Annotated in this window: 59 protein-coding genes (2 of these 59 only partly in view); 27 read left to right on the plus strand and 32 right to left on the minus strand. The window is 71.9% G+C overall.

Features of this window, described 5'->3' with window-relative positions:
* Positions 1-265: 265 nt before the first annotated feature.
* From ACFVAJ_RS08380 to ACFVAJ_RS08390, 3 genes are all read right to left on the minus strand, one after another.
* Positions 266-1342, minus strand: coding sequence for a threonine aldolase family protein (locus ACFVAJ_RS08380; protein WP_376943020.1), 1077 nt, complete (start codon positions 1340-1342; stop codon positions 266-268).
* Positions 1343-1500: 158 nt separating this feature from the next.
* A complete protein-coding gene (locus ACFVAJ_RS08385; protein ID WP_376943022.1) occupies positions 1501-2625 on the minus strand; it encodes an ABC transporter permease in 1125 nt (374 codons plus the stop codon).
* Positions 2622-3506, minus strand: coding sequence for an ABC transporter ATP-binding protein (locus ACFVAJ_RS08390; RefSeq protein ID WP_376943024.1), 885 nt, complete (start codon positions 3504-3506; stop codon positions 2622-2624). Before ACFVAJ_RS08390 ends, ACFVAJ_RS08385 begins: the two co-directional genes overlap by 4 nt.
* A 225-nt stretch (positions 3507-3731) precedes the next feature.
* On the opposite strand from ACFVAJ_RS08390, the gene ACFVAJ_RS08395 reads away from it, so the two are divergent.
* Both ACFVAJ_RS08395 and ACFVAJ_RS08400 read left to right on the plus strand, forming a co-directional pair.
* Positions 3732-5147, plus strand: a complete 1416-nt coding sequence (locus ACFVAJ_RS08395; protein ID WP_376944613.1) for an MFS transporter — start codon at positions 3732-3734, stop codon at positions 5145-5147.
* 95 nt (positions 5148-5242) lie between these two features.
* On the plus strand, positions 5243-5905 hold the full coding sequence (locus ACFVAJ_RS08400; RefSeq protein WP_376943027.1) for a dihydrofolate reductase family protein: 663 nt from the start codon (positions 5243-5245) through the stop codon (positions 5903-5905).
* A 46-nt stretch (positions 5906-5951) separates the two neighbouring features.
* On the opposite strand, the gene ACFVAJ_RS08405 is transcribed toward ACFVAJ_RS08400, so the two are convergent.
* The 9 genes from ACFVAJ_RS08405 to ACFVAJ_RS08445 form a co-directional block, all read right to left on the minus strand.
* On the minus strand, positions 5952-6530 hold the full coding sequence (locus tag ACFVAJ_RS08405) for a dihydrofolate reductase family protein (protein WP_376943029.1): 579 nt from the start codon (positions 6528-6530) through the stop codon (positions 5952-5954).
* Entirely contained in the window at positions 6530-7051 is a 522-nt protein-coding gene (locus ACFVAJ_RS08410; protein ID WP_376943031.1) for an SRPBCC domain-containing protein, read from the minus strand. The genes ACFVAJ_RS08405 and ACFVAJ_RS08410 overlap by 1 nt, the downstream gene beginning before the upstream one ends.
* Positions 7048-7386, minus strand: coding sequence for an ArsR/SmtB family transcription factor (locus ACFVAJ_RS08415; protein WP_376943033.1), 339 nt, complete (start codon positions 7384-7386; stop codon positions 7048-7050). The genes ACFVAJ_RS08410 and ACFVAJ_RS08415 overlap by 4 nt, the downstream gene beginning before the upstream one ends.
* Positions 7387-7478: 92 nt before the next feature.
* On the minus strand, positions 7479-8189 hold the full coding sequence (locus ACFVAJ_RS08420) for a response regulator (protein WP_376943035.1): 711 nt from the start codon (positions 8187-8189) through the stop codon (positions 7479-7481).
* Positions 8186-9550 (minus strand): sensor histidine kinase, encoded by a 1365-nt coding sequence (locus ACFVAJ_RS08425; RefSeq protein WP_376943037.1) that lies wholly within the window; start codon positions 9548-9550, stop codon positions 8186-8188. The genes ACFVAJ_RS08420 and ACFVAJ_RS08425 overlap by 4 nt, the downstream gene beginning before the upstream one ends.
* 61 nt (positions 9551-9611) lie before the next feature.
* Positions 9612-10292: a DNA alkylation repair protein gene (locus ACFVAJ_RS08430; RefSeq protein ID WP_376943039.1), complete on the minus strand. Its 681-nt coding sequence runs from the start codon at positions 10290-10292 to the stop codon at positions 9612-9614.
* A 71-nt stretch (positions 10293-10363) separates the two neighbouring features.
* Positions 10364-10849, minus strand: a complete 486-nt coding sequence (locus ACFVAJ_RS08435; protein WP_376943041.1) for a hypothetical protein — start codon at positions 10847-10849, stop codon at positions 10364-10366.
* A gap of 85 nt (positions 10850-10934) precedes the next feature.
* Positions 10935-11585 (minus strand): HAD-IA family hydrolase, encoded by a 651-nt coding sequence (locus ACFVAJ_RS08440; RefSeq protein WP_376943043.1) that lies wholly within the window; start codon positions 11583-11585, stop codon positions 10935-10937.
* 61 nt (positions 11586-11646) lie between these two features.
* On the minus strand, positions 11647-12489 hold the full coding sequence (locus ACFVAJ_RS08445) for a PIG-L deacetylase family protein (RefSeq protein ID WP_376943045.1): 843 nt from the start codon (positions 12487-12489) through the stop codon (positions 11647-11649).
* Between the two features lie 187 nt (positions 12490-12676).
* Between ACFVAJ_RS08445 and ACFVAJ_RS08450 the strand changes: the two genes are divergently transcribed.
* The 3 genes from ACFVAJ_RS08450 to ACFVAJ_RS08460 are packed head-to-tail and all read left to right on the plus strand — an operon-like array spanning position 12677 to position 14759.
* The gene (locus ACFVAJ_RS08450) at positions 12677-13033 is read left to right on the plus strand and encodes a PadR family transcriptional regulator (RefSeq protein ID WP_376943047.1); all 357 of its coding nucleotides are present in this window, start codon (positions 12677-12679) and stop codon (positions 13031-13033) included.
* Entirely contained in the window at positions 13030-13869 is an 840-nt protein-coding gene (locus ACFVAJ_RS08455) for a hypothetical protein (protein ID WP_376943049.1), read from the plus strand. The genes ACFVAJ_RS08450 and ACFVAJ_RS08455 overlap by 4 nt, the downstream gene beginning before the upstream one ends.
* On the plus strand, positions 13866-14759 hold the full coding sequence (locus tag ACFVAJ_RS08460; RefSeq protein ID WP_376943051.1) for a hypothetical protein: 894 nt from the start codon (positions 13866-13868) through the stop codon (positions 14757-14759). Before ACFVAJ_RS08455 ends, ACFVAJ_RS08460 begins: the two co-directional genes overlap by 4 nt.
* Positions 14760-14822: 63 nt before the next feature.
* On the opposite strand, the gene ACFVAJ_RS08465 is transcribed toward ACFVAJ_RS08460, so the two are convergent.
* Positions 14823-15206 (minus strand): phage holin family protein, encoded by a 384-nt coding sequence (locus ACFVAJ_RS08465; protein ID WP_376943053.1) that lies wholly within the window; start codon positions 15204-15206, stop codon positions 14823-14825.
* 51 nt (positions 15207-15257) lie between these two features.
* Between ACFVAJ_RS08465 and ACFVAJ_RS08470 the strand changes: the two genes are divergently transcribed.
* Both ACFVAJ_RS08470 and ACFVAJ_RS08475 read left to right on the plus strand, forming a co-directional pair.
* The gene (locus tag ACFVAJ_RS08470) at positions 15258-16568 is read left to right on the plus strand and encodes an MFS transporter (protein WP_376943055.1); all 1311 of its coding nucleotides are present in this window, start codon (positions 15258-15260) and stop codon (positions 16566-16568) included.
* 146 nt (positions 16569-16714) lie between these two features.
* Positions 16715-17500: a hypothetical protein gene (locus tag ACFVAJ_RS08475; RefSeq protein WP_376943057.1), complete on the plus strand. Its 786-nt coding sequence runs from the start codon at positions 16715-16717 to the stop codon at positions 17498-17500.
* A 26-nt stretch (positions 17501-17526) separates the two neighbouring features.
* Here ACFVAJ_RS08475 and ACFVAJ_RS08480 read toward each other — a convergent pair whose 3' ends face one another.
* Together ACFVAJ_RS08480 and ACFVAJ_RS08485 are read right to left on the minus strand one after the other, a co-directional pair.
* Positions 17527-18192, minus strand: a complete 666-nt coding sequence (locus tag ACFVAJ_RS08480) for an SDR family NAD(P)-dependent oxidoreductase (protein WP_376943059.1) — start codon at positions 18190-18192, stop codon at positions 17527-17529.
* Positions 18193-18308: 116 nt separating this feature from the next.
* Positions 18309-19760 (minus strand): DUF6421 family protein, encoded by a 1452-nt coding sequence (locus ACFVAJ_RS08485; protein WP_376943061.1) that lies wholly within the window; start codon positions 19758-19760, stop codon positions 18309-18311.
* 367 nt (positions 19761-20127) lie between these two features.
* On the opposite strand from ACFVAJ_RS08485, the gene ACFVAJ_RS08490 reads away from it, so the two are divergent.
* Positions 20128-20652, plus strand: a complete 525-nt coding sequence (locus tag ACFVAJ_RS08490) for a hypothetical protein (protein WP_376943063.1) — start codon at positions 20128-20130, stop codon at positions 20650-20652.
* Between the two features lie 80 nt (positions 20653-20732).
* Here ACFVAJ_RS08490 and ACFVAJ_RS08495 read toward each other — a convergent pair whose 3' ends face one another.
* Positions 20733-21233, minus strand: a complete 501-nt coding sequence (locus ACFVAJ_RS08495; RefSeq protein ID WP_376943065.1) for a GNAT family N-acetyltransferase — start codon at positions 21231-21233, stop codon at positions 20733-20735.
* Positions 21234-21333: 100 nt separating this feature from the next.
* Here ACFVAJ_RS08495 and ACFVAJ_RS08500 point away from each other — a divergent pair, with 100 nt between their 5' ends.
* Positions 21334-22098, plus strand: a complete 765-nt coding sequence (locus ACFVAJ_RS08500) for a DNA alkylation repair protein (protein WP_376943066.1) — start codon at positions 21334-21336, stop codon at positions 22096-22098.
* Here ACFVAJ_RS08500 and ACFVAJ_RS08505 read toward each other — a convergent pair.
* The gene (locus tag ACFVAJ_RS08505; RefSeq protein WP_376943068.1) at positions 22080-22826 is read right to left on the minus strand and encodes an NAD(P)H-dependent oxidoreductase; all 747 of its coding nucleotides are present in this window, start codon (positions 22824-22826) and stop codon (positions 22080-22082) included. The genes ACFVAJ_RS08500 and ACFVAJ_RS08505 overlap by 19 nt on opposite strands.
* Entirely contained in the window at positions 22823-24283 is a 1461-nt protein-coding gene (locus ACFVAJ_RS08510) for a DHA2 family efflux MFS transporter permease subunit (protein ID WP_376943070.1), read from the minus strand. Before ACFVAJ_RS08510 ends, ACFVAJ_RS08505 begins: the two co-directional genes overlap by 4 nt.
* 68 nt (positions 24284-24351) lie before the next feature.
* Here ACFVAJ_RS08510 and ACFVAJ_RS08515 point away from each other — a divergent pair, with 68 nt between their 5' ends.
* Together ACFVAJ_RS08515 and ACFVAJ_RS08520 are read left to right on the plus strand one after the other, a co-directional pair.
* Positions 24352-24972 carry a TetR/AcrR family transcriptional regulator gene (locus tag ACFVAJ_RS08515; RefSeq protein WP_376943072.1) on the plus strand — a complete coding sequence of 207 codons (621 nt, stop codon included), beginning with the start codon at positions 24352-24354 and terminating at the stop codon, positions 24970-24972.
* A gap of 77 nt (positions 24973-25049) precedes the next feature.
* Positions 25050-25889: an SDR family oxidoreductase gene (locus ACFVAJ_RS08520; RefSeq protein ID WP_376943074.1), complete on the plus strand. Its 840-nt coding sequence runs from the start codon at positions 25050-25052 to the stop codon at positions 25887-25889.
* On the opposite strand, the gene ACFVAJ_RS08525 is transcribed toward ACFVAJ_RS08520, so the two are convergent.
* From ACFVAJ_RS08525 to ACFVAJ_RS08555, 7 genes are all read right to left on the minus strand, one after another.
* Positions 25853-25996, minus strand: a complete 144-nt coding sequence (locus tag ACFVAJ_RS08525) for a hypothetical protein (protein ID WP_376943076.1) — start codon at positions 25994-25996, stop codon at positions 25853-25855. The two genes, ACFVAJ_RS08520 and ACFVAJ_RS08525, sit on opposite strands and share 37 nt — an antisense overlap.
* A gap of 73 nt (positions 25997-26069) precedes the next feature.
* Entirely contained in the window at positions 26070-26888 is an 819-nt protein-coding gene (locus tag ACFVAJ_RS08530; RefSeq protein WP_376943078.1) for an alpha/beta fold hydrolase, read from the minus strand.
* Between the two features lie 57 nt (positions 26889-26945).
* A complete protein-coding gene (locus tag ACFVAJ_RS08535) occupies positions 26946-27392 on the minus strand; it encodes a hypothetical protein (RefSeq protein WP_376943080.1) in 447 nt (148 codons plus the stop codon).
* Positions 27389-28711, minus strand: a complete 1323-nt coding sequence (locus ACFVAJ_RS08540; protein ID WP_376943082.1) for a protein kinase — start codon at positions 28709-28711, stop codon at positions 27389-27391. The genes ACFVAJ_RS08535 and ACFVAJ_RS08540 overlap by 4 nt, the downstream gene beginning before the upstream one ends.
* 55 nt (positions 28712-28766) lie before the next feature.
* The gene (locus ACFVAJ_RS08545; RefSeq protein WP_376943084.1) at positions 28767-29606 is read right to left on the minus strand and encodes an exodeoxyribonuclease III; all 840 of its coding nucleotides are present in this window, start codon (positions 29604-29606) and stop codon (positions 28767-28769) included.
* A 92-nt stretch (positions 29607-29698) separates the two neighbouring features.
* Entirely contained in the window at positions 29699-31183 is a 1485-nt protein-coding gene (locus ACFVAJ_RS08550; protein WP_376943086.1) for a cell wall-binding repeat-containing protein, read from the minus strand.
* 131 nt (positions 31184-31314) lie between these two features.
* A complete protein-coding gene (locus ACFVAJ_RS08555; RefSeq protein WP_376943088.1) occupies positions 31315-31833 on the minus strand; it encodes a DUF6328 family protein in 519 nt (172 codons plus the stop codon).
* 115 nt (positions 31834-31948) lie between these two features.
* On the opposite strand from ACFVAJ_RS08555, the gene cofE reads away from it, so the two are divergent.
* From cofE to fgd, 5 genes are all read left to right on the plus strand, one after another.
* Positions 31949-32743, plus strand: coding sequence for a coenzyme F420-0:L-glutamate ligase (gene cofE, locus ACFVAJ_RS08560; protein ID WP_376943090.1), 795 nt, complete (start codon positions 31949-31951; stop codon positions 32741-32743).
* 65 nt (positions 32744-32808) lie between these two features.
* Positions 32809-33567 (plus strand): GntR family transcriptional regulator, encoded by a 759-nt coding sequence (locus ACFVAJ_RS08565; RefSeq protein ID WP_376943092.1) that lies wholly within the window; start codon positions 32809-32811, stop codon positions 33565-33567.
* Between the two features lie 153 nt (positions 33568-33720).
* On the plus strand, positions 33721-34719 hold the full coding sequence (locus ACFVAJ_RS08570) for a TIGR03557 family F420-dependent LLM class oxidoreductase (protein WP_376943094.1): 999 nt from the start codon (positions 33721-33723) through the stop codon (positions 34717-34719).
* Entirely contained in the window at positions 34716-35459 is a 744-nt protein-coding gene (cofC, locus tag ACFVAJ_RS08575; protein ID WP_376943096.1) for a 2-phospho-L-lactate guanylyltransferase, read from the plus strand. Before ACFVAJ_RS08570 ends, cofC begins: the two co-directional genes overlap by 4 nt.
* Complete coding sequence (fgd, locus tag ACFVAJ_RS08580; RefSeq protein WP_376943098.1) at positions 35456-36481, plus strand: glucose-6-phosphate dehydrogenase (coenzyme-F420); 1026 nt, start codon at positions 35456-35458, stop codon at positions 36479-36481. Before cofC ends, fgd begins: the two co-directional genes overlap by 4 nt.
* 200 nt (positions 36482-36681) lie before the next feature.
* On the opposite strand, the gene ACFVAJ_RS08585 is transcribed toward fgd, so the two are convergent.
* Positions 36682-37104 carry a DUF6194 family protein gene (locus ACFVAJ_RS08585; RefSeq protein WP_376943100.1) on the minus strand — a complete coding sequence of 141 codons (423 nt, stop codon included), beginning with the start codon at positions 37102-37104 and terminating at the stop codon, positions 36682-36684.
* Between the two features lie 37 nt (positions 37105-37141).
* Here ACFVAJ_RS08585 and ACFVAJ_RS08590 point away from each other — a divergent pair, with 37 nt between their 5' ends.
* Positions 37142-37837, plus strand: coding sequence for a MerR family transcriptional regulator (locus ACFVAJ_RS08590; RefSeq protein WP_376943102.1), 696 nt, complete (start codon positions 37142-37144; stop codon positions 37835-37837).
* 88 nt (positions 37838-37925) lie between these two features.
* Here ACFVAJ_RS08590 and ggt read toward each other — a convergent pair whose 3' ends face one another.
* From ggt to ACFVAJ_RS08615, 5 genes are all read right to left on the minus strand, one after another.
* Positions 37926-39740 carry a gamma-glutamyltransferase gene (ggt, locus tag ACFVAJ_RS08595; protein ID WP_376943104.1) on the minus strand — a complete coding sequence of 605 codons (1815 nt, stop codon included), beginning with the start codon at positions 39738-39740 and terminating at the stop codon, positions 37926-37928.
* Positions 39741-39828: 88 nt separating this feature from the next.
* Positions 39829-40314, minus strand: coding sequence for a hypothetical protein (locus tag ACFVAJ_RS08600; RefSeq protein WP_376943106.1), 486 nt, complete (start codon positions 40312-40314; stop codon positions 39829-39831).
* A 313-nt stretch (positions 40315-40627) separates the two neighbouring features.
* Positions 40628-41491 carry an ABC transporter ATP-binding protein gene (locus ACFVAJ_RS08605; RefSeq protein ID WP_376943108.1) on the minus strand — a complete coding sequence of 288 codons (864 nt, stop codon included), beginning with the start codon at positions 41489-41491 and terminating at the stop codon, positions 40628-40630.
* Positions 41488-42645: a putative F420-0 ABC transporter permease subunit gene (locus tag ACFVAJ_RS08610; protein ID WP_376943110.1), complete on the minus strand. Its 1158-nt coding sequence runs from the start codon at positions 42643-42645 to the stop codon at positions 41488-41490. The genes ACFVAJ_RS08605 and ACFVAJ_RS08610 overlap by 4 nt, the downstream gene beginning before the upstream one ends.
* Positions 42645-43667 carry a putative F420-0 ABC transporter substrate-binding protein gene (locus ACFVAJ_RS08615; protein WP_376943112.1) on the minus strand — a complete coding sequence of 341 codons (1023 nt, stop codon included), beginning with the start codon at positions 43665-43667 and terminating at the stop codon, positions 42645-42647. Before ACFVAJ_RS08615 ends, ACFVAJ_RS08610 begins: the two co-directional genes overlap by 1 nt.
* 281 nt (positions 43668-43948) lie before the next feature.
* On the opposite strand from ACFVAJ_RS08615, the gene ACFVAJ_RS08620 reads away from it, so the two are divergent.
* The 8 genes from ACFVAJ_RS08620 (at position 43949) to ACFVAJ_RS08655 (ending at position 50883) form a co-directional block, all read left to right on the plus strand.
* The gene (locus tag ACFVAJ_RS08620) at positions 43949-44926 is read left to right on the plus strand and encodes an alpha/beta hydrolase (protein WP_376943114.1); all 978 of its coding nucleotides are present in this window, start codon (positions 43949-43951) and stop codon (positions 44924-44926) included.
* Positions 44923-46338: a dihydroorotase family protein gene (locus ACFVAJ_RS08625; RefSeq protein WP_376943116.1), complete on the plus strand. Its 1416-nt coding sequence runs from the start codon at positions 44923-44925 to the stop codon at positions 46336-46338. Before ACFVAJ_RS08620 ends, ACFVAJ_RS08625 begins: the two co-directional genes overlap by 4 nt.
* A 1-nt stretch (position 46339) precedes the next feature.
* Positions 46340-47332, plus strand: coding sequence for an LLM class flavin-dependent oxidoreductase (locus ACFVAJ_RS08630; protein ID WP_376943118.1), 993 nt, complete (start codon positions 46340-46342; stop codon positions 47330-47332).
* A 171-nt stretch (positions 47333-47503) separates the two neighbouring features.
* On the plus strand, positions 47504-48343 hold the full coding sequence (locus ACFVAJ_RS08635; protein WP_376943120.1) for an ABC transporter ATP-binding protein: 840 nt from the start codon (positions 47504-47506) through the stop codon (positions 48341-48343).
* A complete protein-coding gene (locus ACFVAJ_RS08640; RefSeq protein WP_376943122.1) occupies positions 48340-49176 on the plus strand; it encodes an ABC transporter permease in 837 nt (278 codons plus the stop codon). The genes ACFVAJ_RS08635 and ACFVAJ_RS08640 overlap by 4 nt, the downstream gene beginning before the upstream one ends.
* Positions 49173-50012 carry an ABC transporter permease gene (locus tag ACFVAJ_RS08645; RefSeq protein WP_376943124.1) on the plus strand — a complete coding sequence of 280 codons (840 nt, stop codon included), beginning with the start codon at positions 49173-49175 and terminating at the stop codon, positions 50010-50012. Before ACFVAJ_RS08640 ends, ACFVAJ_RS08645 begins: the two co-directional genes overlap by 4 nt.
* A complete protein-coding gene (locus tag ACFVAJ_RS08650) occupies positions 50009-50416 on the plus strand; it encodes a RidA family protein (protein ID WP_376943126.1) in 408 nt (135 codons plus the stop codon). Before ACFVAJ_RS08645 ends, ACFVAJ_RS08650 begins: the two co-directional genes overlap by 4 nt.
* A 218-nt stretch (positions 50417-50634) precedes the next feature.
* Positions 50635-50883, plus strand: coding sequence for a hypothetical protein (locus ACFVAJ_RS08655; RefSeq protein ID WP_376943128.1), 249 nt, complete (start codon positions 50635-50637; stop codon positions 50881-50883).
* Between the two features lie 139 nt (positions 50884-51022).
* Here the strand turns inward: ACFVAJ_RS08655 and ACFVAJ_RS08660 are convergent, their stop codons facing one another.
* Entirely contained in the window at positions 51023-52102 is a 1080-nt protein-coding gene (locus tag ACFVAJ_RS08660; RefSeq protein WP_376943130.1) for an ABC transporter substrate-binding protein, read from the minus strand.
* A gap of 260 nt (positions 52103-52362) precedes the next feature.
* Here ACFVAJ_RS08660 and ACFVAJ_RS08665 point away from each other — a divergent pair, with 260 nt between their 5' ends.
* A protein-coding gene (locus ACFVAJ_RS08665) for an alcohol dehydrogenase catalytic domain-containing protein (RefSeq protein ID WP_376943132.1) crosses the window boundary here: on the plus strand, positions 52363-53373 show its 5' portion. Its footprint extends 9 nt past the window's final position; 1011 of the gene's 1020 nt are visible here — the first part of the coding sequence; it begins with the start codon at positions 52363-52365; its stop codon lies off the right edge, out of view.
* Positions 53372-53373, plus strand: partial view of a CaiB/BaiF CoA transferase family protein gene (locus ACFVAJ_RS08670; protein WP_376943134.1) — a 2-nt sliver only. It continues 1207 nt past the right edge of the window; only 2 of the gene's 1209 nt are visible here; its start codon straddles the right edge of the window (only 2 of its three bases are visible, at positions 53372-53373); its stop codon lies beyond the right edge, outside the window. Before ACFVAJ_RS08665 ends, ACFVAJ_RS08670 begins: the two co-directional genes overlap by 11 nt.

Below are 53373 nucleotides of genomic sequence, written 5' to 3' on the forward strand. Positions count from 1 at the left end.
GACCAGCCCCTCGGCTGATACCCGAGACGGATCAGTGACGTAACGGCCGGGAGGACCAGCCCCTCGGCTGATACCCGAGACGGATCAGTGACGTAACGGCACGGGAAGACCAGCCCCTCGGCTGATACCCGAGACGGATCAGTGACGTAACGGCCGGGAGGACCAGCCCCTCGGCTGATACCCGAGACGGATCAGTGACGTAACGCCCGGGAGCATCAGCCCCCGGGCGATACCGAAGCGGATCGTTGACGGACTGCCGCGGAGGCTACGCCGCCGCGAGCTCCTCGCGGATGCCGGCGACGAACGCGTCGATGTCGGCTTCGCTCGTGTCGAATCCGCACATCCAGCGGACCTCGCCGCGTGCGGCGTCCCAGTCGTAGAAGCGGAAGCCGCGGTCGCGCAGCTTGTCGGCGACACCCTGCGGCAGGGTTGCGAAGACGCCGTTCGACTGCGTCTCCTGCGAGAAGCCGAGGCCCGGCAGCTCGCCGGCCGCGATGCCCGCGTCGAGCGCGTCGCGCAGGCGCGAGGCCATCGCGTTCGCGTGGGTCGCGTTGCGGAGCCACAGGTCGCCCTCGTAGAGCGCGATGAGCTGCGCCGAGACGAAGCGCATCTTCGAGGCGAGCTGCATGTTGAGCTTGCGCAGGTACTTCAGGCCCTCGGATGCCTCGGGGTTCAGCACCACGATCGCCTCGGCGCCGAGGCATCCGTTCTTGGTGCCGCCGACGCTGAGCACGTCGACCCCCGCGTCGCGGGTGAACGCGCGCAGCGGCACGCCGAGCGAGGCGCCCGCGTTCGAGAGCCGGGCGCCGTCCATGTGGAGCTTCATGCCGAGCGAGTGGGCGTGGTCGGCGATCGCGCGCACCTCGTCGACGGTGTACGCGGTGCCGAGCTCGGAGGTCTGCGTGATCGAGACCACGAGCGGCTGCGCGCGGTGCTCGTCGCCCCAGCCCCACGCCTCTTCGTCGATGAGCTCGGGGGTGAGCTTGCCGTCGGGCGCGGCGACGGTGAGCAGCTTGATGCCGCCGACGCGCTCGGGCGCCCCGCCCTCGTCGGAGTTGATGTGCGCCGTCTTCGCCGAGACGACCGCACCCCAGCGCGGCAGCATCGACTGCAGGCCGGTCACGTTCGCGCCGGTGCCGTTGAAGACGGGGAACGCCTCGACGCCCTCGCCGAAGTGGTGGGCGAACACCTGCTGCAGGCGCTCGGTGTAGACGTCTTCGCCGTAGGCGACCTGGTGGCCGTCGTTGGCGGTCGCGATGGCGGCGAGCACGTCGGGGTGCACGCCCGAGTAGTTGTCGGAGGCGAAGCCGCGGAAGGTCGTGTCGTGGAGCGGTGAGTTCACCGAACCATCCTCGCATCCGCGGGCGGGCGGGCATCGTGACGGCGGGCGCACGGAATCGCCGTATTCGTGCCCCGCACGCAGTTCTGACGCGCGAAGCGGGCGGATGCCGGGGCCCCCACCCCGTGGCATCCGCCCGCAGCTCGATTCGCGCGAGGCCGCTATCCGCGCAGCGCCTCGGCGAGGGGCACCCGCGACCCCGTCTTGAGGAGGGTGTTGCGGTAGATCCGCTCGCCGATCACGACCGCGAGCGCCGTCGTCGCGATGAGGATCACGAGCGAGAGGATCGGCTCCCACCACTCGGCCTGGCCGAGGAAGATGCGCACCGGCATGCCGACCGGGGCCGAGAACGGCACGTAGCTCATGATGCCGAGCACGGTCGGGTCGTCGAAGAAGAAGATCACGAGGAAGTACGGGATCATCACGAGCATCGTCACGGGCGTCGTGACCGAGCCCATGTCCTCGGCGCGCGACACCATCGCGGCGCTCGCGGCGAAGAGCGCGGCGAGCATCACGAAGCCGATCGCGAAGAACACGACGAACCAGATCACCGAGCTGCCGAGCCCGCCGAGCAGCACCTTCTGCCCGGTGACGAGCAGCCCGGCGATCGCGAGCACCGCGATCGCGAGGATCTGCCCGAACGCGAGCACGCTGTTGCCGATCACCTTGCCCGTGAGCAGGGCCCGGGCCGACACCGTCGAGAGCAGGATCTCGACGACGCGGGTCTGCTTCTCCTCGACGACCGACTGCGCGATCGTCGAGCCGAAGGTGATGGCCGACATGAAGAACACGATGCCGAAGCCGAAGGCGACGAGGTATGCGAGGCCGGGGTCGACCGCGGCGGGCTCGAGCAGCTCGACCGTCGGGCGGACCGCGAGCGCCGACACGACGCTCGACGGCGTCTGGTCGAGGCCGGTGACCGTGATGCCGAGGGGGTCGGATGCCGCGGGGCTGATGATCGCCTCGACCTCGCCGTCGCGCAGCAACTGCTCGCCGGCGGCCTCGTCGTCGACGGGCACCGGGTCGAGCGCCGGATTGCCCTCGACGGCGGTCGCAGCCGTCCCGACGACGGCGACCTTCACCGGGTCGGACTGGCCCCCGAAGAGGCTGCCGAGCACGACCGAGGCGAGCACGGCGAGCATGAGGATGCCGGTGGAGATGAGGAACGCCTTGCTGCGCAGCCGCATCGTGATCTCGCGGCCCGCGATGAGCGAGACGCTGTCGACGAAGCGCGGCTCGACCGGTCTGGTCGTGGCGACCGCGGGCTGCTGGGACTGCGTGCTCATCGCACGACCTCCTTGAAGATCTGGGCGAGCGTGGTGTGCTCGCGGGTGAAGCTGACGACCTCGCCGCGGGTGACGGCCTCGGCGAGCACCGCCTGCCGCGCGGCATCCGATTCGGCTTCGAAGACCGCCCAGCCGCCGTCGAACTCGGCGACCGTGATGCCCGCGCGATCGCGCAGCCAGCCGGTGTCGCCGTCGGTGAGCAGCTCCCAGCGCTCCGAGCCGTGCTCGGCGCGGAGGGCGTCGCGAGCGCCCGAGGCGGCGATGCGGCCGCCCGCGATGATCACGAGGTCGTCGCAGAGGCGCTCGACGATGTCGAGCTGGTGCGAGGAGAACAGCACGGGCACACCGCCCGCCGCGGCATCGGCGAGCACGCCCTGCACCGTCTCGACCGCGATCGGGTCGAGGCCGGAGAACGGTTCGTCGAGCACGAGCACCTCTGGGTGGTGCACGAGCGCGGCGGCGATCTGCGCCCGCTGCTGGTTGCCGAGCGAGAGCGACTCGATCGTGTCGTCGAATCGCTCGGCGAGGCCGAGGCGGTCGAGCAGTTCGCTCGCGTTGCGGCGCGCCGCGGCTGGAGCCCAGCCGTGCAGGCGGGCGAGGTAGACCGCCTGCTCGAGCACCTTCATCTTCGGGTAGAGCCCGCGCTCCTCGGGCATGTAGCCGAAGCGGCGGCGATCCGAGGCGGTGAGGGACGATCCGTCGAGCGAGACGCGGCCGCCGTCGGCCGCGAGCACGCCGAGGATGATGCGCATCGTCGTCGTCTTGCCGGCGCCGTTGCCGCCGACGAAGCCGGTGAGGCGGCCGTCGCCGACCGAGAAGGAGACCGCGTCGAGTGCGAGACGATCGCCGTAGCGCTTGGTCACGTCGTTGAGTTCGAGCATGCCTTCACGGTACGGATGTCGCGTGGCCGGCGTCATCCGCCTCGCGACGGGGATCGCGGCTCCGCCTCGCGGGGGAGGAGCGCGCCGGGTGGCGCGAAGGGGGTTATGGATCTCGGCGGTCGCGGTTACCCTCGCAGCATGAGCGAGGGGCTCGACCGGACGGGGCCGGGGGCGGCGGAAGCGCACGCGCCGCAGGCGGGCTCGGTCGTGCCCCCCGAGCACGGCATGCGCACCTTCCTGCACGTGCTCGTCAACACGATGATCGCGAACGTGACCACCAGCTTCCTGTGGTTCGCGCTCACGTTCTGGGTGTACCTCGAGACCCGCTCGGTGCTCGCGACGGGCATCATCGGCGGGGCGTACATGCTGCTCATCGCCCTGTTCGGCATGGTCTTCGGCACCCTCGTCGACCGGCACCGCAAGCACCGGGTCATGGTGCTGTCGAGCGTCGTCTCGCTCGTGGCGTTCACCCTCGCGGGGGTGCTCTACCTGCTGCAGCCCGAGTCGGCGCTCGTCGATCTCGGCGGCCCCTGGTTCTGGGTGTTCTCCGGCGTCATCCTCTTCGGCGCGGTGGTCGAGAACATGCGCAACATCGCCCTGTCGACGACGGTCACCCTGCTGGTGCCCGTCGAGCGTCATGCCAACGCCAACGGCATGGTCGGCACGGTGCAGGGCCTCGCGTTCATGGTCACGAGCGTGTTCAGCGGACTCGCGATCGGGATCGTCGGCATGGGGTGGACGCTGGCCATCGCGATCGTGTTGACGCTCGTCGCGCTCGTGCACCTGCTGTTCGTGCGCATCCCCGAGGAGAAGCCCGCCGTCGACGCCGATCGGCCGCCGATGATCGATCTCCGCGGCAGCGTCGCGGCGGTGCGCGCCGCCCCCGGGCTCTTCGCGCTCATCCTCTTCTCGACCTTCAACAACCTCATCGGCGGCGTGTACATGGCCCTGATGGACCCGTACGGCCTCGAGTTGTTCCCCGTCGAGATCTGGGGGATCGTGCTCGGCGTCACCGCGACGGGCTTCATCATCGGCGGCCTCGTGGTCGCCAAGTGGGGGCTCGGCGAGAACCCCATCCGCACCATGCTGCTCGTCGTCATCGTCATGGGCCTCCTCGGGGCGCTCTTCACGATCCGCGACTGGTGGCTGCTCTACGCGCTCGGCATCTGGGCGTACATGTGTCTCATCCCGGTCGTCGAGGCGGCCGAGCAGACGGTGATCCAGAAGGTCGTGCCGTTCCGCACGCAGGGGCGCGTCTTCGGCTTCGCGCAGGCGTTCGAGGCCGCGGCGGCGCCGATCACCGCGTTCCTCATCGCGCCGCTCGCCGAGTTCTGGATCATCCCCTACATGGAGTCGGACGACGGGCAGGCGACGTGGGGCTGGGTGCTCGGCGACGGGGTGGCGCGCGGCATCGCGCTCGTGTTCCTGTTCTCGGGCCTCATCATGGTGGCGCTCGCGCTCGCCGCGTTCACGACCCGTTCGTACCGGATGCTCTCCACCGAGTTCCGGGAGGGTGTGACGCCGGCGGTCGGCGATGGGCGCGAGGACCCCGAGGCCGACGACGCCGGCAGCGCGTCCGCCGACGCCGACCCCCTCACCGAGTCGGCGACGGGCGGGCGGGGAGGCCGGCGGGCCGACTGAGCTCGAGGCTCGATGTTTCGACCTCCATCGAAACCCTTCGGCGTCGGCCCGAGCGCCGGAAGAGTGGGCGTCGCGGCCCGATGGGGTCGCGATCGATGACCGGAAGGACTCCGCCCGTGGCCGTTCGCGCCGACCTCAACATCTCCCTCGACGGCTTCGCGTCGACGACCGACCAGACCCCCGAGAATCCGATGGGCGACGACTGGTTCCGACTCACCGGCGCCTACGCGGCGACGCGCACGTTCCGCGAGCGAGTGCTCGGCGACACCTCGGGAGCCGGCACCACCGGGATCGACGACGCCTACGCCCGGGCGTACTTCGAGGGCGTCGGCGCCGAGATCATGGGCGCGGGCATGTTCGGGCTGCACCAGAACGCCGACGACCCCGACTGGCGCGGCTGGTGGGGCGAGGAGCCGCCCTTCCGCGTCCCCGTGTTCGTGCTGACGCACGCGCCGCGCCCGTCGATCGAGATGGCAGGCGGCACGACCTTCCACTTCCGCGACGCGTCGCCCGAGGAGGCGCTCGCCGAGGCGACCCGGTCGGCGAACGGCGGGGACGTGCGCATCGGGGGCGGGGTGCGCACGGTGCGCTCGTTCCTCGCGGCGGGCCTGGTCGACCGGCTCCACGTCGCGATCGCGCCGATCGTGCTCGGGCGCGGACAGAACCTGTGGGAGGAGCTGCGCGGGCTCGAGGCGCGGTATTCAGTCGCCAGCGAGACGGCCGAGAGCGGCGTCGTCCACGTCACGTTCCGGCGCTGACCCGGCGCCGATCCGGTGACTGCGCACCGGCCGGCGTCGCCGCCGGTCAGCCCACGCGGTATCGCAGGCTCACGACGCCCCCCGGGCGCGAGGCGACCTTCTCGAGCCGGAGCCGACGCTCGGCGAGCGCGCCGGGCGTGAACGAGCGCCCGTCGCCGCGCAGCGTCGGCACGATCCGCAGGTGCAGCTCGTCGACGAGACCGGCGGTGAACAGCGCGTCGGTGAGCACGAGGCTGCCCCACACGATGACGGTGCCGAAGCGCTCCTTCAGGGCGGCGGTCTGCTCGGCCCCGTCGCCGCGGAGGATCTCGACGCTCCCGTCGCCCCATGGGGCGACGGCCAGCGTGTTCGACACGACGAACTTCGGCAGCCGGTTGATGAGCTCGGCGACGCGCTCCACCGCCGGGTCGACGGCCGGCCAGTAGTCGGCGAACATGCGGTACGTCGTCGCGCCGAAGAGGATCGCCTCGGCCTGCGAGACGTACGCGAGCTGCTGGGCGTCGTTGAGTTCGACCGCGCCGTCGTCGCCGGTCTGCACGAGTGCGTCGAAGAAGTCGATGCCGCCGTCGGCGTCGGCGGCGTAGCCGTCGGCGGTGATCACCTGCTCGACGATCAGCCGGCCCATCAGCTCGCCTCGCCTCGCGTGCCGGGTGCGTCGGGCGCGCCCGCCAGGTGCTCCTCGAGCATGTCGAACGCCGAGTCCCATCCGTCGTAGACATCGTCGTCGCCGGGTGCGCCGTCGACGCCGAGCAGGTGGAACAGCATCTCGGTGCGCCCGCCGTCGAGTTCGCGGAGGGTGATGGTGATGACCGGCACGCGGTCGTCGTCGTCGCCGGGTGAACCCCACGTCATGACGAGGCGCTCGGGCTCGCGAAGCTCGCGGAAGGTGCCCGCCGTCGGGTACTCGGTGCCGTCGGGCGCCACCATCGTGTAGCGGTAGCGACCGCCCTCGCGCGTGTCGAGGTCGACGCTGCCGGGCTTGATCACGATGTCGCGCGGATGCCACCATGCGGCGGCGTCGGCCTGCTCGGTCCACGCCCGCCAGACGAGTTCGCGCGGGGCGTCGAAGATGCGGGTGATGGTGAACTGCGGTGCTCGGCTCGCCGCGGTGGTCGCCGCGGCCGATGCCGTCTGGTGCTCGGTCATTTCGGACCCTCCTTCATGGTGCGGAGGTGCTCGGCGAGCAGGTCGAAGCGTTCGTTCCACTCGCGGCGGTGGAGCTCGACCCAGGCGGATGCCTCGTCGAGGGGTTCGGTGCGCAGCGTGCAGGTGCGCCACTGCGCCGTCGCCGTGCGCTCGATGAGCCCGGCCCGCTCGAGCACCCCGAGGTGCTGCGAGATCGCGGGGCGGCTCATGGCGAAGGGCTCGGCGAGTTCGCCGACGGTCGCGGGTCCGACCCGGAGGCGCGAGAGCATCGCGCGGCGGGTCGGATCGGCGAGCGCCTGGAACACCGCGCTGAGCTCGTCCTGCGCTCCACCCAAGTTAAGCAACTCCTTAATTAATGAATTGCTTAACCATAAGTCGCGCCAGGGGATGCGTCAACCCCCCAGCTCGGCGCGGGCCGTCGGCGAGATCAGCCGCGCGGCCGCACCACGCCGTGCTCGTACGCGTAGACGACCGCGTGCACCCGGTCGCGCAGGCCGAGCTTCATGAGCACCTTCGACACGTGCGTCTTCACCGTGGCCTCGCCGACCCAGAGCCGCACGGCGATCTCCGCGTTCGAGATGCCGAGCGCGAGCAGCTCGAGCACCTCGCGCTCGCGCTCGGTGAGCGTCGCGAGTTCGGCGGGCGGCGGGGGAGCGGCCGGGCCAGGCACGGCGACGGATGCCCCGTGCCCGCCCGCGGCACTCGACCCCGAGCGGCCCGCCACCGCCTCGATGACGCGGCGCGTGACATCCGGGGAGAGCAGCGCGTCGCCGCGCGCGACGACCTGCACCGCCTCGATGAGCTGCTCGGGGCTCGAGTTCTTCAGCAGGAACCCGCTCGCCCCGGCGTCGAGCGCCGCGAACAGGTAGTCCTCGCGGTTGAACGTCGTGAGCACCAGGACCGCGGCCTGCGTCGCGGCGTCGCCCGTGATGCGGCGGGTGGCCTCGAGCCCGTCCATGCCGGGCATCTGCACGTCCATGCAGACCACGTCGGGGGCGAGGGCCGCGACCTGGTCGATCGCCGCCTGCCCGTCGGCCGCCTCGCCGACGACCTCGATCCCGTCCTCCGAGTCGAGGATGGTGCGGAAGCCGGCACGCACGAGGCTCTGGTCGTCGACGACGAGCACGCGGATGCTCACGCGCCCGCCTCCTCGACGCGACGGAGCGGGAAGCTCGCCCGCACGAGGTAGCCGCCCCTCGCCCGCGGACGGAGCTCGATCGTGCCGCCCGCCGCGGCGACCCGCTCGCGCATGCCGAGCTGGCCGAGGCCCCCGCCCGTGGCATCCGATCGTCGTGCCGTTCCCGCGACCGAGGTCGCGGTGCCCGAGTTGGTGATCTCGACCTCGAGGGCCGTGTCGGTCCACCGCACGCGCACCTCGGCGGTCGCGGCCGCGCCGGCGTGCTTCCGCACGTTCGTGAGGGCCTCCTGGGTGATGCGGTAGGCGCTGAGGTCGACGACGGGCGAGACCGGCCGTGGTTCGCCGACGATCGCCAGGGTCACGGGCAGTCCGCCGTCGGCCGACTCGCGGACGAGCTCGTCGAGTCGGGCGATGCCGCGGGTCGAGGTGCTCGTGGTCGCCTCCACCGTGGCGGGCGCCGGGGCGTCGTCGAGCACGAGCGGTCCGGTGTCGGCGTCGCCGCGGAGGGTGCCGAGCAGCCCGTGCAGCTCGTCGACCGCCTCGCGCGCGCTCGACTCGATCGTCGAGAGCGACGCGGTCGCCGCCGCAGGGTCCTTGGCGAGCACGCGCCGCGCCGCGCCCGCCTGCACCCCGATCACCGAGACGTGGTGGGCGACGACGTCGTGGAGCTCGCGCGCGATGCGCAGCCGCTCGAGCGCGACCGCCTGCACGCGGGTGCGCTCGCGCTCGGCGGCGAGCTCGGCCGTGCGCTGCTCGAGTTCGGCCCGCGCGCGCGCCGACCGGTAGGCGGTGTCGCCGAAGTACCAGGCGCCGCCGAAGTACAGCAGGTTCGTGAGCACGTTGATGAATCCGTACGCGAGGTACGGCGAGAGCAGGCCCTCGCGGGAGAGCTCGGGCAGGTGATCCTGCACCGTCGAGAAGAAGATGAGCCCCCAGAACAGCCACCCGAACATCACGATCACGATGGCGGCGCGCACGATGGTCGCGACGCGGCGGCTGCGCCCCCACGCGCCCACGGTGTAGATCGCGACGAAGAGCGCGATGTTCGAGAAGAGCGCCTCGCCGACGCCGACGACGGCGCCGACGATGAAGACGGCGGATGCCACGAGCGCCACGATCTCGGGCCATCGGCGCCGCGCGGCGAGAGGCAGGGTCATCCCGGCCGTCCAGAGCGCGGCGCCCCACCAGGGGGTGCCCTCGCCCCACCCGGTCGCGCGGTACAGCACCACGCTCGCGGCGGTGCCGACCGCGAGCACGAGGGCGAGCACGAGGTCGTTGCGGTACCCCCGGCGGCCGGGGCGCGGCCTGACCCACTCGACGCCCGGCAGCACGGGCGGGGCGGTGGTCACGTTCTCGGACATCCCTCCACGCTAGCGACCGGGCGCGGTGCGGGAATCCGTCGCGTGGCTGAGATCGCGCCGGCTACTTCGCGCCCTGCCGGCGCACCATCTCGCCGATCCAGACGGGGGCGAACGGCGAGGTGCAGTTCGGGGGCGTCGGGTAGTCCTTCAGCACCTCGAGGCGCTCGCCGATGTCGATCGCGCGGGCGCGGAAGGCCGGGTGGTTGATGCCGATCATCGCGAGCGACGTGTTCATCTCCCATTGCACCTTGGCCGGGGCGCCCTGCATCTCGGCCTCGATGGTGTCGAGCATGCGGGGGAGCTCGTCGGGTGCGAGCCGCTCGGGCTGCTTCGACACCCGTTCGGCGTTGAGCGCCCACGCGGCGCTCGCCGCGAGCGGGTCGGCGTCGTCGAGCCACGCGAGCCGCAGCGCCTCGGCATGGGGGCTCTTCTTCACCACGTAGTTGACGAGCCAGTCGTGGCCCTTGGGCGTCGGCTCCTCGCGGACCATCGCATCGAGCTGCTCGGCGCTGAACGCCTTCGGTTTGCAGATCAGGATCGCGAGCAGCCTCGAGGCAGTGTCGCCGGTGGCCCAGAGCTCGAGTGCGAGCTCGTGGTCCGTCTTCACCCGCTTCGCGAGGGCGCGCAGCTGCGCGAGGTTCACACCGTGCGTGTCGCCCCGTCGCTCGTTGGCCTCGCGGGTCTTCGGGTCGTCGAGTGCGGCGAGCTCGGCCTGCACCTCGGCGAGTCTCGGTTCGGTCATGCGTCATCCCCCGTCTGCTCGGGCCTGCCAGCCAGCCTAGGCGCGCAGCACACGGTCGACCGGTTCGAGTGCTACTCCGAGGTGAAGACGTTCGTCCAGACCTCGGAGCCGTCGGGGTTGAGGTAGGTGTACTTCACCTTCGGCGACTCGGTGATCCCGTGGGACTCCATCTCGGGGAACAGCGTCTCGTCGCAGAGGGTCTGCAGCATCGGCTTCTGCTCGTCGAAGGTCGGTCCGGCCGCATCCGCGTCCACCGCCTCGGTGAACACGTAGCGGTAGTCGATGGTGTCGGGCGCGATCGCCTCGGCCGTGATCTCCGAGTACATCCCGCCGAACTGGTCGATCAGCGCCGGCATCTGCTCCTGCACGGCCGCGACGTAGCGGTCGAGCGCGGCCGCCTGGTCGGCGGAGGCCTCGGCGGCGACCACCGGCTGCTCAGACGGACGGGTGGCCTCGGCGGAAGCGCCGCCGCCCGGGAGCGAACAGGCGGCGAGGGCGAACGTCATCGACGAGACGAGGAGCGCAGCACCGAGGCTGCGGGCGAGAGTGCGATTCACAGCGTCAGCATAGTGAATCGGAGGACGCTCTCCGTTCGCGTCCCGAGAAGCGGCCGGGCCCCCGCACTGCCGGCGTCGAGCCGCCCTACTCCAGCGTGATCGTGATCGCCGCGTCGTCCACCGTGATGCGCACGGCGGAGAGGTCGTGCACGTGGTGATCCGGTCGGTGCGGTCCGGCGAGCGGCCCGACGCCGACGACGCGCATGCCCGCCCGGCGGGCCGCTGTGATGCCGGCCTCGGAGTCCTCGAAGACCACGCAGTCGCGGGGCGGAACGCCGAGCGCCTCGGCGGCGGTGAGGAACCCCTCGGGGTCGGGCTTGCTGGCCGACACGCTCTCGGCGGTCACCGCGACCGGGGGCATCGTCAGCCCGGCCGCGGTCATGCGGGCGGTCGCGAGCGGGCGGCTCGCCGAGGTCACGAGCGCGTGCGGCACCTCGGCGAGCGAACGCAGCAGCCGGGCCGCGCCGGCGATGGCGAGGACCCCCTCGGTCTCGGCGGTCTCGCGCTCGAGCATCGCGCGATTGTCGGCGAGGTTCTCCTCGACCGGGCGCCCCGGCAGCAGGATCGCCATGCTCGCGTGCCCCTGGCGGCCGTGGATCACCTGCATGACCTCGGCAGGATCGAGCCCGTGCTCCGCGGCCCAGTCGGTCCACACCCGTTCGACGACGGCCGACGAGTCGACGAGCGTGCCGTCCATGTCGAGCAGGATCGCGGCGGCCGAGATGGTGGTGGTCATCAGGGGAGGCTACACGCGGTTCCGCAACGGTCGCCGCGCGGCTCGTTCCCGACCGGTCGATCTAACCCAGCGGCTCGGCCTCGAGATCGCGCACGTGGTAGAACTCCTGGTCCCACAGCAGGTAGATGAGCCACGTCGGCAGGATGTACGACTCCTGCATGAAGTTCGCCTGCGACGCGTGGATCGTCCACCCCTCGTGCTTCTTCTGCACCGCGGCATCCATCGCGACCTCGGGCTTCGGCTGGTTCGCGACGACGAACGCGCCGGTGTCGCCGCCGAACGCCGCCAGGGCGCCGGAGGGACTGATCGTGTAGACGAGGTGCTTCGGGCCGGCGTAGTCGCCGCCCTCCGCCTCGAGCTTCGCGATCGCGAGCTCGGTCACGCGGCCCATCTGCATGTGGTCCTTGTGGCCGGTCGCGCCCGACTCGGGCCAGAACGCGACGACGACGTCGGGCTTCACCCGCTGCAGCTCGTCGACGACGCGGTCGACGAGCTCGTCCTCGTCGGCGTCGGGCACGCCGCCGTCGGGATAGTCCCAGACGACGTGGCGGTCGACGCCGAGGTTGAAGCTGTTCTTCAGCGCCTCGGCCCTGCGCACCTCGCCGAGGTCCTCCTGCCGTGCGACGACCGGGGTCTGGTGCCCGGCCTCGCCCTGCGTGGCGGTGATCATCGCGGTGTAGGCACCGTCCTCGTGCGCGTGCCAGAACAGTCCGTTGACGGTCTGCTCGTCGTCGGGGTGGGCGAACACGCCGAGCACGCGGGTGCCGCCGAGTTCGCCGACGACCGAGTCGACCCCCTTCGCGGTCGGCTCGTAGAAGAGGTGGCGGCCGGCCCAGTAGAGCCCGCCGACGACGGCGAGGAGGACGGCGGCGATGACGATGAGCGCGACGGTGCGCTTGCGCATGGGTGGGGCCTTCGGGTCGGATGCCTCGAGCTCGGGTTCGCTCGGGCGCGGGGGCGGCCAGCCGGGGGAGACTCGCGCGCCGTTTCGGGGTGCGAGCATGCTAACCCGGCCGCCCGCCGACGCCGAATCCGACTCGGTTTCGGGACGGCCCTTGCTTAAAGGAAGATATGTTCCTATTGTTTCCCGCATGGCACGGAGACGTGAAGGACGACTGTTCGACCTCGAGGTCGATATCCTCGCGGCGGGCATGGAGCTGCAGCGGACCGACGGCGACTTCTACGGTTTCGCCCTCGCGAAGCGAATCGCCGAGCGCAACGAGGCGGTGGCGCTCACCGCGTACGGCACCCTCTACAAGGCGCTCGCGCGGATGAACGAGGCGGGTCTGCTCGAGTCGGCGTGGGAGGACGCCGCGCTCGCCGAGGCGGTCGGCCGCCCACGCCGTCGCCTCTACCGTGTGACCGGCGCCGGCGAGCTCGCGTACCGCGCCGAGCTCGCCGCCCGCGAACCCGCGCCCGTGACCCGGCCGAAGGCGGCGTTCGCATGAGCGGCGGGGGGATGGCTCGGGCCGAGGCCGATTCGCCCGCGCTCGAGCAAAACGCTCTCGACGACGCGTTCGACGGCGGCTTCGTCGAGCGCGTGGTCGAACGCCGAACCGGCGACGACCGCGTCGATGCGCTGGTGCTCGGCTGGTGCCGCTGGTACACCCGCGACCTCTCCGAGCCCGTCGCGACGACACGACGGGCCGAGCTCGTCTCCGATCTGTACGAGCAGCGCGCGATCGCGGCCGAGACCGGCCGATCCGTGGCAGCCCGGTCGTTCGTGGGTCGCCTCGTCCGCGGCATCCCGGCCGATCTCAGCTGGCGGCGCGCGCAGCTGCGCCGGCTCGCCCTGACCGCGCCGCGCGGCACTTTCCCGCTCGCGATGCCCGCGCTCGCCCACCTCGCGACCGCGCTGCTGCTCGCGTGGGGCGTGCTCGTCGTGTGGCGCATCGTCGCGGGCGTGGCCGCCGGTTCCTGGTCGGGCGCCTGGGATCTGGTGGCCGCGGGCGTCTTCGGCCTCGCGATGGCGGTGTTCGGAGCCGTGCTGACGACCGTTCCGCGGTTCCGCTGGCTCGGCGCCCTCTGGCTCGCCGCGGCGAGCTACGTGCTCATCAGGTTCGGCATGTACACGCTCATCGCGTCGAGCACCACGCTGGGCGCGTTCTACGCCTCGACGATCGAGCAGGCGATGCTCGTGAACCGGGTCATGGCCGCAGCGGGCGTGCTGTTCTTCGCGGCGATGGCCGCGTGGTGGCTGCCGACTGCGGGCGGGCTGTGGGCGCGCCGTCGACGAAGCGACCCTACCGTCGACGTCGCGCCCACCGAGGCGGTGTCCGCATGAATCTGCAGCGCATCGCGGCGGTCGTCGTGATCTCGGGCGCCGTGCTCGGCGGCGCGTCGGTCGTCGCCCTGGGCGCCGCCGCGTACGCGGCGAGCCAGCCGGGGCCCGAGCCGATCGCCGAGCCGGCGAGCGGAACGGACGGCGGTGAGTCGGAGGACGAGATGGCGTCGTATCTCGCCTCGCTGCCCGAGGCCGAACCCGGGGTACCGACCGCGCCTCCGGCGACTCCGAAGGCGCCGCCGCAGCCGGGTACCGGGGTGATGGCGGCGAGCTACAACCCGTACCTCGAGCCGAGCGACCCCGAGTACGTTTCGCCCGAGGAACGCTCGGAGTACCTGGGCGAGCAGGAGCTCGTGCGTCAGTGCATGGCCGATCGCGGATTCGACTACCGGATCGCCCGCTGGTGGCTGGAAGAGGATTCCCAGCCGGTCGGCCTGGACTTCGAGACCTCGATCCTGTGGGGGCAGGCGTTGCTCGGCGAGGACCACCCCTACAGCTTCGAAGGCGGGTGCGCGACGGAAGCCCGGACCGCGGCCGAGGCGGGTCGTGCCGCGGGCACACCGTTGTCCGCGGCCGTTCCGCCCGACGACCCCGATCTGCCGACACCGCGCGAGAACTGGCTCGCATACGACGACGTCATCCGTCAGTGCATGGGCGACAAGGGGTTCGAGTACCTCTATTCGGAGTTCTGGAATCCCGACTACGTCACCCCCGACCCCTTCGACGTCGACCCGCAGGACGCGATGCCCGATGATCTGACTCCCGAGCAGGAAGCGGAGTGGACCCTCGCGCTCGGCGGCGACGCGGGGACGAGTGCGGCGTACCGCTGGGAGGACGCCGGTTGCTCGGGCTACGCGACGCACGTCACCGGCCGTGACAATATGCGGTGATCGTCCGTCATGCCGCGGCGATCATGCCCCGGGGCCGGAGCCGGCCCCGGGGCATCCGATCGCTCAGCCCTTCTTGTCGGGGGCGATGCGCGGCAGCAGATACTTGCCCGAGAGCCAGGCGGCCAGGGCGGTGATGATCCAGACGATGACGGCCGCGAGCACCCACGGCGCGATGCCGTCGAAGGTGATGCCGTCGCCGAGCGAGGCGACGAAGAGCGCGACCGCGGTCGAGATGAGGCCTGCGACGCCCGCGACGGCCGGGGCGCCACGGTGGAACAGGGTCTCGACCAGCCACTCGATGAGGGCCTGCACGGCCGCGAACACGATGATCGCGACGATGAATCCCGACCAGTGCAGGTGCATGCCCGGGACGAGCAGCGCGGCGACGGCGAGGGCGAGGGCGGCGAGCACGAGGGAGACGCCGAGACGGATGAGGAAGCGCACCATGGCGTGAGCGTAGCGCTTCCGTCGGCAGCCGGTCGGGAGGATGATGGGCGGGTGAGCGAGCCGACGACGGTCAATCACGCGGCGCGGCGGGTGCAGTCCGTGTATTTCACGCTGCTCATCGGCAACACGCTCGCGGCGTCGTTCATCTGGGGTGTGAACACGCTGTTCCTGCTCGACGCCGGGCTCTCGAATCTCGAGGCATTCGCCGCGAACGCCTTCTTCTCGTTGGGCATGGTGATCTTCGAGGTGCCGACGGGCGTCGTCGCCGACACCCTCGGCCGTCGCATGTCCTACCTCCTCGGCACGGTCACGCTCGCCGTCACGACGCTGCTCTACTACTGGCTCTGGGTGATCGAGGCGCCGTTCTGGGGATGGGCGGTCGTCTCGGTGCTGCTCGGGCTCGGCTTCACCTTCTTCTCGGGGGCGACCGAGGCGTGGCTCGTCGACGCGCTCACCGCGACCGGGTACACGGGCAGTCTCGAGCGGGTGTTCGGACGCGGGCTCGCGCTCTCGGGCGCCGCGATGTTCATCGGCTCGATCGCGGGCGGCGTGATCGCGCAGGCGAGCGACCTCGGGGTGCCGTTCCTCGTCCGCGCCGCGATCCTCATCGTCATGTTCGTCGTCGCCGCGGTGCTCATGCGCGACCTCGGCTTCACGCCCGCCGGACGCGCGCACCCGCTGCAGGCCACGAAGCAGGTGTTCCAGTCGTCGCTGAAGTACGGGCTCGGGCGACCGGCGGTGCGCTACGTGATGTTCGCCTCGTTCTTCACCTCCGGCGTCGGCTTCTACGTCTTCTATGCGCTGCAGCCCTACCTCGTCGAGCTCTGGGGCGACGAGGAGGCGTACTCGATCGCGGGCCTCGCCGCCGCGATCCTCTCGGGCTCGCAGATCATCGGCGGGCTCTGCGCGCCGTGGGTGCGTCGCCGGTTCCGACGCCGCACCACGACGATCCTCCTGAGCCTCGTGGTGAGCTGCGCCGTGCTCCTCGCGCTGGGATTCAACCGCAGCTTCTGGTTCGCGCTCGTGCTGCTCGTGCTCTGGGGGCTCGTCGATGCAGCGGCGGGCCCCGTGCAGCAGGCCTACCTCAACGACATGATCCCGTCGGCGCAGCGTGCGACGGTGCTCTCGTTCGACTCGCTGCTGGGCAGCACGGGCGGGGCGGTGATCCAGCCGGTGCTCGGGCGATCGGCCGACCTGTGGGGCTACCCGGGGTCGCTCCTCGTGAGCAGCGGGTTCCAGGCGCTCGCGGTGCCGTTCCTCTGGCTGAGCCGTCGGCAGCGCTCGCCCGCCGACGAGGCGACCGAGGTCGCCGGTGAGCGTCGCGAGACGGACGACGCCCCGGGGGTGCCGCCGATCGATTGAGCCGTAGGTCGCCGGCTGATCGTCCCGAATGCCGTCCGAGTGCAACCGGCTCACGGGGTTGCCCCCTCTTCGGGGGTCACGTAGCATTGCCGGACGCCCGCACGACGAACGCCCGAGCGACCCCTCGGGAGACGAGGAGGAGCCGCGTGCGCAAGATCCTCCTCCTGGTCGCCGCCGCGACGGTCCTCTTCCTCGGCTCCCTGTCGTTGGGCGTCGCCGCAGCCCTGACCGGGGCGCCCGTCTTCTACGACGCGCGCTCGCCGCACCCCGCGAGCACCGCCGACGATCGACTCGAGGTCGAGGCGGGCGCGCCGACGACGCCGCCCGGCACCTCGGACGGGGCCGACGACGGCGAGGATGCGGTGCCGCAGCCGTCACCGTCGCCGTCGCCGCACGCTCCGTCGCCGAGCGATGCTCCGACGCCCGAGGCGCCCCAGCCGTCGCCCACGACACCGCCGGCCGATCCGTTGCCCAGCGCCGCCGAGCAGGCGGCGTGGCTCGCGTTCCAGCAGGCGGTGCGCGAGTGCATGGTCGACGCCGGGTACGAGTACCGCCACTGGGAGTGGTGGACGACCGAACCGCGCAACCCGAACTCGACCGCGCCGGCCATGCCCGAAGGGCTCGGCGCCGACGAGCAGGCCGCATGGCATGCGGCGCTCGAGGGCCCGGGGCTCGACGGCACGGGATGTCTCGGCAAGGCCGCCGAAGAGGATCGAGAGGAATCGGCTCCGCCGCCTCCCGCACCGCCCGCGCCTTCGGTGCCGCCGGGGCCCGGCGACGGGGGCCTGCAACGCCCCGAGGACGCGACCGAGGGGGCCGCGCCCGAAGCGCTCGCACCCGACGCAGCCGAGGAGGTCGCGCCCGAAGCGCTCGCACCCGACGCGGCCGAGGCGGTCGCCTCCGACGTGGACGCACCGGGTGCGAACGCCTGACCGAGGCGGCATCCCGCCGCGTCGGTTCAGTCCGAGAGCGTCTCGACGCGCCCGTTCAGCTCCGAGGCATCCGTCGACCAGAGCGCGACGACCTCGTTCGCGAGTCGGTCTTCGAGGCCCGCGAGCGACTTCACTCGGAAGGTGACGGCGGCGCCGGTCTCGCCCTCCTTGCCGAGGCCGTGGGCGAGCGACTGCATCCAGGCCTCGCTCGCGGCCTTCACGGCGGCGTAGTTCGCGCCGCCCGCGAGCGGACGTTCGACCGCCGTCGAGGAGACGATCGCGATACGGCCCGCAGGGGAGGCGACGAGGTCGTCCCAGAGGGCGCGGCTGACGTGGCGCAGTGCCGAGAACGAGCGTTCGAGCACGCGGTAGTCCTCCTCGGTCTGCCCGGGGATGCCGCCGCCGCCGCGCCAGCCGCCGACGAGGTGGATGATGCCGTCGACCTCGCCGACCCGGCCGTGCACGCGCATCGCGAGGGGCCACACCTGCATCTGGTCGGTGAGATCGGCCTGCTCGACGATGACGCCCGGCAGCTCGGCTGCGAGCTCGACGAGCCGGCCGCGGTCGCTGCCCACCGCGATGACGCGGGCGCCCGCCTCGAGCAGGGCTCGGGCGACGGCTCGGCCCGAGGCGCTCGTCGCGCCCGCGATGAGCACGGTGCGCCCCGCGGCGCCGGTGGGGTGGTCGGTCATGGTGGGCTCCTCTTCGAGCTTCGTGGAAGCAGGCGGTCATTCAGGAGAACGAAAGCTGCTCAGGACGAAATCGCCGATTCCGTCCTGAGCAGCGTACGTCTTCCTGAAACGGTGGGTCAGACCTCGGTCTGCCCGGTGATGCCGACCGTCGACTCGATGACCGGCTTCATCTTCTTGTCGAGCGCCTCGAAGAACATCGACAGCGGGAACTCGTCGTCCATCACGAGGTCGGTGTAGCCCTTGGGCGGGCCGGCGAGCACCTCGCGGGGCAGGCCCTCGGCCCAGGCCGACGCCGGGTTCGGGGTGACGACCGAGGAGACGAGCTCGTAGGCCTTGAGCCAGTGCACCGTCTTCGGGCGGTCGATCGACTCCCAGTAGAGCAGGTCGATCGCGTCGCCGAGCTCGACGACCGCGTCGGCCACCTTGTCCCAGTCGAAGCTCAGCTCGACGTCGCGCCACTCGAGCACGTGCTTCTTGTGCAGCCACGCGAACAGCAGCTGGCCGCCGAGGCCGTCGTAGTTGCGCACGCGCGACCCGGTGATCGAGAAGCGGAAGATGCGGTCGAAGATGACGGCGTACTGCACGAGCTTGCCGGTCGAGCGCATCTGCTCCTCGACGTCGGTGAGCTCTTCGCCCTTCGCGAGGCGGGCGTCGAGCGCGCGCTGGATCTTGACCGACTCGCGGAACGCGGTCAGGTCGCAGCGCAGCTCCTCCAGCGAGTAGAGGAAGAACGGCATGCGCTGCTTGATCATGAACGGGTCGAACGGCAGGTCGCCGCGCATGTGCGTGCGGTCGTGGATGATGTCCCACATGACGAAGGTGCGCTCGGTGAGCTCCTGGTCGGTGAGCATCTCGGCGGCGTCGTCGGGCAGCACGAGCTTCGTGATGTCGCTCGCGGCGCGCACGACCTTGCGGTAGCGGGCGGCCTCGCGGTCCTGGAAGATCGCGCCCCACGTGAACGTCGGGATCTCGCGCATCGCGACGGTCTCAGGGAAGAGCACGGCCGAGTTGGTGTCGTAGCCGGGGGTGAAGTCGACGAGGCGGAGGCTCACGAAGAGCTTGTTGCCGTAGTCGCCGGCTTCGAGGGCGGCGATGAACTCGGGCCAGATGGTCTCGACGACGAGCGCCTCGACGTGGCGGTCGAGCGAGCCGTTCTGCGTGTACATCGGGAACACGACGAGGTGGCGGATGCCGTCGATGCGGTGGCGCTGCGGCTGGAACTCGACGAGCGAGTCGAGGAAGTCGGGCACCTCGAGCCCTGCGGCCTGCCACTTGCGGAAGTCGGCCTGGAGTGCGGTGAGGTAGGCGGCCTCGTGCGGGAAGCGCGGCGCGAGTGCGGCGACCGACTCGACGATGGCGTCGACGAGGGCGGATGCCTCGGCCTTGTCACCCTCGACGGGGACGGAGCCGTCCTTCACCTGGAGCGACTGGAGCTTCGTCGCCGACTCCTTGAGGCGGAGCCAGGCGGGGTCGGCCTCGACGCCGTCGGCGAGGGCGATCTGCTCGGGCGTGACGTCCTCGAGGACCTCGGGTTCGCCGACGATGGGGTCGATCGTGATGTTCGACATGTGAACCTCCGTTCCTCAGTGAGGGGTCAGATGCTGGGTCGCGGCAGTGCCGCGCGCGGCGGGAATCGCCGTACAGCTCAAGGCTACGAGGCATCCGCTCGCGATTGATTGCACTGCAACGCGGGAATCTTGCGTTCGCCTTCGAAACGGCGCCGCAGATCGCGCATGCCGCGCACGCCCGCGATTCGCATCGAAGTCGAGAACACCTCAGCGTTCACCCGGATGCCGCTCCACGCCTGCCCGGCCTCGACGCGACGCGGGCACCGAGGAGAACACCGGGGGCGGTCCCGATGACGGGCGTCTCGCCCGACCCTAACTTGAGGATTGTTCACATCCCCGCGAACCCCCACATGAACAGGAGAGGGCCATGAACACCAACAGGACCGGCGCCGCAGTGATCGGTGCCGTCGTACTCCTCGTCACGATCAGCGGCTGCGCCGGTGTGCAGTCCCAGCTCGAGAGCGGATCCGGATCGCAGAGCGTGACCTCGCTGCAGTCGCAGCAGGACTCGGCCCGTCGAGAGGCCGCGCTGGAACGCAGCCGGGCTCACGCGCAGGAATTCGCGCCCCAGGGCACCACCCTGCAGGACATCCTGCGCGAGGCCGAGCGCACCGAGCGCGTCGAGTCGGCCGCACGCTCTGCGAAGGCGCAAGAGCAGATGCGAGCCGTCAAGCAGGCCGAGCAGTCGGCGCAGCGCGCCGCTCGCTCGAACTCGGCACAGGTCCAGGAGGCCGTGCGCGCGACCAAGCAGGCGGAGGCCGTCGACCCCTCGGCCGCCGAGGTGCAGGGCCAGCGTCTCGCCGAGTACGCCGAGCAGTTCGGCCAGTCGCAGGACGACGGCGTCCCCACGCCGACGCCCGAGCCCCGACCGATCTCACCGCGCAACCGATGATCACCACGCGAGAGCGGGGTCACGCCGACCGGCTGGCCCCGCTCTCGATCTGCGCGCCCGAACCGGACGGGCGCGACGATTCAGAGGGACTTCGCCATGTGCAGCGACGCCGCCTCGAATCCGAGGCTCTCGTAGAGCTCGATCGCCGGCACGTTGTAGGCGAACACGTTGAGGCCGAGCGTCGGCGAGCCGTGCTCGCGAGCGACCTGCTCGGCGTGCCGCATCGCCGCCCGGCCGAGGCCCCGGCGGCGGAAAGGTTCGCGCACGTGCACGTCCCACACCCACCACGCGTCGCCTCCCTCGGCCCAGGGGCCGAGCCACAGCCACCCCGCGTCCTCGCCGTCGACGACGATCGCGAGCAGCACGTGCTCGGGGTGCAGCTGCCCGTCGGTGAAGAAGCGCTGCCGCGAGGCCTCGACCGCGGCCTCGGCCTGCTCGGGGGTGTCACCGGCGCGCAGCCTCGACGCCTGGTAGTACGCCATCGACTCGGGCAGCCACATCACGAGGTCGTCGCCCGTGATCGGGACGAAGGCGAGCTCGTCGGCGCGCGCGGTCTCCGCGGTCGCGGTGTCGTCGGTCATCCCTCCATGTTGGCGGATGTCCCGCGCCGGCGCACGGGCGGATCCCCGATGCCGATCGGCGTGCCCCGCAACCCACCGCCGGCGGGGTAGGGTCGCCGCCATGGGCGACCCCGAACTGCAGACCGCCGCCGAGGTGCGTGCCGCCCTCGCCGCGGCGTCCGACCCGGCGAGGGCGAGCGGCGCGGCGGCCTTCTTCAAGACTGGGCCGGGCGGCTACGCCGAGCGCGACGTGTTCCTGGGCGTCACGGTGCCGGCGACGCGCGCGATCGTGCGGAGATCGTCGGCGCTCCCGCCGGCCGACGTCGCCGAGCTCGTCGCGAGCCCGATCCACGAGGAGCGGCTCGCGGGCCTGCTCGTCATGGTCGAGCGATTCCGCCGCGCCGGCCGTGTGCGCACCCGCGACGACGCCGTGCGCGCGGCCGAGCACGAGCGCTACCTCGACGCCGTGCGCGCGGGGCACGTCGACAACTGGGACCTCGTCGACGCCACGGCCGAGTACCTGCTCGGCGAGGTGGTGTTCCCCGCGGCGCCGGTCGCCGAGGTCGTGCCGCCGATCGTGGGCGAGCTCGTGACATCCGATTCGATCTGGCCGCGCCGCGTCGCGGTCATCTCGACCTTCGCCGCGATCAAGGCGGGCGACCCGCGGCCGATGCTCGCGCTCGCCGAGCGGCTGCTCGACGACCCCGAGCCGCTGCTGCACAAGGCGGTCGGCTGGATGCTGCGGGAGGTCGGCAAGCGAGTCGATCGCTCCGTGCTCACCGGCTTCCTCGACGGGCATGCGGCGCGGATGCCCCGCACCATGCTGAGCTACGCGACCGAGCACCTCGACCCGGCCGAGCGGGCGCGCTACCGCGCGATGCGCTGAGCGCGCCCGACACCGCCCGGCGCTCGTGCCGTCTCGGGCCGTCGGCCGCGGGGGCGCCTCGAGGCGTCGCGCTCGCCGAGGCGACGTGCCGTGGCGAGCCACGCGGCCCGCTGCCCGGCCGACGAGAACCGCACCGGCGTGAACCGCGAGATGCCGATCGTGCGGATTCCGCAGTAGGCGAGCGTCGCCCGGGCCAGCGAGGTCTCGGCGGCGTTGCGGTAGACGAGGCGATTCCAGGCGGCGGGCGAATCCATCGTCATCACGATGCGCGCGGTGCGACCGCCCAGCAGGCGCGTCGAGACATGGCCGCGACCGTACGCGAACGCCGTGCCCGAGAGCATGACCCGGTCGAGGAACGCCTTCAGCACGGCCGGGTAAGTGCCCCACCACTGCGGGAAGAGGAACACGAGGTGCTCGGCCCAGGCGACGTCGTCGACGAAGCCGCGGATGCTCGGTTCGAGGTGGCCCGTGTCGCCGCCCGGGGCGCGGAGCGCGGAGCGATCGTCGGGGATCAGCGTGAACTCGCGTTCGGCGAGGTCGATGACCCTGACCGCGGGCCCGTCGGCCGAGCTGCCCGACCGGCCGTCCGCCGAGCCGACCGACCGGCCGTCCGCCGAGCCGTCCGTCGAGCGGCCCGCGGCCCGGAGCCCCTCGACGTACCGCTCGGCGAGGGCGTGCGTGAAGCTGCCTCGGTGCGGGTGGCCGATGATCACGAGGGTGCGGGTCATCCGCGCGCCTCGACGGGGCGCGGCGCGTCGACGGCGTGCGGAGCGCGACCGGCGGGCAGCAGCAGTGCGACGAGCGCCGACCCGATCAGCACGGCCGCGCCGACGAGCACCGCCGGCTGCGCGCCCTCGATGTAGCCGGTCGGCGTGAGCGTGCCGCCCGCGCCGGTGAAGACGGCGGTCGACACCGCGATGCCGAGCGCGACGCCGACCTCGCGGAGCATGGAGTTCGTGCCGCTCGCCTTGGCATGGTCGTCGGGCGCCATGCGGGCGAGCACCGCGGTCGAGGACGGGGCGAACACGAGCCCCATGCCGACCCCGGCGAGGATGAACGGTGCGAGGTACGCCGAGTACTCGGTGCCCGCGTCGAGCAGGGGCGTCAGCCAGAAGAGCGCCGCGCCGAGGGCGAGGAGCCCCGCGACGATGAGCGCCCGGGTGCCGACGCGCGGTGCGAGGAGGCCGGCGAGCGGCGCCACGACCATCGGCGCGAGCGTCCACGGCGAGGTCTGCACCGCCGCCTCGAGCGGCGACGCGCCCTGCACCAGTTGCAGGAACTGGATCAGGATGAAGATCGAGCCGAAGGCGCCGAAGCTGAACCCGAAGCCGACGACGTTCGCGATCGAGAAGCTGCGGTCGCGGAAGAGCCGGAGCGGCAGCAGCGGCGCGCTCGCGCGCGACTCCCAGACGACGAAGGCGACGAGCAGCACGCCGCCGCCGATGAGCCCGGCGAGCACCTCGGTACTCGACCAGCCGGCGTCGTTGCCGCGCACGATGCCGTACACGAGGGCGAGCAGGCCGAGGCCCGAGAGCAGCAGGCCGATCACGTCGGCGCGCAGGCGCGCCCCGAAGCCGTTGCGGAGGACGGCCAGCGCGAGCGCGATCGACGCGAGGCCGACCGGGACGTTGATCCAGAAGATCGCCTGCCACGCCCAGCCCTCGATGACCGCGCCGCCGACGAGCGGCCCGGTCGCGACGCCGAGCCCGGCGACGCCGCCCCAGATGCCGATGGCGAGTGGGCGGCGGGCGATGGGCACGGCGCCCGCGAGGAGGGTCAGCGAGAGCGGCATGATCGCGGCGGCGCCGAAGCCCTGGGCGGCACGAGCGGCGATCAGCTGGCCGGGATCGCTCGCGAGCGCGGCGAGGGCCGAGCTCGCGGTGAAGACGGCGATGCCGACGAGGAACACGGTGCGCCGGCCGAAGCGGTCGCCGAGGGCGACCGCCATCAGGATGGTGCTCGCGAAGGCGAGCGTGTACGCGTTCATGAACCACTGCAGCTCTTCGACGGATGCCCCGAACTCCGTGTGCAGCACGGGCAGCGCGTTCGTCATCACGAGGTTGTCGAGGGTGGCCATGAACATCGGCAGCGCCGTGGCGAGGAGCACGAGCCAGAGCGGAGGGACGCGGCGCGGTCGGCGCGCGGTGGCGCCGGGAGCGGCCGAGGCGGCGAGTGTGGTCGACATGGCGATCTCCAAAGTTGTAATCCGATGATTACTTCGTAATGTAGTAATCGACTGATAACATGTCAAGCATGTCGGCCGAAGAGATCACCGCACCCGCGACGGCGCCGCGCATGAAGGCCGCCGACCGCCGCGAGCTCATCCTCGCCGCGGCGACGGCCGTGTTCGGTGCGAAGAGCTACGTCGGCACCACGACCGACGAGGTCGCGCGGGCCGCCGGCGTCAGCCAGCCGTACGTCGTGCGCCTCTTCGGCACCAAGGAGAAGCTCTTCATCGCGGTGGTCGAGCGGGCCTACGCCAGGGTGATCGACGAGTTCCGCCGTGCGATGCCGGGCCCCGACGAGACCCGCATCGACCGGATGGGCGCCGCGTACACCGAGCTCCTCGCCGAGCGGGGAATGCTGCCCGTCATCGCGCACTCCACGTCGCTCGGCGGCGAACCCGAGATCGGGCGCGTGGCCCGCCGCGGGTTCAGCGACATCTGGCGCTTCCTCCGCGAGGAGGCCGGATTCACGCCAGAGACCGCCCGCGAGTTCTTCGCGACGGGCATGCTCATCAACGCCGTGGTCGGCCTGCGGCTCACCGGCGACTACGGCGACGAGGTCTCGGCGACCGAGGTGCTCGACTCCTGCTTCCCCGGGGCCGTCGAGCAGGTGCGCACGCTGCTTCCGGCAGCCGACGAGCCCTGGTGAACCTCGGCACCGGCCTCCGGTGAGCCGCCTCGCCCGGTGAGGCGGCCGCGCCCCTCGCGGTGGGGGAGGATTGGACGATGACGAGAACGGTGCGCGGCGCGAAGGTGCTCATCACGGGTGCCGCGGCCGGCCTCGGGCGGAGGTTCGCCGAACGCGCGGTCGCCGAGGGCGCCGCCTCCGTCATCCTCTGGGACATCGACCCCGAGGCCCTCCGCCGCACCGTCGACGAACTCGGTGCCGTCTCCCGCGGGCGCACCCGCGTGCAGTCGTTCGTCGTCGACGTGGGCGACCTCGGCGCCATCGCGAAGACGGCCCAGCGCGTGCGACGCGAGCTCGGCAACCCCGACGTCCTCGTCAACAACGCGGGCATCGTCCGCGGCAACGGCTACTTCTGGCAGACCGACAACGGCGACGACACCCGCCCCACGATGCAGGTCAACGCGCTCGCCCCGATGTACGTCGCGCGCGAGTTCCTCCCGGGCATGATCGCGAACGCGTTCCGCCCGGCACGCATCGTGAACCTCGCCTCGGCGGCGGGCACCATCGGCAATCCGCGCATGGCCGTGTACGCGGCATCCAAGGCGGCGCTCATCGCCTGGAGCGACTCGCTGCGCCTCGAACTCGAGCAGGCCGGCCACCGGAACGTCACGGTGACCACCGTCACGCCGAGCTACATCGCCACCGGCATGTTCGCCGGGGCGCGCGGCCCGGTGATGGCGCCGGTGCTCGATCCCGAGTACGTCGTCGACCGGGTCTGGGCGGCGATGCTCGCGGGGCGGCCGCTCGTCGAACTGCCGGGCAGCGTCCGGCTCTCGCGGGTCCTGCGCGCCGTGCTTCCGACGCGCGTGTTCGACCGCGTCGTCGGCGACGGCCTCGGCGTCTACCGCTCGATGGAGCGGTTCACCGGGCGGCGCTGAACCCGCACGGGCTGCAGCACACGGCGACGCTGGGCCAGCAGGCCGAGCGCGATCGGGGCGACGAGGCCCGCGAGGCAGAGCACCGAGAGCCAGATTTCCGTGGTCATGCGACGACCGTAGCCCCGGAGCCTGAGTGCGCGCCCCGAACGTCGAAGGGATGCCTCGGGCCCGGCGCGTTCCTCAGAGCCCGTGCTCGTCGAGCCATGCCAGCAGCAGCCGCGAGAACTCCTCGGGGCGCTCGACGCTCGGCAGGTGCGCCGTGCCCGTGAGCCGGTGCGCGGTCGCGTCGGGCAGCGTCGCCGCGAGGGTCTCGAACTGGGCGAGGAACGGTGCGAAGTCGAGCTCGCCGACCATGACGAGCGACGGCACTCCGATCGTGTCGAGCCTGCCGGCCGCGGCGGGCTCGAGCGGGCGCATGTCGCCGTCGTCGAGGGCGTGCGCGACGTTCGGCAGCGCGAGCTCGCGCGCGCGGGCGAGGAACGCCGGGTCGAGCTCGTCGGCGACGCGCCCGACGCCTGCGGCGAAGAGCTCGGTCTCGAGGCGCAGCATCCGCGCCGCGTCGACGGCGGGATCGATCGCCTCGACCTCGTCGAACCGCGCCTGCGTGGCCGCATCGAGCGGCACCTCGGGGTGGCCGCCGATGCGCGCGGAGACGGCGACGAGCCCGGCGACGCGATCCGGTGCGTGGAGCGCGACGTCGATCGCGATCGCGCCACCGCGACTCGCGCCGACGACCGTCGCCTGCGCGATGCCGAGGTGGTCGAGGAGGGCGATCGCGTCGCGGTGGTTCCAGAACGGCTCGGCCTCGTCGTGGCGGGTGCCGCCGAATGCGCGCGGGTCGTAGCGCACGACGAGGTGTTCGGAGGCGAGCGCCTCGACGTGCTCGTCCCACATGCGGAGGGTCGCGATGCCCGCCGGGATCAGCAGCAGGGCCGGCGCCGAGGCGCGGCCGGTCGTCTCGTAGGCGAGCTCGGCTCCGGGCAGGTCGAGGTGCGGCACGTCACGAGACTACGCACTCCGGGGCCCATTCGATGACCGTCGGCGCTCCGGCGCCGGTCAGTCCTCGTCCTTGCCCTTGTTCTTGTCCTTCTTGTCGTCGTTGCGGTTGTCCCCGCTGTTGCCGGGGCCGCTGTTGTCGTCGTCGTCATCGGCCGGCGTGGGCGTCGGAGACGGCTCGGAGGCCTGGCGGGCGCGCTCCTCGGCGGCCTCGAGATCGTCGCGCACGAGCTCGATCGCCGCACGGACCTCGGCCTCCTGCGCTTCGGGGAGGTCGCCCGCGGCGACCGCCTCGTCGACATCGCGCTCGAGCAGGAGGAGCGCCGCGAGCGCCCCGGCGAAGTCCTCGTCGGCCGAACGCTCGGCGACGCGCACGACCGACGCGTGCAGGGCGTCGCCGGCATCGGCTTCGCTCGCGCAGCCCGCGAGCCCGAGCCCGAGTCCGAGCGCGACGACGGTGGCGAGCGCCGCGGCACGCAGGCGGCGGTACCGGGTGAGCCGGGTCATCCTCGCACCGCCTCGTCGAGTTGCTGCAGATGCTCGCCGAGCGGATCGAGCTCGGCCGGGATCGGCGGCAGGGGCGTGGGCTCGGACTGGTCGCCGCCGGTCGCCGCAGTGATCGCGGCGTGGACGGCCAGCACGATCGCGACCGTGGCGATCGCGAGCACGACGACGATGAGCACCGGGCGCCGCCGGGAGGGCTTCGGGCTTCCCGGGCGTGCGGAGCCGACCGGGCGCGTGCCGGAGGCGCCGGCGGGGGAGTGGAGGTCGCTCGGGACGGTCGGCGCACCCGGGTGCGCCGGAAGCACTCGGGTCGGGCCCGTCGGCTCGGGCTCGGGCTCGGGGACGCTTTCGGGCTCGGCCGTCTGCGGCGCGCCGACGGGTGCCGTCGCGTCGAGCACGACCGTCGGCGCGAGCGAGGACGTCTCCGATTCCGACTCGACGTCGGCCGGTTCCGACGCCCGCCCCGGGCTCGTCCGCGCGAGCGCCGTCGCGGCGACCGCGACCTCGAGCGCCGTGGGCCGTGCGGCCGGTTCGCGGGCCGTCATGCGGGTGAGCAGCTCGACCCAGTCGGAGCCGAGCTCGCCCGGCACCTCGGGGTCGCGCACCAGCCTGGCGCTCGCCGCCTCGGCCGCGGGGCCGGGGAACGCACGTCGCCCGGTGCGCGCCTCGAGCATGAGCAGGCCGAGCGAGTAGACGTCGGCAGCACTGCCGGGGGCGGCGCCGCTCACCTGCTCGGGGCTCAGGTAGCCGGGCGTGCCGACGAGGAGGCCGGTGCGGGTGATGCGGGCATCGTCGATGAGCCGGGCGATGCCGAAGTCGGCGAGCTTCGCGTTCCACCGACGGCTCGGCAAGTGCGCCGGCTCGAGCAGCACGTTCGCGGGCTTCACGTCGCGGTGCACGATGCCGCGCGAATGGATGACGTGGAGCGCCTCGCCCAGGTCGGCGAGGAGATCGGCCGCGTCGGCGGCATCGAGCGGTCCGTGCTGGAGCGCGGCACGCAGGTCGTGCCCCTCGACGAGCTCCATCACGAAGTACTCGCGCGAGCTGCCGGCATCGTGCGCCGCGTCGTAGAGGCGCACGAGCGCCCGATGCTCGACGCTCGCGAGCAGCGCGATCTCGGAGGCGCGCCGCCCCGCGTCGTCGATGCCCTCGGTGGCCTCGCCGAACACCTTCACCGCGACCGGCCGACCGAGCGACACGTCGAAGCCGCGGTACACGCTCGCCATGCCGCCGCGCCCGATGAGCGCGTCGAGTCGGTAGCGTCCGCCGAGCATCCGGCCCGTGGTGGGCTCGGTGCGGTCGCGATCGGAGATGTTCGTCACTCCTCAGAGGGTAGTCCGCCGGGCTGGGACCGGCCCGGGGGTTGCGTCGCTCGGCTCAGAAGATCATCGGCCGGTCGTCGTCGTCGTCGCCCAGGGCGAGGTCGACGAGCACCGGCACGTGGTCGCTCGGGGCGTCGCCCTTGCGCTCGTCGCGATGGATCGACGCCGAGGTCACCGCCTCGGCGAACGTCGCCGAGCCGAGGATGAAGTCGATGCGCAGGCCCTCGTTGCGGGGGAAGCGCAGCTGCTTGTAGTCCCAGTAGGTGTACAGCCCCTCGGGCACCCGCGCACGCACGACATCGGTGACGCCCGCGTTCTCGAGGGCGAAGAACGCGGCGCGCTCCTCGGGCGAGACGTGGGTCGTCTGCCCGACCACCACGGTCGGGTCGCCGTTGTCGATGTCGAGCGGCGCGACGTTGAAGTCGCCCATGAGCGCGAACGGGCGCTCGGGGTGGGCGGTCGTCTCGGCGCGCGCGTAGTCGGTGAGTGCGGCGTAGAAGTCGAGCTTGTAGTGGAGGTGCGGGTCGCCGAGCGAGCGGCCGTTCGGCACGTACAGGCTCCACACGCGCACGCCGTCGACGGTCGCGCCGATCGCGCGCGCCTCCTTCGGGAGGTCGGGGCCGTCATGCCCCTTCAGGAACCCCGGCATGCCCGGGAACTCGGTCTCGACGTCGGTGATCGGCGCCCGGCTCGCGATCGCCACGCCGTTCCACTGGTTCAGTCCGTGGATCGCGAGCTCGTACCCGGCCTCCTCGAAGGCCTCGTGCGGGAACTGCTCGGGCTTGCACTTGATCTCCTGCATGGCCAGCACGTCGACGTCCTCGCGCACCATCCAGTCGACGACGCGGCCGACGCGGGTGCGGATCGAGTTGACGTTCCAGGTGGCGATGCGCATGGGTTCCAGCGTAGGTCAGCCGGGCGACACCCCGAGCACGGCGAGGGCGGATGCCCCGTGGTCGCCCACGAGGCATCCGCCCTCGATGCCGGTCAGCAGACCTTGAACGGCTTGCCGCTGAAGGAGAGCTTCGAGAAGTAGCCGAGCAGGTACGCCTCATGCACCTCGAGGCCGGTGATGTTCTTCGCGACCCCAGCCGGCGTGCAGTTCGGCGGCACGACGTGCATCGGGGCGCCGTAGGCGCCCGCGAGGGGCGCGCCCGAGAGTGCATCGGGGAACTTGGTGCCGTTCACGAGGAAGGCGTAGACCGACGACCACTGGTTCGGATCCCAGACCGCCTGATTGATCTTGAGCGCCGTCTGGTAGCGGTCGGCTCCGGCGAATCGCGTCACCGTGATGCCGGCCCGGTCGTCGATCCACTTCGCCTGCTGGGCGGAGACCACCCCGGTTCCACCGGCGATCGCGACGTGCTTGGCTCCGGTCTGGAGCAGGGTCTCGGTGACTCCGAGGTCGTACCTGGTCGACGTTCCGTCGATGATGAGCACGGGAAGACCGTCGACGGCCCCGGCGGCGCTCGCGGCGAGTGCATCCGGGAAGTTGGTACCGGTCGCGACCCAGATCGCGGGGACTTCATCGAACGCGGCCGCGATGATCCGGCGCGACGTCTCGTAGCGATCCTTTCCCGCGAGGCGGATCACGCTGGGGGCGAGGGGCTTGAGCTGCTTCTCGACCGCCGCCGACACCGCACCGGTGCCGCCCGCGATCACGATCGTGTCGGGCGAGAGGCGCTTGATCTCGGCCGCCGTGCTCGACGGAAGCGAGGTCGGCGGGACGAGCAGCAGGGGTCCGCGACACTGTGCGGCGGCGGGGCCGGCGCTCAGTGCGTCGGGGAAGTTCGCCCCCGATGCGATGTACACGCACGGCACGTCGGGCGCGAACCCGGACTTCGAGATCGCGACCGACGTCGAATAGCGGTCGAGACCGGCGATGTAGCCCGTGAGCAGGGGCTCGAGCCGCTCATCGACGGCGGTGACGGCCTGGCCGTCTGCGACGGTGACGGTCGTGGCCATGCCCGAACGCGGGGCATCCTTCCAGAACTCCGGGAGGAGCGACGTGCCGGAGGCCGTGTCGAAGAAGGCCACGTGGTAGGTGCCGGCCGGAACGCCCGTCACGCTGTACGCGCCGGTGTCCGCCGCCTCGGCGGAGGCGACGAGGTCGAACGAGTTCGTCGCGTCGTTCCAGAGCTGCACCTCGACGTAGCCGGTGCCGAGGGGCTTCAGCGGCTTCTCGGTCATGTCGGTGTACGTCACCGTGCCCGAGATCGACCCGGTGCCCGCACCGGCGGCGGCCGGGGCGAGCCCGGCTCCGCCCAGCTGCTGCGGGCCCGCGAGTTCGGGGTCGGCTCGGAAGGGGGCGAACGGATCGTCAGCAGGCGGCCGCGTCTCGCCGGTGGAGGGCAACGGGGGCGGCACGAGATCATCGGCGGCGGCGTTGGTCACGCCGGCGAAGAGGAGCGCGCAGCTGGCGGCAGCGGCGGCGGCTGCGCGCCAAGGCGCGCCCGGTCGGGTTCGGGTCATTCGGATTCCTTCGTAGGGGGTCGCACGATCGGTGCGGGTAGCGGGAGCATACGGAGTGGATCCTCCGATACGCGACCCCCAGTTCGGGCTCATTCCTCAGGATGAGTTGGTGTTGCGGGACACCGGCGGGCTCAGCGGCTGCGCCGCGCGATCGCCGGCACGACGACCCACACGACGATGACGACCGCGAGCGCCGCGCCGAGCGCGATGTAGCCGGCGACGCGGCCGACGGCGACGTCGAAGATGAGGCTCGTCACCCCCGCGGAGAGCAGGGAGACGACGGCGAGCAGCCCGAACAGCATGCGGTTCCCGATATGCACGAGGCGGTCCTTCTGCTGCCGCCCGAACAGCTGCCGGTGCAGGATGACCGGCGCGAAGCCGAGCACGGTCGCGAGGCCCGCGAGGGCGACGAGCACGAGGTAGAGGGTCAGCTCGTAGTCGTCGAGCTCCGCGAATCGGGGCTGGAATGCCGCGGCGAGCAGGAAACCGGTGATGATCTGCGTGCCGGTCTGCACCGCGCGCAGCTCCTGCAGGATGTCGCCCCAGTTGCGGTCGAGGCGTTCGACTCGGGTCTCGTCGCGGCCGTCGCGGCGGTCGTCGCGGTCTTCGTCGTCGGCGCTCGCGGTCTGCGTGGCGGAGTCGGTGCCCATACGCGATCGTACCGCCGGGCGCCGCACCGCCACGGGGGCTTGCGACGTGCTGCGCCAGCCCTGCAGCCGTCGTTGCTGTCAGAATGGAGCTCGTCGTGTTCAACAGGGGAGCATCATGGCCGCAGCATTCAGTGTCGAAGGCGTCGAGGGCCTGCCCGAGATCTCGACCGGGGACGATCTCGCCGCGATCATCGCGGCCGCCGCCGAGTTCGCCGACGGCGACATCCTCGTCGTCACCTCGAAGATCGTCTCGAAGGCCGAGGGGCGCGTCGTGCAGGCCGCCGACCGCGAACAGGCGATCACCGACGAGACCGTGCGCGTCATCGCGACGCGCGAGTACGAGGGCGGCGTCACCCGCATCGTCGAGAACCGGCAGGGCATCGTCGGGGCGGCGGCCGGGGTGGATGCCTCGAACGCGCCCGATGGCACCGTGCTGCTGCTGCCCGTCGACCCCGACGCCTCGGCGCGCGACCTCGCGACGGGGCTGCGTGCCCTGACCGGTGCCCGGGTCGGCGTCATCCTCTCCGACACGCTCGGGCGCCCGTGGCGCGAGGGCCAGACCGACATCGCGATCGGCGCCGCCGGCGTGCACGTCTTCGACGACCTGCGCGGCGGGGTGGATGCCTCGGGCAAGCCCCTCTCGGTGACGATGCCGTGCGTGGCCGACGAGATCGCCGGAGCGGGCGAGCTCGTGAAAGGCAAGTCGTCGGGGGTGCCGCTCGCGATCGTGCGCGGGCTCGGACGCTACGTCGGCGACCTCGACCTGCCGGGTGCGCGGTCGATCCAGCGGCCGAGCGAGCGCGACCTGTTCCGCCAGGGCGCCGACGAGGCGTACGACGAGGGGTACCGCGCCGGATTCGACGAGGCGCAGGCCGAGGGCCCGCTGCGCTCGACGTCCGACTTCGAGTAGGCTCCTCCGATTTTTGGATCCAGAACGCGTGCCCTGAGCGGGGTTTGCCGGTACATTCGGGTGCCATGAGCGAACAGATCGCCGAGGGCGCGCGCCGCGCATCCGTCGGGTCCGGGTTGAACTCCGACGCACTGCAGCAGCTGGCGGGCAAGCACCAGACCGGGTACCGGTCGGTCGGCGTGATGGTCTACGACATCCTGAAGGACGCCATCCTCACCGGCACGCTGCCGCCGGGGCAGAAACTGCGCCAGGAGACCCTCGCCGAGTCGATCGGCGTGTCCAGGCTGCCCGTGCGTTCGGCGCTCATCCAGCTCGAGGCCGACGGGCTCGTCGAGTTCCACGAACGTCGCGGTGCCGTCGTGAAGTCGCTTTCGGCCGACCAGGCCCGCGAGGTCTACGACATCCGCACGCTGCTCGAGGTCGAGGCACTGCGCCTCTCGATGGCCGAGATGACTCCAGAGCGCATCGCCCGCCTCCGCGAACTCGGTCGCACGGCCGACGTCGAGGACGAGGGGGCCGACTTCGTCGACGCCCGCACCGAGTTCTACGCCGAGCTGTATGACGCGGCCAACCGTCCGGTGCTGTGGGAGATGATCGAGCAACTGCGCCTCAAGGTCGGACGCTACGTGCTGGGCTGGCGTCTCGTGGGCGGGGCCGAGCACGGCCACTCGCACGAGGAGCTCGTCGCCGCCGTCGAGGGCGGCGACGTCGAGCACGCGAGCGGCGTGCTCCGTTCTCACCTCGAGCGCGTGCGCGACGCGGTGCTCGAGCTGCTCGTCGCGGGAGAGGCGGGCGCGCCGACGGCGGCGGCGTCGCGCGGCTGAGTCGCGCGGCTGAGGCGCGCGGCATCCGGTCGTGGGCCGTGCCTCCGTTCGTCGCTTGCGTTTTGGATCCAGTATCCGAAATAATGAGGCGACGCCAACGAGGCCCGACCACGTCGAGGTGACGGCGCCCCGCCGAGCAGGGAGGATGGAGGAGTGTCAGTGCACATCGGTTACGCCGCGATGCTCGAGCAGTTCCCGCCCGCCGAGGCGGTGGCGCTCGCCGCGCTCGCCGAACAACACGGCTTCACCGGGGTCATGGCGACCGACCACTTCCAGCCGTGGACGCCCCGCCTCGGGCAGGCCTCGCATGTCTGGAGCGTGCTCGGCGCCCTCGCCGAACGCACCCGCGGCGACTTCGGCCCGGGGGTGACGACGCCGACCTTCCGCACGCACCCCGCCGTCGTCGCGCAGGCGAGTGCGACGCTCGCGTCGATGCATCCCGGGCGCCACTGGCTCGGCATCGGCTCGGGTGAAGCGGTCAACGAGCACATCGTCGGGCAGTACTGGCCCGAGGCGCCCGACCGCATCAACCGCATGTTCGAGGCCGTCGAGCTCATCAAGAAGCTCTTCGCCGCTTCGATCGCCGGCCGCGACGTGCGTCATTCGGGCCCGAGCTTCAAGCTCGAGACCACCCGCCTCTGGACCATGCCGCCCGTCGCCCCCGAGGTCTACGTCGCCACCGCAGGCCCCGTGACCGCACGCCGCGCCGGACGGGTCGCCGACGGGCTCATCACGACGAGCGGCCCCGCCGATCGTCTCGACGCGCTGCTCGCCCGCTTCGCCGACGGGGCCCGCGACGGCGGCCGCGACGTGCGGCGCATGCCGAAGATCCTGCAGCTGCACCTCTCGTGGGCGGCGACCGACGAAGAGGCCATGCGCAACGCGCTCACCGAGTGGCCCATCGCCGGCATGCGGTTCGGGCGCAGCGACATCCGCTCGCCGTTCGAGTTCGAGCAGCTCGCGCGCACCGTGCGACCCGAGGACTTCGAGGGGCGCATGGTCGTCTCGGCCGACCCCGACCGGCATCGCGCCGAGATCCAGCGGCACCTCGACCTCGGCTTCGACCGCATCTACCTCCACAACGTCGGCCGCAACCAGGCCGAGTGGATCGAGGTCTTCGGCCGCGAGGTGCTGCCGGGGCTGCGCGCATGACGGCCGGCCCGGCGCCCGCCGGCTGGACCCTCGTCGTGCCGGTGAAGGCGTTCTCGGCGGCGAAGACCCGCCTCGGCCCGGCCGTGCCCGCCGAGGCGCGAGCCGCGCTCGCCCGCGCGTTCGCCCTCGACACGATCACCGCGGCCCGCGCCGCGCGCGGGGTCGAGCGGGTGATCGTCGTCACCGGCGAGGTCGACCTCGGCTCGCCGCTGCCGACCGGCGTCGAGCTCGTGCGCGAGGCCGGCGTCGCCGACGGGGCCGCCCCCGGCGGGCTCACCGCCGCGATCGACGACGGCATCCGCGCCGCCCGCGCCGACGGCCTCGTGCCCGTCGCGGTGCTGCTCGGCGACCTGCCGTCGCTCCGCACGAGCGAGCTCGAGTTCGCGCTCGAGGCCGCGTCGCGGCATCCCCTCGCCTTCATCGCCGATGCCGACGGCACCGGCACGACGCTCGCGACCGCCTCGGCAGGGGCAGCCATGCGCCCCGCCTTCGGCGAGCAGTCGGCATCGCGGCACCGCGAGGCCGGCTTCGCCGACCTGGCCGGCAGCGCGCCCTTCGCGACGCTCCGCCGCGACGTCGACACGGTCGAAGCGCTCGAACAGGCGCTGCGACTCGGCGTCGGCGCGCACACCGCCGAGGCCGTGGCCGCACTGACCGACGGTGCACTGCCGCACATCGGGCCCGGCCCGTCGACCCTCCCGACTCACCTCACCGACCCCCACAGAAGGAGCCACGCATGACCCTCACTCTCGGATACAAGGCCAGCGCCGAGCAGTTCGACCCGCGCGAGCTCGTCGAGATCGCCGTCGCCGCCGAAGGCCACGGCATGCAGTCGGTGTTCACGAGCGACCACTTCCAGCCGTGGCGGCACACCGGCGGGCACGCGCCGTTCTCGCTCGCCTGGATGGCCGCGGTCGGCGAGCGCACCTCGACCGTGAAGATCGGCACGAGCGTCATGACGCCGACGTTCCGCTACAACCCCGCGGTGCTCGCGCAGGCGTTCGCGTCGCTCGGCGTGCTCTACCCCGAGCGCATCATCGCGGGCTTCGGCTCGGGCGAGGCGCTCAACGAGATCGCGACGGGCTTCCAGGGCGCGGGCGAGCAGGAATGGCCCGAGTTCCGCGAGCGCTACGCGCGCCTGCGCGAGTCGGTGCGCCTCATGCGCGCCCTGTGGAAGGACGAGGGCCAGGTCAGCTTCGACGGCGAGTACTACTCGACGCACGACGCCTCCATCTACGACCGTCCGGATGTCGCGGTGCCGGTGTACATCGCCGCCGGCGGGCCGCAGGTGGCGAAGTACGCCGGCCGCGCCGGCGACGGCTTCATCTGCACCTCGGGCAAGGGCGCCGAGCTCTACGCCGACCAGCTCATGCCCGCCGTGAAGGAAGGCCTCGCCGCCCGTGACGACGGCCGCACCTTCGACGAGTACGACCGCATGATCGAGATCAAGCTCTCCTATGAAGAGGACCTCGACACCGCGCTCGACAACACCCGGTTCTGGTCGCCGCTCTCGCTCTCGAAAGAGCAGAAGCACGACATCACCGACCCCGTCGAGATGGAGCGCGCCGCCGACGCCCTGCCGATCGAGCAGATCGCGAAGCGCTGGATCGTCGGCACCGACCCCGACGCGGTCGTCGAGCAGATCGGGCAGTACATGGACTGGGGCTTCAACCACCTCGTGTTCCACGCGCCGGGGCACGACCAGCGCCGGTTCCTCGAGCTGTTCGAGCGCGACCTGGCGCCGCGGCTGCGGGCGCGGTAGCGGCTGGGGCGGTTGAGCGTCCGCTCGGCCGCCTGCTTGGCCGATTCGTCGAGTCGCAGGACGATCCGGGCGACGCACCGGGTGTCGGCGGCGTGTCGCGGCTGACGTCCTGCGACTCGGCATTCGTCGGGGCATCCGATGCAGTCATCGAGCCTCGCGAGTGGTCTCGGGGACTCTCGCATGCCGTCCGGCGGCTCGGATCAGGTGCGGCGGCGCTCCCAGCGGTGCTTCGCGGCGGCGTGCGCGTCGCGGAGCAGCTTGCGCAGCTCGCCCGACGTGCGCTCGCCCGGCTGCACGACGGAGACCCAGCCAAGGTGGCCGTAAGCGGGGTGGGCCTGCACGACGTCGCGGAGCGCCGGGTCGTCCACGGGCTCCTGCCCGCGGCGCCCTGCGTCGATGTTGACCCGGAACACGCCGTCGCCGAGCCCGGCCGACGGCTCGTCGGGGTAGTCCTTGGTCACGATCGTCGTGAACGGCTGCCCCGGCGGGAGCACGCCGTCGGGCGCGTAGTAGAAGAACCGGTCGCCCCAGGCGATCTCGGGGGTGCCGTCGCCGGGCTCGGGACGAAGCGTCAGCACGCCGCCGAGGGACTCGACGTACTCGGTGATCTCGTCGATACTCATACTTCAAGTGATGCATTCAAGTGCTTGTGGAGGGTTGATGCGCATCGCCGAGGTCGCACGTCGCACGGGATACTCGATCCAGCAGGTCCGGAAGCTCGAGGCGGCGGGCGTGCTGCCGGCCGCGCCGCGGACGCCGTCGGGATACCGCGAGTACGGCGAACGCCACGTCGCGAGCGCCCTCGCCTATCGTGCGTTGGCGGCTGCGATCGGCCCGACCGATGCCCGCCTCGTGATGGACGGCGCCCACCGCGACCCGGTTGCGATGCTCGAGCGCCTCGATGCCGCGCACGCAGGGCTGCACCGCGAGCGCGAGGAGCTGGCACTGGCTCGGCACGCGGTCGAGACGATCCGCAGTGAGCCCGTCGACCCGGTGATGCCGGGCGATGCGATGACGATCGGCGAGCTCGCCGACGCCCTGGGCCTGCGCACCTCGACCCTGCGGCACTGGGAGGACGAGGGGTTGCTCGCCCCGGCGCGCGGCCCGCACGGCGATCGGTTCTATGCGCCGGCCGACGTGCGCGACGCGCGGCTCGTGCATCAGCTCAGACTGGCCGGCTACCGCATCCCGCCGCTGCGCGAACTGCTGCCGTCGCTTCACGAGGCGGGCGACGCCGCGGCGCGGCTCGCCGAGCGCGAGCAGGGCATCGTCACGCGTTCGCGGGCGCTGCTCGAGGCGACGGTGGCGCTGCACGCCGCCGTGCGGGTCACCGCATCGGGATCCGCTTGGCCTTGAACGTCGGCGCCGTCCGGGCCGGTGGTGCGATGGAGCCGCGGCGTGTGAGTCGGACGCCCGGTGACGAAACTCTAGCGGGAGTCCGCGCTCAGTCTGCCGGCTCGACCACCAACCCGGTACCGCCGCCACGACGCACCGGCTCGGCGACGGCGGTCATCAGCCCGTCGGCGCCGACCTCGATCGCGGCGACGGCGCCGATCTCGGCCGAGGTCGAGAACGCGTGCCCGTACGTTGCGAGCGAGCTCTCGTACGCGGCCCGGAACGCCGGCTCGGCCGCGACCGCCGCCGTGTTGCGCTGCGAGGCGCGCGGGGCCGCGACGGCCTCGGGCAGGGTCATGCCGAGGTCGATGCGGTTCACCAGCACCTGCGTCACGGTGGTGATGATCATCGAGCCGCCGGGCGAGCCGACGACGAAGCGCACCTCGCCGTCGTCGAGCACGATGGTCGGCGACATCGACGAACGCGGACGCTTGCCGGGTTCGACGATGTTCGGGTCGGCCGGGTTCGGCACGAAGCTGAAGTCGGTGAGCTCGTTGTTGAGCAGGAACCCGCGCCCCGGCACCGTCATGCCCGAGCCGCCGGTCTGCTCGATCGTGAGCGTGTACGCCACCGCGTTGCCCCACTGATCGACGACCGAGAGGTGCGTCGTCGAGATGTTCTCGGTGTCGGCGGGCTCGTCGAGCGCGGCGGTGTCGCAGCCGGCCGCGGAGAGCGGTGCGGGCGGAACGGGCTTCACCGAGGCGGCGTCCGGGTCGATCACGCAGGCGCGCGCGTCGGCGAACCCCTGGCTGAGCAGCGTCGCGGTCGGCACGTCGACGAACGCGGGGTCGCCGACGTAGGCGTTGCGGTCGGCGAAGGCGTGCGCGGTGGCCTCGAGGTAGAGGTGCAGTGCCTGCACGGGGTCTGCGCCGGCGAGGTCGAAGTTCTCGAGGATGTTGAGCGACTCGCCGACGGTCGTGCCGCCCGATGACGACGGGGCCATGCCGTAGACGTCGAGGCCGCGGTACTCGATGTGCGTCGGCGCCTGCTCGAGCACCTCGTAGTCGGCGAGATCGCCGGCGGAGAGGTGGCCCGGGTAGGCCGGCAGCGTCGCTCCGGGCGTGGTGATCGGGTCCTGCGCGACCGAGGCGATCTCGTCGGCGAGTGCACCCTCGTAGAACACGTCGGTGCCCCCGAGCGCGATCTGCCGCATGGTGCGGGCGAGGTCGAGGTTCTTGAACACGCTGCCGACCTTCGGGGCGTCGCCGCGGGGGAGGAAGAGCTCGGCGGTATCCGGGAAGGCCGCGAACCGGGCCTGGTTCGCGAGCGTCTGGTCGCGGAACGTCTGGTCGACGACGAAGCCCTTCGTCGCGAGCAGGATCGCCGGCTGCAGTGCGTCGCGCAGCGACGTCGTGCCGAACTCGTCGAGCGCGGCCTCCCACGTCGCGAGGGTGCCCGGCGTGCCGACCGACAGGCCCGACGACACCGCGTCTGCGAACGCGTAGGGCGCACCGGTCGCCGGGTTGATGAAGGCGTCACTCTGCATCGCGGCGGGCGCGGTCTCGCGGCCGTCGATCGTGGTCACGTCACCGGTCTCGGCGTCGAAGTACACGAGGTACCCGCCGCCGCCGATGCCGGCGCTGTACGGTTCGGTCACGCCGAGTGCCGCAGCGGTGGCGATCGCGGCGTCGACCGCGTTGCCCCCGTCGCGCAGCACCTCGAGGCCGACGGCGCTCGCGGAGGCATCCACCGACGAGACCGCCCCGCCGAAGCCGGTCGAGGTGGCCGGAGCCGGCGGCGCCGGGCGCCCGGTGACGGTGCCTGCCGACGCCGCCGGAGCGGCGAACGCCGCGAGCGAGACGGCGGCGGCGATGGCGATGATGCTGCGGCCGGCGGTGAAGCGGCTGCGATCGACGTTGACCATGGGGACCCCCCGAAGTGGTGACATCTGCACGTTCGGGCTCACGGTAGACCCGGTGCCGGCGAGCGGCAACCCCTTGTGGTGCGTGCCCTCAGTGCAGGCCGGGCCGGTTCACGCTCGGCGGGATCGCGCAGAAGTCGTAGTAGTACCGGGTCGGCGCCGCCGGGTCGGTGACGTCGACGATCACGGATGCCCCGGAGTGGGGCAGCTCGTCGCCCGCGACGGCCCACACCGAGAAGTGCCAGACGCCGCGCACCGCGTCGTCGAGCAGGTGCTGCCCGTCGACGACGAGCACGGTGTCGGGGTCTTCCGCCCCGGCGAAGGTACCCGCCCGCACCGGGTCGACGAGTTCGGCGCGCAGGCGCGCCTCGTCGACCGCCCCCAGGCTGTGACGCACGACGGGCGTCCCGTCGGTGCGCGCGGCGATCGCGACCGCCAGCTCATCGGCCACCCGAGCGGATGCCACGGGGTCGCCGCCGTCGACCGCCACGAGACGCCGCCCGCGACGGGCGTTGTGCAGGAACTCCTCGGCCACCCACTCGATCGTCGGCTGCGGCCCGGTCTGGATCGGACTCATGCCTCGAGGCTACGCCCGACCGCATCCGCGACGGCGGGCTGATGGGCAGCCGAGGGGAGATCGACGCACGGGCGGTGTGGTCGTGTGGTCATGTGGTCGCCCGTCGTGTGGTCGTGTGGTCATGTGGTCCGGTTCTTCGGAGGCATGGTCCCTCCGCGGCGGTGCGGCGAGCTCCACGGTCAGCGCCGATGGTGCGATCCACGCGGATGGGCTGACTCGCCTCGCTCGTGCGCAGCCGACGGCCACGAGGGCGGGGGCGCGGGCGTGATCCGACCCGAAGCGGTGGCGATCGCGGAGCTCGTGTGACGTCGGCTCAGGCGGAAGCTGAAGACCGGGTGGCGGCGAGGGCGGTGTCAGCGGTGGCGATGGCGTCGATGTCGGTGTGTGCTGCGAGCGCGGAGGCCGCCGGCGCCGCGACCGCGATGAGCGGCCTCCCCGTCAGCGGGTGGGCGATCACCTCGGCGCGCACCCGGTAGACCTGCTCGATGAGCGACGCGGTGAGCACCTCGCGGGGGTCGCCCGCGGCGACCACCCGCCCGGCGGCGAGCACGATCACGTGGTCGGCGTACGCCGCCGCGTGCGAGAGGTCGTGCAGCGCGGCGACGACGGTGAGGCCGTCGCGAGCGAGCCCTGCGAGCAGCTCGAGCGCGGTCAGCTGGGCCGAGAGGTCGAGGTGGTTCGTCGGCTCGTCGACGAGCAGCAGCTCGGGCTCCTGCGCGAGGGCGCGGGCGAGCGTGACCCGCTGGCGCTCGCCGCCCGAGAGCGACCCGATGGGCCGCGGCGCGAACTCGAAGGCGCCGACCGCGGCGAGCGAGCGTTCGGCGACTGAGCGATCGTGGTCGCCGGCCGGGGCGAACGCCCCGAGGTGCGGGGTGCGACCGATGAGCACCGCGGCGAGCACGCTGAGCTGCGGGTCGACCTCGGCCTGCTGCTCGGCGAGGGCGACGAGCCGGGCGCGGTCGCGCCGCCGCATGCGCGCGATCGGGCGGCCGTCGAGGTCGAGCTCGCCCGCGTCGGCCCGCTCGATCGCGGCGATCAGGTGCAGCAGCGTCGACTTGCCGGCGCCGTTCGGCCCGACGAGCGCCGTGAGGGCGCCGTCCCGCATGGTCGCGTCGACCCCGTCGATGATCGTGCGTCCGGCGCGGTCGAACCGCACCCGTGAGAGGTCGAGGCTCATGCGAGGCTCCTTCGGCGCAGCAGCAGCCAGGCGAACACCGGGCCGCCGATGAGGGCGGTGAGGATGCCGACGGGAAGCTCCCTCGGGTCGAACAACGTGCGCGCGCCCGTGTCGGCCCAGACGAGGAAGATCGCGCCCGCGAGCGCCGACAGCGGCAGCAGCGCCCGGTGTCCGGGGCCGGTCACGAGCCGTACGGCGTGCGGCAGCACGAGTCCGACGAATCCGATCGAGCCGCTCACCGACACGAGTGCGCCGGTGAGCAGCGCGGTGCCGCCGAGCAGCAGCACGCGACTTCGGGCCACGTTCACGCCGAGCGCCGCGGCCCCCGATTCGCCGACCGCGAAGGCGTCGAGGGTGCGGGCGCTCGCGAGCAGCGGCATCCCGACGACCAGGAACGCGCCGCCCGCGATCGCGACCGACACCCAGTCGGTGCCCGAGAGCGAGCCGAGCAGCCAGTTCAGGATCTCGCGGTAGCTGTCGTTCGTCGCGCTCCAGAAGATGACGAGGCTCGTGATCGCGCCGAACACGCTCGACACGGCGATGCCGGCGAGCACCGTCGCCGTCGGCGAGAGTCGGGCACCGGTCGCGCCCGCGGCGCCGCCCGCTCGGCCCGCGCCGAGCGCCAGCCCGAGGGTGGCGAGCAGCGCGACGATCGCCCCGGTGAAGGCGGCGAGCGGCAGCACGAGCGACCAGCCGAGCACCAGCACGACGACGGCCCCGACCGAGGCGCCCGACGAGAGGCCGAGCAGGTACGGGTCGGCGAGCGGGTTGCGGGTGACGGCCTGCAGCACCGCACCGCAGAGCGCGAGGCCCGCGCCGACCGCGGCGGCGGTGAGCACCCGCGGCATGCGCAGCTGCCAGACGATGCCGTCGCGGAGCGGCGAGAGCGTGGCCTCGCCGAACCCGAGGTGGGCTGCGACGCTCGCGAGCACGTCGGCGGGCGAGAGGGCCGCAGGGCCGATCGTGACGGCGACCACGATCGAGACGAGGAGCAGCGCCGCGAGGCCGATGCCCCAGAGGAGCGTGCGACCGGCATGAGCCGGTCGAGCGGCGACGGACGAGCGGGGCGAGGCCCAGCGAGGGGCCTCGCCCCGCTCGCCGGCGCTCACTGCTCGACCGGCAGTGCCGGTGCCGCTCGCTCCGCGACCGATCATCAGCCCTCCAGTGCGCCGAGCTGCTCGACGATCGAGGCCACGGCGTCGACGTTGCGCACGCCCGCCTCGGTCGACGGGAAGTCGACGACGACGTAGCGCTCGCCCTGCACGGCCGGCAGCGCGGCCGTGGCCGGGTTCGACGAGAGGGCGGCGATCTTCGCGTCGGCGGTGTTCCAGGGGGCGTCGACGAGCACGATCACGTCGGGGTTCGCCTCGACGACGGCCTCCCACGACATCGCCGTCCAGGTGTCGTGCACGTCGGCGGCGACGTTGTCGAGCCCCGCGGCCTCCATGATCATCTGCGGGGCGCCGATGCCGGCGCCCACGAAGGGCTGGTCGTCGCCCGAGGAGTACCAGAGGGCGGTGAGCCCGTCCTCCGAGGGCGCGATCGCCTCGAGCGCCGCGCGCTGCGCCGCGACGAGCTCGGCCGAGCGCTCGGGCACGCCGAAGATCGCGCCCGCCTCGTCGAACTCGCGGAACACCTCGTCGAAGGTCAGCGGGTCGGGCATGTAGCCCTCGCCCTTGCAGGCGGCGGGGGCGACGTAGCTCGCGACGCCGAGCGCTGCGAGCGAGTCGCGCTCGCCGGCGCCCTCGGCCGAGAGGTTCGACTCCCAGCCCGCGTAGATGAGGTCGGGTTCGACCGCGAGGGTCGCCTCCTGCGACGGCACCTTGTCGCTCAGCACCTCGAGGTCGGCCGCGGCGTCGGCGACCTCAGCCGGCACGGGGCCGTCGCTGAACGCGGTGCCGACGACCTTGTCCTCCAGGCCGAGCGCGAGCATGAGCTCGAGGGTCGACGACTTCACGGTGACGACGCGCTCGGGGGCGGCGTCGAAGGTCACCTCGGTGCCGCAGTTGTCGATCGTGAGCGGGTACGAGGATGCCGCGGCGCCGGCGCCGTTCGCCGCGGAGTCGGCGGCGGGGTCGACACCCGCGGGGCCCGCGCATCCGGCGAGCAGGGCGACGGCGGCGGTGGCGCCGAGTGCGGCGACGGCGAGCAGGGGACGGGTGGCGTGGGTGCGCATGGGCAGAGTTCCTCCGGGAATGGGTGCAGGGTGCAACTCCGACGACGTCGGCGACTCGCGGCCCAATCCCGGGCCACCACGACCGGGCAAGTCAGCCCGGTGGTCGTCGCCAGCATAGCCCCGCAGCGAGTTTCGAATCAATACTGGATTCTGGATCCAAAATGAGTGATGATGGCCTCGCGGGCCCGAATCGAGTGATTCGAAACGGGCCGGGGCGACGGTTCGCCCGCCGTACCGGGCCCGCGCGCAACGCAGCGTCGAGATCCGGGAGGACCCGCAGAATGAAGCACACCGAGGTCGAGTTCCACAGCGAGGGCGATCGCATCGCCGCGATCTGGCGCACTCCCGACACCCCCGGCCCGTATCGTGCCATCGTGCAGGGCCCGGGCTGGCTGGGATTGAAGGACGCCAAGCTCTACGTGCGCTACCACGAGGCGCTCACGGCCGCCGGCTTCGCCGTGCTCGTCTTCGACTACCGCGGCTTCGGCGACTCGGGCGGCGACCGGGGCATCCTCTCGCCGAACCGGCAGCTGCAGGATCTCGTGAACGCCGTCACCTACCTGACCACCCGCGACGACGTCGTCGCCGACGCGATCGGCGTCTTCGGCACGGGCGGCACGGGCGGCGGCAACGCCGTGCTGCTCGCCGACGCCGACCCGCGCGTGAAGGCCGCCGTCAGCCAGGTGCCCGTCGCCGACGGCACCGACTGGCTGCACCGCATGCGCCAGGAGCACGAGTGGCTCGCCTTCCTCGCGGGCCTCGAGGAGGACCGGCGCCTCCGCGTCACCACCGGCGCAGGCCGGCTCGTGCACCCCCGCGAGGAGATCATGGTGCCCACCCCCGAGCGCCGGGCCACGAACATCAAGGCCGACGTCGACGACAAGATCCCGAGCGCTATCCCGCTCTCGTGCGCCGAGGAGATCCTCGCGTACCGGCCGATCGACGCCGCCGCCCGTCTCGAGACCCCGCTGCTCGTGATCGGCGTCGAGGGCGACGCGACCACCCCGACCGACCACGCCGAGCAGCTCTACGCCGCCGCCCGCGGGCCGAAGCAGCTCGTCATGCAGCGGCACACCACCCACTATGCGGCGTACGACCGCTACTGGACCGAGACCACCCCGCTGATCGTCGACTGGCTCGACCGCTACGTGCGGCCGAGCGACGTCGAGGTCCGCACCACCCGCTCGCCCGGTCAGGGCGAGACCGCAGAACGCCTGGAGGCACCCATGGAAGCAACGCGTCTGGAGGCCGTGCGATGAGCATCGACCTCAGAATCTCGGGCGGCATCGTCGTCACCCCGAGCGGCCCGGTCGCGGCCGACCTGCTCGTCGGCGACGACGGGCGCATCGCCGGCCTCGTCGCACCCGGCGTCGAGGTCGCGGCCGCACGCGAGCTCGACGCATCCGGCCGCCTCGTGCTGCCTGGCATGGTCGACGTGCACGTGCACACCCGCGAGCCCGGCTACGAGCACAAGGACGACATCCTCACGACCTCGCAGCAGGCCGCGGCCGGCGGCGTCACGACGATGTTCGGCATGCCGAACCTCAACCCGCCGACCGTCGACGTGACGACCCTGCGCGACGTCTTCGACCGCTACACCGCGAGCTCGATCGTCGACTGGAACCACAACCCGGCCCCGACGAAGTTCGACGACATCGTGCCGATGGCCGAGATGGGCATCTGCGCGTACAAGATCTACATGGTCGTCGACACGGGTCGTACCTACCCGCACCCGGCCGGCACCGGCATCCACGACCACGGCCACCTGCTGCAGATCATGGACCGCATCGCCACCACCGGCAAGCGCTTCATCGTGCACCCGCACGACCAGGCCCTCATGGACTACATCGAGGGCGAGGTGCTCGCCCGCGGCGAGAACACGCCGCAGGGCTACGCCTCGGCGTACGCGGCTCGCGAGGGCGTCATCTGGGACACGGCGATCGACGTCGTGCTGCGCCTCGCCGAGGCATCCGGATGCCCCGTGCACATCGCGCACATCCAGACGCGCCGCTCGATCGACGCGGTGCGCCGTGCGAAGGCCGCGGGCGTCGACGTGACGTGCGAGGTCAACCACTGGGCGCCGTTCCTCTCCACCTGGAACGACGTCGAGACGCTCGGCCCGTACGCGCTCAGCTACTGGGTGCCCGACGACAACCGCGCCGCCGTCTGGGAGGGCATGCGCGACGGCACCATCGACATCGCGAGCTCCGACCACGCGCCGCACACGCGCGAGGAGAAGGAGATCGGCTGGACCGAGATGTGGAGCGCCCACACCGGCACGCCGGGCATCCAGTACTACTACGAGCTCATGCTCGACGCCGTGAACCGCGGCCAGCTGACGCTCGAGCGCGCGGTCGACATGGTCGCCCGCATCCCCGCCGAGAAGTTCGGGCTCGCGGGCGTCAAGGGCTCGCTCGAGGTCGGCGCCGACGCCGACATCGTGATCGCCGATCCGGCCCACGAGTGGACCATCACGAACGACGACGTGCTGTCGAAGATCGGCTGGACCCCGTACGACGGCCGCACCATCTCCGCCCGGATCGAGCGCACCCTCGTGCGCGGCCGGGAGGTCTACGCCGACGGCGTCGTCGTCGGCAAGCCCGGCGACGGGAAGCTCGCGGCCGCTCGGGCCGATGTCGCGATCGCTGCGATCGCAGAGGAAGGAAACTGACATGAAGTTCGGACTGCTGCTGCCCCACTTCGGTGAAGAGGCGAGCCGCGAGAAGCTGCTCGAGGGCTCGAAGCTCGCCGAGGACAAGGGTTTCGACTCGGTCTGGGTGCGCGACCACCTCGTGTTCGAGCCGCACGGCGAGATGGAGAAGCCGAACCGCACCTTCTACGACGCGCTCACGACGCTCACCGCGATCGGCGCCGTCACCGAGAAGCTCGAGCTCGGCACGGGCTCGCTCATCCCGTTCCGCCACCCGCTCGTGACGGCGCTCATGGCCGGCACGATCACGCAGCTCGTCGGGCCGCGCCTCATCCTCGGCTTCGGCGCGGGCACCTTCGACCACGAGTTCGAGGCCGTCGGCTGGGGCGACCTCAACCGCGTCGAGATGGTGCGGTCGAACGCCGAGATCCTGAAGCGGGTCTTCACCGAGAACGACGTCACCTACGACGACGGCATCTTCTCGTTCGAGAACGTCACGATCGAGCCGAAGCCCGTCGGCGGGCGCATCCCCTTCTGGTACTGCGGCGCGACCCCCGCTTCGGCCCGCCTCGCGGCGGAGTACGCCGACGGCTGGATGCCCGGACGCATCTCGCTGCGCACGATGGAGAAGCGCATCGCCACGATGCGCGACATGACGGATGCCTCGGGCCGCCCCATGCCGACGGTCGCCGTGATCCCGCCCACCTCCATTGAGGACACCCGCGAGGAGGCGCTGAAGCACGTGAACGTCCCGGGCCTGCTCGCCTGGGCGAACAAGGCGCGGTTCACCGTGAAGCCCGAGTCGGGCAGCTTCCAGACCGTCGAGGACCTCGAGGGCCAGCTCATCGTGGGCGACCCCGAGCAGGCCGTCGAGGAGATCCGGAAGTTCGAGGCGCTCGGCGTCGAGCACCTCGTGTTCGACTTCCGGTTCAAGTTCGACCGGTTCTTCGAGCAGATCGAGCTGCTCGGCACCGAGGTGCTGCCGAAGTTCCGCCAGGGCCAGGCCGCGGCCTGACCGCCCACCCGCTGGTTGAGGAGCGCCGACGCGGAGCGGCGACGCGTCTCGAAACCCGGTGAGCCAATCTCGAGACCCGTTCACCATGGTTTCGAGACGCGTCCGACTCCGTCGAGCGCTCCTCAACCGGCGGAACACAGATCGACACGAAACCTCAACGAGGAGGAGCGAATGACGACCCCGACGACCGAACCACGCCGCCCCGAGGCATCCCCACCCGCGCCGTTGATCTCGGTGCGCGACCTCTCGGTGACGTACGACGTGGCCCGCACCGGCAAACGCCTCATCGCGATCGAGGGCGTCGACCTCGACGTGCACGAGGGCGAGTTCGTGACGGTGCTGGGGCCGTCGGGCTGCGGCAAGACGACTTTCATGAACGTCGTCGCGGGCCTCGTGAAGCCGTCGACGGGCACCGTGCTCGTCGACGGCTCGCCTGTCACCGGGCCCGGTCCCGATCGCGCCGTCGTGTTCCAGGACTACGCGCTGCTGCCGTGGCGCACCGTCTTCGACAACGTGAAGTTCGGCCTCGAGATGCAGAAGGGGCTGAAGGGCGAGGGCTGGCGCGACCGGGTGCAGGAGGCGATCGAGATGGTCGGCCTCGCGGGCTTCGAGTCGTCGTACCCGCGCGAGCTGTCGGGCGGCATGCAGCAGCGCGTCGGGCTCGCCCGCGCGTTCGTCGCCGAACCGCGCATCCTACTCATGGACGAGCCGCTCGGCGCCGTCGACGCGCTCACCCGCGAGGTGATGCGCGACGAGATCGACAAGCTCATCCAGAAGACCGGCAAGACCGTGCTCTTCATCACGCACTCGATCGAGGAGGCGATCCTGCTCGGCGACCGCATCGTCGTGTTCAAGAGCCACCCGGGCGCGATCAAGGAGGTCATCGACACCGGGCTCGAGCGGCCGCGCTCCGAGCGGAGCGTGCAGCACGACCCGCGGTTCCTCGAGCTGCGCGACCACCTGTGGGAGGCGCTGCAGGGCGAGGCGACGGCTGCGGCGGTCTCGAAATGAGCACCTTCCTCGCGAGCGGGCCGAACGTCGGCCGCAGCGGCGGCATCGGCGCCTGGCTCGCCGGGCTCAGCCCGGCGGGCAAGGCCGGCGTGCTCGCCGTCGAGGTCGTCGTCATGCTCGTCGTCTGGCAGCTCGTCGTCGGGGTGTTCGGGTGGATCAACCCGGTGTTCCTGCCGCCGCCCACGGCGATCTGGCAGGGCTTCGTCGAGCTCGTCTCGAGCGGGGTGCTCTGGCCGAACCTGCTCATCTCGCTGCAGGGGTGGCTCATCGGCTTCGTCATCGCCGCGGTCATCGCCATTCCGGTGGGGCTGCTCATGGGCACCTCGCTGCCGGTCGACCGCGTCGTCGGGCCGATCGCGTGGACGATCTACGCGACGCCGTCGATCGCGTACCAGCCGCTCGCGAAGGCGTGGTTCGGCTTCGGCATCGGGCCCGTCATCTTCCTCGTCGCGATCAGCGCGCTGTTTCCCATCCTGCTCAACGTGGCGGCGGGCATGCGCACCACGAACCCGTCGATCATCCGCGCGGGGCGCGTGTACGGGGCGAGCCGCACGCAGCTCTACCGCTCGGTGTACCTGCCGTCGACGGTGCCGTTCCTCTTCGCGGGGCTTCGCCAAGCGGTCGTGCTCGCGACGATCGGCATGGTCGTCGCCGAGCTCTCGGGCTCGGCCATCGGCATGGGCGCCCTCATCATCAAGTCGGTCAACACGTACCAGACCGACCAGGCCTTCGCTGCGATCGCGATCATCGTCGCGTGGAGCGTCGGCATGGCCCAGCTCGTGACCCTCGTCGAACGATGGGTCGCCCCGTGGACGAGGAAGGGCCGGCGATGAGCGTCACGAGCGCGACCGGAACCATGCGCATCGTGCGACCCCGCCGGGTCGTGCGCCGCGACGAGGCGAAGTGGACCTGGCTGCTCGTCGGCGTCATCGCCGCCATCCTGCTCGTGTGGGAGGCCGCGGTCAGCTGGCTGCACCTCGTGCCCGAGGCGTTCCTTCCGCCGCCCACGGCGGTCGCGGCATCCTTCGCGCAGTTGATGGTCGACCCCGAGTTCTGGTCGGCGTTCGCCTACAGCCTCGGCAACGTCGCGATCGGCCTCGTGCTCGCCGTCGTGGTGGGCGTCGTGGTGGGCCTCGCCGTCGGCTGGTCGCCCGTGCTGCGGTTCACCGTCGCACCGTTCCTCTGGCTGCTGTACTCGACGCCGAAGGTGGCGCTCGCGCCGCTGTTCATCCTCGGCCTCGGGCTCGGCAGCGAGTCGAAGATCGCGCTGGTCTTCCTGCTGGCGGTGTTCCCGATCATCCTCAACACCATGGAGGGCGCGGTCACCGTGAGTCCTTCGCTCGTGAACGCGGGGCGGGTCTACGGGGTGAACGGCCTCGCGCTCGGGTGGAAGGTCATCTTCCCGGCGACGCTGCCGTACAGCCTCTCGGGCATTCAGCGCGGTGCGGCGCTCGCCTTCACGGGCGAGGTGCTGGGCGAGTTCCTCGGCGGCACCGGCGGACTCGGGCACCTGCTCGAGTACGCGGCGTACCAGTTCGAGATGGCCGAGGCGATCGCGATGGTGATCGTGATGGTCATCATCGCGAACCTCACGCTGCTGCTCATCTCGACGCTGCGCCGCCGGCTCGCGCCCTGGTACGACGACCGCAAGATCGCGGGGGCGTCGTGAGACGGGTCATCCGGCCCGAGGGCGTCTACCCGCCGACGGCCGACTTCAGCCAGGCCATCCGCGTCTCGGGCGGCGACCTCGTGTTCGTGAGCGGCATCATCGGCATGCGGCCCGACGGCTCGATGCCGGCGAGCACGCGCGAGCAGATCGAGCTGGCGTTCGAGAACCTCGCGAAGGTGCTGGATGCCTCGGGCGCGACGCGTGCGGACGTCGTGAAGGTGAACGTGTTCGTCGGGGAGCCGTTCTCGCTCGTGCGCGACGACCTTCGCGAGATCCGCGCGCGGTACTTCACGCACGACTTCCCGGTCTCGACGCTCGTGCAGGTCGCGGGGTTCGCCTCGCCCGAGTACCGCTTCGAGATCGAGGCGATCGCCGCGGTCGCGTCGCTCCCGTCGGTCGAGTAGCGGAGCGTATCGAGACCACCTCACCCCCGACCCACAGACCGCCGGCCCCCGTCTCATGCGCGATGACGGGGGCCGGCTTCCGCGTTGCCGACGGCGGAGGTGTGCTCGGAGTCGGCAGCATGAGCGAGTTGCGGTTTCGGCAAGCTTCGTTGCGCGCGCACGGCGGGGCTCGGCACTGTTGGCTCTCGAACGCGGTCCATCCACCACGAGAGGCGCCCATGAGCGAGCCCATTCCCGCATCCGCCCCGAAGCCGCCCAGTCAGCACGAGCTGGCGCTCATGATCTGGCTCGCCGTGACGCCCACGCTGCTGGTCATCAACCTCGTGCTCGGACCCCTGCTCGCGCTGCTGCCGCTCGTGCCGCGCACGATCGTCGTCGTCACGATCGCCGTTCCGATCGTCATCTACGCGGTCATGCCCGTCCTGCACAAGCTCCGTCGGAGGCTCCTCGCGCGCCGTGCCGCCTAGGCCGCGGTGGCCGTCGGCGCGGCGGGCGGCTTCCTGTGCGCCCGATCGCGGCGCCCGGGCACGCGAGAGCCCCTGCCGTCATGCGCTGCGGCGGGGGCTCTCGGTGCGAGGTGCGAGGCGAGCGCGAGCTCGCCACTCCTCAGGGGTAGGGCAGCGTCTCGGGCCCCTCGTTGTCGAGTCCGAGCAGCTCCTGCGCCTTCTCGAGGTACACGAGCTGCGACTCGTCGAACTCGATGGGCTCGAGCTCCTGCGTCTCGACCGTGGTGTCCCAGGCCTCGGTGCCGAAGTAGAGGTTCTGGCAGGCGAGGTGGCCGTCGAGCACCCAGACGCTGTCGGAGCCGCGGAGCGCCGAGACGTCGAAGTCGTTGGCCTCGTAGATGTCGAGCACCGAGTCGACGTTCTCGGGGAACTCGCCGGGCGAGGGCGCCGTCATGTAGTCGGTCGCCTTGAGCGTCGCGCGGAGGAACCGCACCAGCGTGTTGGGGTTCTCGGCGGCGTACGCGCTGCCCGACACCATCACGTCGTTGGCCCAGTTTCGCAGCGCCTCGACGGGGAACTCGGCGTCGTGCTCTTCGAGCGCGGGGCGGTCGTCGCCGTAGAACGGCTGCAGGCTGATCTTGTCGTTGACGAAGAACTCGGTCCACGACTCCGAGCCGGGGCCGGGGTAGACGACTTCGACGTTCACCGTGTCGAGGTCCCAGCCCTCCTCCTTCAGCACGCGCTTGCGCTGGAACTCGGCCGGGTCGCCGGGAGTGCCGGCGAGCACGACGGAGGTCCCGTCGAGATCGGAGACATCCTCGATGCCCTGCTGCACGGCGAAGTCGAAGTTCTGCCGGCAGTAGTGGCCGCTGACGAGGTCGACTTCGACGCCGCCGCGGATCGCCTCGATGACGGTGCCGGTCGACTCGACGCCGATGTCGGCGCTGCCCGAGGCGACGGCCGCGGTGACGTTGTCGGCCGTGATGACCTCGACGGTGAGGCCCTCCTCCTCGTAGTAGCCGAGGTCGGTCGCGAGCACGTACATCGAGTACATCGTGATGTCGGGGAAGGGGATGGCCACCGTGATGTCGGTGTCCTCGGCCGCGCCGGGCTCGCCCTCGGCGAGTTCGACGGGCTCGGCGGGGTCGGCACCGCTCGAGGCGGCGCAGCCGGCGAGCAGCGCGAGCGCTGCCAGGGCGGCGACCGCCGCCCGAGCCGGTCGGGGAATGGATCTGCGCATGATGCTCCGTTCTTGGCGGGTGGTGCGCTGAGGCTCCCGCGAGAGCGTTCGCCTCATCGCGAATTGCTGGATACGGTATCCAAAATGGGTGGAACTGTCTATGGTTTTGTCCAGAGCCGAGTGAGGCCGGGCCGCGAAGAGGCATGACCCAGAGCTGATTGGGCATGGCAGAGCGCTGGCTCGTTCACGCAAGGCATGGATACCGTTTCCGGAGACCTCGCGGAAACGGCCGCGACTCGACGACGAGAGGGAGGCAGGCGGTGCGCGCAGCGGTGCTCTCGAGCCACGGAGTCGACGGCCTCGACGTCGCGCTGCGCCCCGACCCGACGCCCGCTCCGGGCGAGGTGCTCCTGCGCGCCGAGACCGTCGGCGTCAACCAGCTCGACCTCAACGTCATCGCCGGGCGCGGCCCCGGCACCGCCGCCAAGCTGCCGCGGGTGCTCGGACTCGACCCCGCGGGTGTCGTCGTCGCGATCGGCGACGGCGTCGACCCCGCGCGCCTCGGCGAGGCCGTCGTCGTGAAGCCGAACATCGCGTGCGGGGTCTGCGCGGCCTGCGCGCGCGGCCGCGAAGCCGACTGCCCCGCCCAGACGGTCGTCGGCGTGCACCGCGACGGGGGAGCAGCCGAGTTCGTCGCCGTGCCCGCGAAGAACGCGTTCGCTCGCGGAGGCATCCCCGCCGACGTCGCGACCGCCGCCGTGCACAGCCTGCCCATCGTGCTCAATGCGATCGAGACCGCCGGGGTCACCGCGGGCGATCGGGTGCTCGTCACCGGCGCGGGCGGCACGCTCGGCCGGGCCGCCACCGCGCTCGCGGCGCACTTCGGCGCCGAGGTCGTCGCCGCGTCGCGCTCGGCGCTCGAGGCATCCGAGCTGCCCGAGGGGGTCGCGAGCATCGCCGCGAAGGATGCCGCCGCGCTCCGCGCGCAGCTCTCGGAGCGCCACTCCGCCGGCTTCGACGTCGTCGTCGACGTGAGCGGCAACGGGCCGACGCTCGGCGCCGGGGTCGCCGCGCTCGCCTGGGGCGGGCGGGCCGTGTTCTGCGCCGCGGTCTCCGACCGGTCCCTCGAGCTCGACACCCTCGACTTCTACCTGCGCCGAAAGCGCCTCATCGGCGTCGCGAGCGCCGACTACGCCCAGGTGCGCCGTGCCCTCGACCTCGTCGCAGCGGGCGCCGTCACCCCGCTCATCGGCGCCCGGTACCCGCTCGCCGAGATCGGCCGCGCCTACCGCGGCTTCGCCGACTCGCCCCCAGGAAAGGTGATCATCGAT

The organism is Agromyces sp. NPDC057679 (assembly GCF_042799635.1).
Taxonomy (GTDB): domain Bacteria; phylum Actinomycetota; class Actinomycetes; order Actinomycetales; family Microbacteriaceae; genus Agromyces.

Bases quoted from the DNA above. Each gene is read 5' to 3' on its own strand.
- ACFVAJ_RS08555 (WP_376943088.1), bottom strand. From the start codon at position 31,833: ATGGGCACCGACTCCGCCACGCAGACCGCGAGCGCCGACGACGAAGAC.
- ACFVAJ_RS08655 (WP_376943128.1), top strand. From the start codon at position 50,635: ATGAGCGAGCCCATTCCCGCATCCGCCCCGAAGCCGCCCAGTCAGCAC.
- ACFVAJ_RS08645 (WP_376943124.1), top strand. From the start codon at position 49,173: ATGAGCGTCACGAGCGCGACCGGAACCATGCGCATCGTGCGACCCCGC.
- ACFVAJ_RS08600 (WP_376943106.1), bottom strand. From the start codon at position 40,314: ATGAGTCCGATCCAGACCGGGCCGCAGCCGACGATCGAGTGGGTGGCC.
- ACFVAJ_RS08440 (WP_376943043.1), bottom strand. From the start codon at position 11,585: ATGACCACCACCATCTCGGCCGCCGCGATCCTGCTCGACATGGACGGC.
- ACFVAJ_RS08430 (WP_376943039.1), bottom strand. From the start codon at position 10,292: ATGACCGAACCGAGACTCGCCGAGGTGCAGGCCGAGCTCGCCGCACTC.
- ACFVAJ_RS08395 (WP_376944613.1), top strand. From the start codon at position 3,732: ATGCGCACCTTCCTGCACGTGCTCGTCAACACGATGATCGCGAACGTG.
- ACFVAJ_RS08505 (WP_376943068.1), bottom strand. From the start codon at position 22,826: ATGACCCGCACCCTCGTGATCATCGGCCACCCGCACCGAGGCAGCTTC.
- ACFVAJ_RS08545 (WP_376943084.1), bottom strand. From the start codon at position 29,606: ATGCGCATCGCCACCTGGAACGTCAACTCGATCCGCACCCGCGTCGGC.
- ACFVAJ_RS08550 (WP_376943086.1), bottom strand. From the start codon at position 31,183: ATGACCCGAACCCGACCGGGCGCGCCTTGGCGCGCAGCCGCCGCCGCT.
- ACFVAJ_RS08460 (WP_376943051.1), top strand. From the start codon at position 13,866: ATGAATCTGCAGCGCATCGCGGCGGTCGTCGTGATCTCGGGCGCCGTG.
- ACFVAJ_RS08495 (WP_376943065.1), bottom strand. From the start codon at position 21,233: ATGACCGACGACACCGCGACCGCGGAGACCGCGCGCGCCGACGAGCTC.
- fgd (WP_376943098.1), top strand. From the start codon at position 35,456: ATGACCCTCACTCTCGGATACAAGGCCAGCGCCGAGCAGTTCGACCCG.
- ACFVAJ_RS08515 (WP_376943072.1), top strand. From the start codon at position 24,352: ATGTCGGCCGAAGAGATCACCGCACCCGCGACGGCGCCGCGCATGAAG.
- ACFVAJ_RS08660 (WP_376943130.1), bottom strand. From the start codon at position 52,102: ATGCGCAGATCCATTCCCCGACCGGCTCGGGCGGCGGTCGCCGCCCTG.
- ACFVAJ_RS08625 (WP_376943116.1), top strand. From the start codon at position 44,923: ATGAGCATCGACCTCAGAATCTCGGGCGGCATCGTCGTCACCCCGAGC.
- cofC (WP_376943096.1), top strand. From the start codon at position 34,716: ATGACGGCCGGCCCGGCGCCCGCCGGCTGGACCCTCGTCGTGCCGGTG.
- ACFVAJ_RS08605 (WP_376943108.1), bottom strand. From the start codon at position 41,491: ATGAGCCTCGACCTCTCACGGGTGCGGTTCGACCGCGCCGGACGCACG.
- ACFVAJ_RS08450 (WP_376943047.1), top strand. From the start codon at position 12,677: ATGGCACGGAGACGTGAAGGACGACTGTTCGACCTCGAGGTCGATATC.
- ACFVAJ_RS08640 (WP_376943122.1), top strand. From the start codon at position 48,340: ATGAGCACCTTCCTCGCGAGCGGGCCGAACGTCGGCCGCAGCGGCGGC.
- ACFVAJ_RS08490 (WP_376943063.1), top strand. From the start codon at position 20,128: ATGAACACCAACAGGACCGGCGCCGCAGTGATCGGTGCCGTCGTACTC.
- ACFVAJ_RS08385 (WP_376943022.1), bottom strand. From the start codon at position 2,625: ATGAGCACGCAGTCCCAGCAGCCCGCGGTCGCCACGACCAGACCGGTC.
- ACFVAJ_RS08585 (WP_376943100.1), bottom strand. From the start codon at position 37,104: ATGAGTATCGACGAGATCACCGAGTACGTCGAGTCCCTCGGCGGCGTG.
- ACFVAJ_RS08480 (WP_376943059.1), bottom strand. From the start codon at position 18,192: ATGACCGACCACCCCACCGGCGCCGCGGGGCGCACCGTGCTCATCGCG.
- ACFVAJ_RS08525 (WP_376943076.1), bottom strand. From the start codon at position 25,996: ATGACCACGGAAATCTGGCTCTCGGTGCTCTGCCTCGCGGGCCTCGTC.
- ACFVAJ_RS08635 (WP_376943120.1), top strand. From the start codon at position 47,504: ATGACGACCCCGACGACCGAACCACGCCGCCCCGAGGCATCCCCACCC.
- ACFVAJ_RS08565 (WP_376943092.1), top strand. From the start codon at position 32,809: ATGAGCGAACAGATCGCCGAGGGCGCGCGCCGCGCATCCGTCGGGTCC.
- ACFVAJ_RS08400 (WP_376943027.1), top strand. From the start codon at position 5,243: ATGACCGGAAGGACTCCGCCCGTGGCCGTTCGCGCCGACCTCAACATC.
- ACFVAJ_RS08590 (WP_376943102.1), top strand. From the start codon at position 37,142: ATGCGCATCGCCGAGGTCGCACGTCGCACGGGATACTCGATCCAGCAG.
- ACFVAJ_RS08445 (WP_376943045.1), bottom strand. From the start codon at position 12,489: ATGCGCAAGCGCACCGTCGCGCTCATCGTCATCGCCGCCGTCCTCCTC.
- ACFVAJ_RS08630 (WP_376943118.1), top strand. From the start codon at position 46,340: ATGAAGTTCGGACTGCTGCTGCCCCACTTCGGTGAAGAGGCGAGCCGC.
- ACFVAJ_RS08410 (WP_376943031.1), bottom strand. From the start codon at position 7,051: ATGACCGAGCACCAGACGGCATCGGCCGCGGCGACCACCGCGGCGAGC.
- ACFVAJ_RS08610 (WP_376943110.1), bottom strand. From the start codon at position 42,645: ATGATCGGTCGCGGAGCGAGCGGCACCGGCACTGCCGGTCGAGCAGTG.
- cofE (WP_376943090.1), top strand. From the start codon at position 31,949: ATGGCCGCAGCATTCAGTGTCGAAGGCGTCGAGGGCCTGCCCGAGATC.
- ACFVAJ_RS08425 (WP_376943037.1), bottom strand. From the start codon at position 9,550: ATGTCCGAGAACGTGACCACCGCCCCGCCCGTGCTGCCGGGCGTCGAG.
- ggt (WP_376943104.1), bottom strand. From the start codon at position 39,740: ATGGTCAACGTCGATCGCAGCCGCTTCACCGCCGGCCGCAGCATCATC.
- ACFVAJ_RS08535 (WP_376943080.1), bottom strand. From the start codon at position 27,392: ATGACCCGGCTCACCCGGTACCGCCGCCTGCGTGCCGCGGCGCTCGCC.
- ACFVAJ_RS08405 (WP_376943029.1), bottom strand. From the start codon at position 6,530: ATGGGCCGGCTGATCGTCGAGCAGGTGATCACCGCCGACGGCTACGCC.
- ACFVAJ_RS08455 (WP_376943049.1), top strand. From the start codon at position 13,030: ATGAGCGGCGGGGGGATGGCTCGGGCCGAGGCCGATTCGCCCGCGCTC.
- ACFVAJ_RS08485 (WP_376943061.1), bottom strand. From the start codon at position 19,760: ATGTCGAACATCACGATCGACCCCATCGTCGGCGAACCCGAGGTCCTC.
- ACFVAJ_RS08620 (WP_376943114.1), top strand. From the start codon at position 43,949: ATGAAGCACACCGAGGTCGAGTTCCACAGCGAGGGCGATCGCATCGCC.
- ACFVAJ_RS08500 (WP_376943066.1), top strand. From the start codon at position 21,334: ATGGGCGACCCCGAACTGCAGACCGCCGCCGAGGTGCGTGCCGCCCTC.
- ACFVAJ_RS08510 (WP_376943070.1), bottom strand. From the start codon at position 24,283: ATGTCGACCACACTCGCCGCCTCGGCCGCTCCCGGCGCCACCGCGCGC.
- ACFVAJ_RS08465 (WP_376943053.1), bottom strand. From the start codon at position 15,206: ATGGTGCGCTTCCTCATCCGTCTCGGCGTCTCCCTCGTGCTCGCCGCC.
- ACFVAJ_RS08615 (WP_376943112.1), bottom strand. From the start codon at position 43,667: ATGCGCACCCACGCCACCCGTCCCCTGCTCGCCGTCGCCGCACTCGGC.
- ACFVAJ_RS08390 (WP_376943024.1), bottom strand. From the start codon at position 3,506: ATGCTCGAACTCAACGACGTGACCAAGCGCTACGGCGATCGTCTCGCA.
- ACFVAJ_RS08520 (WP_376943074.1), top strand. From the start codon at position 25,050: ATGACGAGAACGGTGCGCGGCGCGAAGGTGCTCATCACGGGTGCCGCG.